Consider the following 56772-nt stretch of genomic DNA (forward strand, 5'->3'; position numbering starts at 1 on the left):
TCTTTCGAACCACCGCCTCCAGACCCGAAAACAACACCCAACCTAAGGCAAGTTATTGTTTTTGCTTGGCTTATTTAGCCAGCAGCGCGTCAGCGTGGGGCGCATTATAGGGCCTGTGAGCTCACTGTCAAAGGGTTTTCCTTGGATTCTTGCCGAACGCTCAGAATTCCATCCAATACGGGAATTCATGTTGCTTTTTTGGTCCGCGTGGAGGTTACAACGCTCTTGACGACAGGCAGGCGCAGTATCAGAAGCGCTCCCAGAATCAAGGCATAAGGCCAGACTGCCCATATTCCCAGTTTTTTGAGCCAGATGAAGTGGAGCATGCCCAGAACTGCGGTCACATATACAGCTTTGTGCAAATGCAGCCATTTTTTCCCCAAGCGCTTTTGCCAGCGTTTGGTGGACGTTACCCCCAATGGAATCATCAGTAGCCAAGCTGAAAACCCTACGACAATATACGGCCTCTTGACCAACTCTTTGGAAAGTTGCGCCAAGTCACCGCCAAGCAGCAATATTGCGTATGCCGACAGGTGGAGACAGGCGTAGAACAAGGCATACAGCCCTAGCATTCTGCGGTAGGATATCCAGATGCTATGCCCGGTGATTATCCGAAGCGGGGTCATAGCCAAGCACAGTAACAGTATGCGAAACGCCCATAAGCCAGTGTTATCGACCACCGCCTTGGCTGGGTCGGGTCCCAAACGGTTCAACATGGCGTTTGCCATCATCAAGATTAGCGGCAGCAGCAGAATCAGAAAGACCGTGACTCTTTTGATTGCCGCTCTCCTTTGCGGTGACATTAGAAGTACTTCCTCAAATCCATGCCTGCATATAGGCTGCTGACTTCACGGGCGTAGCCATTGAAGGGCAGCGTCGGTTTCCAATTGGGATTGAACAAAGAGGCTGGCAGCCGGCGTTCACGGGATTGCGACCAGCGGGGATGATCGACGGCCGGATTGACATTGGCGTAGAACCCGTATTCACCGGGCGCCATCGCCGCCCAGGTTGTTCGGGGCTGGGAGGCCACGAAGCGAATTCTGACTATTGACTTGATGCTCTTGAAACCGTATTTCCAGGGAACAATCAAGCGCAATGGCGCACCGTTTTGCGGAGGCAGGCTTCGGCCATAGACGCCAACCGCCATCAATGCCAAGGGGTGCATGGCTTCATCCAGGCGCAGCCCTTCGACGTAAGGCCAGTCCAGTGAACGACTTCGCTGGTTTGGAAACTGCTTCACGTCTTCCAGTGTCGTGAATTCGACATATTTGGCTTCTTTTTTGGGATCAAAGCGGCGTAACAGATCCGCCAAAGAGAAACCCAGCCATGGCACTACCATGGACCACGCCTCGACGCATCGGAACCTGTAGATGCGATCTTCCAGGGTATGGGGCTTCAGAATGTCTTCCAGCGTGTAATTGCCAGGTTTGTTGCACAGCCCTTCAATGCTGACCCGCCAAGGGTCCGGACGAAAATCCGTTGAACGTTCGGCAGGATCTTCCTTGTCGAGGCCGAATTCGTAGAAGTTGTTGTAGGTGGTGACGCTGTCATAGGGGGTCAGGACTTCACCCGTGCCATTCAATGCGGGCTTGCGGCTTGCAATCTTCTGTCTTAGCCAGACCGGGGCATTGAACCGTTCCGACTCCTGCACATAAGGGGCACTGCCAGCCTGAACCACGGATGGCATCAGTGAACCCATGCCAAGGTAACCCAGGCTCTTCAGCAGGGAGCGGCGCTCCATGAATACGGACTCAGGGGTAACTTCATCGGGGACAACGCGAGGGTTGCGCGGAAAATGGTTGGACATGGCGTTCTCCTTTCGCCCTGCCCAACCGGCACGGTCAGGAAGCGGGGCGCAGTTTGTTCCACAGCGCGGTAACCGGCGCTGATGCGGCATACACGATTGAGACTGCCAGCAAGCCGATCGGCAGGTCGTTGGCAACAATGCCGATGACCAGCACCATCGGCAGCATGACGGCGAACGGCACCCGGCTCCGGTCCAGCTGCTTGAAACTGTAGTAGCGGAAGTTACTGACCATCAGGAACCCGGCCAGGACCGTCATGATGGCAGGCAGAATGGCGTAATCCCCATCCAGACCGGGAATATGATTGTCTACGGACGCCCACACCATGCTGGCAATTAACGCTGCCGACAACGGGCTGGCCAGCCCGATGAAGTAACGCTTGTCCACACTGCCGATCTGCACATTGAAACGAGCAAGACGGAATGCCGCCGATGTCAGGTAAACAAAAGAACAAATCCAGCCAAACTTTCCGAGATGGCTCAGGCTCCAGCTATACGCCAACAATGCCGGCGCAACACCAAACGAAACCAGATCGGACAATGAATCATATTGCTCCCCAAACGCACTTTGCGTATTGGTCATCCGTGCTACACGACCATCCATGCCGTCAAAAACAGCTGCCATGAAGATAGCGATGGCTGCCGGTTCATAAAGGCCTTTCATGGCTGCGACGATTGCGTAGAATCCGGAAAAGAGAGCAGCCGTCGTAAACAGGTTCGGCAACAGGTAAATACCCTTGTTACGAACCTTTTGTCCGGCCCCGTCATCCTCTTCCTCTTCCACCTCGAAGGTGATGCCTTCGTAATCATCCTGGTCATCAGTCGGTTTGTGCATGTGCTTAGGCACCTGTTCCCTTAAAACCCCGATGATAATCACGCAACCGGCCAGACGCCATGTCTTTGTTGATTTGATGCGCGACTTCGGGATTTGTTTCAGTGAAAAAAATGAAAAAGGGCGCAACCCGTGCGCCCTCTTCCCGAACAAGACTGACGGATCAGTTCTTGGTCTGGTCAACCAGCTTGTTTTTGTGGATCCACGGCATCATTGCACGCAGTTGACCACCGACCACTTCGATTTGATGTGCGGCGTTCAGGCGGCGACGGGCAGTCATGGCCGGGTAGTTGGTCTTGCCTTCCAGGATGAACATCTTGGCGTATTCACCGGTCTGGATGCGCTTCAGGGCATTACGCATGGCTTCACGGGATTGCTCATTGATGACTTCCGGTCCAGTCACGTATTCGCCGTATTCGGCATTGTTCGAGATGGAGTAGTTCATGTTGGCGATGCCGCCTTCGTACATCAGGTCAACAATCAGCTTCAGTTCGTGCAGGCACTCGAAGTAAGCCATTTCAGGAGCGTAACCGGCTTCCGTCAGCGTTTCGAAGCCCATCTTCACCAGCTCAACGGCGCCGCCGCACAGAACAGCCTGTTCGCCGAACAGGTCGGTTTCGGTTTCTTCGCGGAAGTTGGTTTCAATGACGCCGCCCTTGGTGCCGCCGTTGGCTGCTGCGTAGGACAGGGCGATTTGCTTGGCGTTACCGGACGTATCCTGGTAAATGGCGATCAGGGACGGCACGCCGCCACCCTTCAGGTATTCGGAACGCACGGTGTGACCGGGGCCCTTGGGGGCAACCATGATCACATCGAGGTCGGCACGGGGAATGACCTGATTGTAGTGCACATTGAAACCGTGGGCGAAAGCCAGGGTTGCCCCTTGCTTGATGTTGGGGGCAACGTTGTTGGCATAGACTTCCGGAATATTTTCATCCGGCAGCAGGATCATGACCACGTCGGCGTTCTTGACGGCGTCATTGACTTCGGAAACCTTGATGCCGGCTGCTTCAACCTTGGACCAGGATGCACCGCCCTTGCGCAGGCCGACGGTAACGTCAACGCCGGAGTCGCGCAGGTTCTGGGCATGGGCATGGCCCTGCGAACCGTAACCGATGATGGCGACTTTCTTGCCACGGATAATGGAAAGGTCGGCGTCTTTATCGTAATAAACTTGCATGAGAGTTCCTCTTGGTTGGGGGACCGGGGTTCGCCCCGAGCCGGGCCCTCCCCTGTTCCGGGAAGGGCGGGGTTAACGTTAAATGCTCAAAACCTTTTCGCCACGGGCAATGCCCGAGACGCCACTGCGCACCACTTCCAGCACCGTGGTTTCAGACAATGCCTGGATGAAGGCATCCAGCTTGTCGGAGGTGCCAGCCAGTTGCAGGGTATAGGTGGTTGGGGTGACATCGACGATCTGGCCGCGGAAGATATCTGCAGTGCGCTTGATCTCGGCCCGAACAGCGCCGGTGGCCTTGACCTTGATCAGCATCAGCTCGCGCTCAATGTGCGCACCCTCGCTGAGGTCCACAACCTTGACCACTTCCACCAGCTTGTTGAGTTGTTTGGTGACCTGTTCGATCTTGTGCTCATCACCGTTGGTGGTGAGAGTCAGACGCGACAAGGTAGGGTCGTCTGTCGGGGCGACGGTCAGGGTTTCGATGTTGTAACCGCGTTGGGCGAACAGGCCGACCAGACGTGACAGCGCGCCTGGTTCGTTTTCCATCAGCACAGAAATAATACGACGCATGATCAAGTACGCTCCGTTTTCGACAGCCACATATCACGCATGGAGTTCCCCTGGATCTGCATCGGGTACACATGCTCGAATTGGTCCACATAGACATCCATGAACACCAGACGATCCTTCATCGCCATGGCTTCACGCATCTTGCTTTCCAGTTCGGCGGGGTCGGTAATTTTCATGCCGACATGGCCGTAGGCTTCCACCAGCTTGACGAAGTCCGGCAGCGATTCCATGTAGGACTGGGAATGACGACCTTCATATTGCATGTCCTGCCACTGTTTCACCATGCCGAGGGCGCGGTTGTTCAGGTTCAGGATCTTGACCGGCAGCCCGTATTGCAGGCAGGTCGACAACTCCTGGATGTTCATCTGGATGGAGGCTTCACCGGTGACACAAACCACGGTCTGTTCAGGGAAGGCCATCAGGCAGCCCATGGCGGCCGGCAGGCCGAAACCCATGGTGCCCAGGCCGCCGGAATTGATCCACTGACGCGGGCGATCGTACTTGTAGTACAGGGCCGCAAACATCTGGTGCTGGCCAACATCGGAGGTGATGATGGCCTGGCCCTCAGTCACCTTGTACAGCATCTCGATGACTTGTTGCGGCTTCATTTCATCGCCTGGCTTGGCGGCTTCATAACGAAGGCCGTGATGCCCACGCCATTGATTGATTTGCTGCCACCATTGGGCCAACACGTCAGGGTTGGGCTTATTGACGCCCAACTGCTTCAGTTGTGACAGCATCTCGGTGAGAATCGGTTCAACCGCGCCCACGATGGGGATATGCGCCGTGATCGTCTTGGAGATGGCGGCCGGATCAATGTCGATATGGATGACCTTGGCGCCGGTGCAGAACTTCTTGGTGTTGTTGGTGACACGGTCGTCGAAACGGGCGCCGATAGCCAGGATCAGGTCGGAATGGTGCATGGCCATATTGGCTTCGTAAGTGCCATGCATGCCCAACATACCCACAAACTGCGGATCGGAACCAGGGAAGCCGCCCAAACCCATCAGGGTATTGGTCACCGGATAATTGAGCAGGTGCGCCAGTTCGGTCAGCAACGCCGAAGCATTCCCCTGAACCACACCGCCGCCAGCATAAATGACGGGGCGCTTGGCTTGCACCAATTCATCAATTGCCTTGCGGATTTGACCGGCATGGCCGCGTCCCGGCGGATTGTACGAGCGCATCTTGACCTTATCGGGGTACTCGTACGGGAATTTTTCGTTGGGGTTGGTGCAGTCCTTCGGAATGTCGATGACCACCGGGCCCGGACGGCCAGAAGCGGCAATATAGAACGCCTTCTTGACCATGCCGGGAATATCGCTGGCCTTGCGGACCTGGAAGCTGTGCTTCACGATGGGACGGGAAATGCCCATCATGTCCGTTTCCTGGAATGCGTCTTCACCGATGAGATGCGATGGCACCTGACCGGAGATGACAACCATGGGAATGGAGTCCATGTAGGCTGTCGCGATGGCCGTGACGGTATTGGTTGCCCCGGGGCCGGACGTCACCAGCACCACGCCGGTCTTGCCGGTGGAGCGGGAATAGGCATCGGCCATGTGCCCGGCCGCCTGTTCGTGACGGACCAGAATGTGCTTGACCTTGTCTTGCTGGAAGACAGCGTCATAAATATGGAGCACCGTGCCGCCGGGGTAGCCGAAGACGAATTCCACACCCTCGTCGGCGAGGGCGCGGATGAGCATTTCACCACCAGATAAAAGTTCCACGAGTATCACCCTTGCAGATGGCAGCCTGGCTGCCTGTCGAATGGATCAGAGGGGGTCCGCCTGACTCGTTGCCGGCACCGGTTGGGTGCGCTGCGACCTCGGGCCGGGTAGGCCTCCTGGTTTCTGACAAGTCGTTTCTTCCGGACTGCGTTCAGCAGGGCCGGACCGGCTTCACCGTGATTGCGCGGCGCAAGAGGGTGACTTGCGGCACAGCAACCCTTCCACTAAAAAGGGTAACATTTTTTAGACTTCAGCCCCGTCTGTCAAGTCATCGCCGCTATTTTTTGGAGCCGGGACGCGGAATACATTTTCTTACACAGCCGATGCCTTATCAATTCGCCCCAAAACAGCTATATTCAGCAACAAATAGCAGTCTTTAATATGGCGGGAGCCATTCATGATGATCAAGCAACTGATAACAATAAGCTTTTTTGCCTGCGTCGCGTTGGGGGTCCAGGCCGAGCAGGACTTCTACAAATGGGTGGATGAAAAAGGTGTCACCCATTACTCGCAGAGCCCTCCAGAAGGCATGAACAAGGACAGCCGCGTTGAAACCGTCAATGTGCGAACCCGGATTCCGGTGGACACGGAGAAAGCCTTGGCTGATCTCGAAAAAAAACGGGGTGAGTCTAATAAAGGCCGGGAAGAAGCTGCAGCCAAGGAGAATGGTAAAAAGAACGCCGATCAGCTTGACGCTAAAACCCGCGAACTGAACAAGGAAAACTGCGTGCAGTGGCAAAAGGATCTGGAGACCCTGCAAAGAGCCAACATCCGTGAGGATGACGGCAAGGGCAACATCAAGGTCATGACAGAAGAAGACAAGAAGAAACGCCTTGAACAAACCCGCAAGAACATCAAGGATTTCTGCTGATTGTCTGTGGGCGCTCCTCAGGGCGCGCCCTCTTCACCATCGTCGATAATCGAGCGATCCGGAAACAAACCCTTCTCCAGCACCGGCAACACCTTCTCCATCTGCACGCCCAGACTGACCTGGGGGTCTGAAGGCTGAAAGCCCTCTTCCTTTTCCCTCACGGCTATACTACGGCCTGCGGACTTGACCGCATCCAGCAAGGAGTTTTCCTGACGCAGGGACTCATCAAAAAATGCCCGGCCGAAATAGGTAAAATCCGCATCATCGGAACAGCCGAAAGAGGCTTTGTCAGCCGCCGCCGCAGTAATGACCAGCGAGTCCGGCGACTTCAGGGCGGGAATGAACATGCCGGAATAGCAGGAGGAAAGCACGATGACCCGCCAATGAATGCCAGCCTTGTCGAGCGCGGACCTGAGCCACTCCGGTGTCACGCTTTCAAGTTGCAGCGGTTGGTGGCTAAGCTCGAACAATCCCTCTGGCGTACCGTGTGAAGTCATGAACAGGAACAGCACATCTTCATCACGATTCATGCGCTGCCCCAGGGTTTCCAGGGCTCGGGTGATGCTGGTGCGCGTGGCAATCGGCTGCGTCAACGCCGTGTCATCGTCATTGATCAGCACCAGTGAGTGCCCTTCAGTGTCAAAACGGGTGTCAAACAGGCTTTGCACCGACTCGGTTTCACGGCGAAAGACACTTTGGTATGCCGCCCCGCCTACCCCCAGGAAATACCAGTCCACTTGGCCCGGCGTTCCCGGCTCCACGCGAGCCAGCGCCCGACTAAGCAATAACGGCTGTAGATATACCGCTGCTTCTTCGGTGATGCGAGGTGGTGCGACCTCGCCAATTTCGGTCTGGGCGAACCACAGCCGTTGGTCGGCGAATAGATAGGTCCAACCGTAGAGGAAAACCAGAACGCCACTCATGACCGCGCCTCGTAACCACCATCCCCACGCCAGTTGCCGGCCGAAGACCAGGATGACCGCTACCGTCGGCCAAGCGAAAAGCACCAGATAAATATTGGGGATGGCGTCGCCGAGCCATAGCGGCAGCAATGAGTTCTGCCCCGCCCACTGTATGGCCGACTGAAAAAGCCCGACCAGGATATCCGCGACCAACCAGAGAATGACCGGCCCCAGCACCAGACGCCAGACGCCGTAGCGCTGGGCGAGGAAAAGCCCGAAAATCACCCAGAAAAAGGGCGGCAGCAGGAAAACCGCAAAACCGACCGGGTCCGGTGATCCGGGAAAACCTTCGCTGATCAAATCAAAAACCAGGCTGGTGAGCAGGCTGCCGGTGAGAAAAAACAGGAACTGGGCCGGTGAGGGATGCAGATGGACAAACGCACGGCGCAAACCCGCCAGCATCAGCAACGCAGCTAAGAGATTATCCGCCAGGGAGCGCAGGAAAAGGCCGATTGGCCGCTGTGACATGACAGGTATATCCTTTTGATTCCGGGCGGATCATAGCAAGAGAAACCGCTCCGGCAACAGTCCCTTTCTTTAGCCAATGAGAGGAGAAATATCCAGGTGCGCCGCCATGATCTCCGGATCGGTTTCAAGCTGGTAAGGAATGAAGCCCAGGCAGGGTCCGGGCAACATGGCGCGCAGGGTGGCCAGATTGTCCTCCACCGCCTGCATCTCCGGATCGGTCTGGTTGGCCACCCAGCCGGCCAGTCGCAAACCGTCCTTGATAATGGCCTCGGCCGTCAGCACGGCATGATTCAGGCAGCCGAGCCTCATACCGACCACCAGCACCACCGGCATTTTCAGATCCTTAGGCAAGCCTGATAACAATTCGCGGTCACTGAGCGGAACCCGCCAGCCCCCTGCCCCCTCCACTAATGTCAAATCGGCACGATGCATGAGGCCGGATCGGACATGTCCGGTAAGCTGGAAGATGGTAAGCCGGCGGCCGGCGGCGCGGGCGGCCAGATGCGGCGACAAGGGTTCAGCCAGCGCCACCGGATTGACCTCCGGGTAGCTGAGCTTGATGGTGCTCACTGCTTGAAGCTGAAGGGCATCACTGTTCCGCAGCCCTTCCGGTGTTGGTTCGCAACCGGCGGCAACTGGTTTCAGGCCCAAGGTGCTTCGCCCCTGTTGCCGGGCCTTGGCAAGCAAGGCGCATGCTACCGTAGTCTTTCCGATGCCGGTGTCGGTGCCGGTGAGAAAATAGGCCTTCATGGTTTATACCCTTGGATTTGCAATACATCATAACGCAACGGCAGTCCTTCAACGGTGCGGAACGGCTCCATCGCCGCCTCCAGCGCCTGCAATTTACCCTTCCCCCACAGGCCGGAGCGACGGGGTTCGTGGGTTTCGCTGGCGCCAATGCTTTTCAGGGCGCGCAACATGTCACGGACAGTCGGGTAATACTGGTACATCGGCATGACTTCCCATTTAAGGAGCACCAGTCCTTGCCGCTGACATGCAATGCCCCAGGACTCGGCGGACAGGAAGCGGTTGATCGGGGGGGTGTCCTCAACATCAAGCCATGCCTGCCGCAACTCGCGCAGGGAGCCGTCCACCGGCATGGCCAGCCGGAACGTCCCGGCGGGGTGCAGTACACGGCTCAACTCACCCGCGAACGGCTCCGGTGAATGCAGCCATTGCAGGGCGAAATTACTCACGATGTGATGGACACTGCCTGTCGCAACCGGCAAGGAATATGCATCGGCCTGGATACGCCGGATGTTGGACTGCTGTAAAGGCGCAGACATCAGCATGGCGTGGGAGATATCCAACGCCACGACCTCCGCTGTTAACGAAGCAATCCGCTCCGTCATCCAGCCGGTGCCGCAGCCGATATCCAGCGTCCGTCCATCGAACACGGCTCCCGCCAGCAACCGCTCCGCCGAGCGGCGCTGCGCCAGGGCTTCACGATCGTAGTCGGCAGCAGCGGCTCCGAAACGCCGGGCAATGCGCATCCGGTCGGGAATATCGGCGTGTGCGTTCATGAGGTCTGGCCTGCGGCCCGGCTGCAAATCCATTGTTTGAATCGCTCCGGCTCAGAAAGAAAAGGGAGATGGGCTGAAGCCTCGAACACGGTGTTATCCGGACAGATTGCAGGGCCTGCGGCTATAGGGATCAACAAGTCCTCAGCCCCGCCCAGCCAGGCCACGGGACATGCCAACGACTCCAACATGGTGCGAACGTCCTCATGTTCAAGCCAGCCCAACTGGATATCCAGCCAGTCGGCTGCGGCGGGTAATTTCTCTCCGCACATCGCCAGCAATTGTCGGCGGTCGGCCTTGGCCGTTGCAGCGCCCAGACATTGCAGAGACAGGAACCGCTGCCAGGCCTGAGACGGGGCATGCGCAAAATCTTGCCGGAAGGACTGAAAATCCGCTTCCGGCATGGCGGTTCTGTAATCCGGCTGGCGGACAAAACAGGCATTCGCCGCCACCAGCAACAAACGGCTGACCCGGTCAGGGTATGCCTCCGCCAACCGTGCCGCCACCATACCGCCCAGCGACCACCCCAGCCAGACCGCCTTTTCAGGAATTCGGGATTCCAGCCCGCGTATGTACTCTTCCAGGGAACTGCAGCCCGGGGGCTGGCTCAACAAATCAAGGTTAATAACCCTGAACCGGGTTTGCAGGGCTGCCGCGACCGGCGTCCAGACCGTAGCGGGAACACCCCAGCCCGCCAGCAACACCAGCACAGGAAGACTCAAGTTTGTCGCTCCCGTAAATCCGCCAGCGCATCAAGCAGGGCATCAACATCGGCTTCGCTATGCCCGGCTGTCAGCGTAATGCGCAACCGCGATTGCCCAACCGGAACGGTCGGCGGACGGATGGCCGTGACCCAGAAGCCCCGTTCCTCCAATGCCCGGCTCAAAGCCAGCGCCTTCATTTCCTCCCCCAACAGCAAAGGCTGGATAGCGGTTTCGCTGGGCATCAATACCCAGCCTTGATCATTGGCGGCGGTGCGGAAGCGGCGGATCAGCGCTTGCAGGTGTTCACGTCGCCAGGATTCGGCCTGAACCAGGCGCAGACTTTGACGTGTCGCGGCGGCGAGCGCAGGCGGCATTGCAGTCGTGTAGATATAAGGCCTGGCGAAATTGGTCAGGAAATCCACCAACTCCCGGCTACCCGCGACAAAGGCCCCGAAGGTTCCGACTGCCTTGCCAAGCGTGGCCATGTAGACCGGAATATCATCAGTCGGACAGCCGAAATGAGCGGGTGTACCCTCTCCCCTCGGACCCAGCACGCCGAAGCCATGAGCGTCATCCACCATCAGCGCAGCATCGTGATCCCGGCACAGGCCGGACAGGCCCGCCAAGGGCGCCAGATCGCCGTCCATGCTGAACACCGAATCGGTGACCACCAGCTTTGCCGAAGCCGCCGATGCCGCCAGCAAAGAGCGCAGATGCCTTTCGTCGTTGTGCCGGTAACGCTGAAAACGGGCCTCACTAGCCAAACCGCCATCCAGCAGCGAAGCATGATTGAGCCGATCTTCAAAAACGGCATCGCCCCGCCCGGCAAGCGCCTGTATCGTGCCAAGATTGGCCATGTAACCCGTAGAAAACAGGATGGCAGCTTCGCGGCCGGTAAACGCCGCCAGCTCCTCTTCCAGCGCCTGATGCTCTCGGGTGTGACCGCAAACCAGATGCGCTGCGCCGCTGCCGACGCCATAATGGGAAGCGGCCGCCACCAAAGCGGCGGTCACCTGGGGATGGGCGGCCAGTCCGAGGTAGTCATTGCTGGAAAAATTACGGTAACGGCGACCGTCACGTTCCAGCCAGGTTCCCTGGGCGGAGTCGTGGGTTTTGCACTGGCGCAGCCGCTGTTGCAGCTGCCTTTCCGCCAGCTTTTCGCCCAGACGGAAGGCTTGCAATGACATGGCAGGCTCCTGCACTGCCCGCTGATGTAGCGGGCACTGCGACGACCGTCAGGCGGACATGGCGTCCCGCCACAAGGCAGAGGACTTGGGTGCGGTCACCGGCAGGCTGTCCGGCTCAGCCGTTTTTACCTGAAGCGCGTGGATGCCCAGCTTGTCGAACAACTGGCGGTCGGCGTGGGTTTCGGGATTGCTGGTGGTCAGCAACTTGTCACCGTAGAAAATGGAGTTGGCGCCGGCAAAGAAACACCAGGCCTGCAATTGCTCGTTCATCTTCTCGCGACCCGCAGACAGGCGGACAAAGGACTTCGGCATGATGATGCGGGCGACGGCCACGGTACGCACAAACTCAAACGGCTCCAGATCATCCACATCACCCAGCGGTGTACCGGCAATCTTCACCAGCATGTTGATGGGCACCGAGTCCGGGTGCTCCGGCAAGTTGGCCAGTTCCATCAGCAGGCCGATGCGGTCTTCGCGCTTTTCACCCATGCCGATGATGCCGCCGGAACAGACCTTGATGCCAGCCTCGCGCACATGCGCCAGGGTATTCAGCCGGTCCGCGTAGCTGCGGGTGGTGATGATCTTGCCGTAGTATTCCGGCGAGGTGTCGAGGTTGTGGTTGTAATAGTCCAGACCGGCCTCACCCAGCGCCTTGGCCTGTTCGGGGGCCAGCATGCCCAGCGTCATGCAGGTTTCCATGCCCAGCGCCTTGACCTGCTTGACCATTTCCAGCACGTAGGGCATGTCCTTGTCGCGCGGACTGCGCCAGGCTGCGCCCATGCAGAAGCGGCTGGCGCCGGTTTCGCGGGCGGCCTTGGCCTCAGTCACCACTTTCTCGATTTCCAGCAGTTTTTCCTTGTCGAGACCGGTGTCATAATGGCCTGACTGCGAACAGTACTTACAGTCTTCCGGGCAGGCGCCGGTCTTGATCGACAACAGGGTGCTGACCTGCACTGCGTTGGGGTCGAAATGCTCCCTGTGTACAGTCTGCGCCCGGAACAGCAGGTCGTTGAACGGCAGGTCGAACAAGGCGCGCAGTTCGGCGCGGTTCCAGTCGTGGCGCGAGTGAGTCATGATTACCCCGGCGGATTAATAAACCAAGCAGTTGCTTGGTATAGTGACGGCAGGGCTGTCGGCCGTCAAGTTTCAAGGATGAAAAAATTTACATGTGGTCATTCATAAGTCAACTGTTTCAGCCGGAATCCCCCTGTTTCCTGTGTCAAAACCTGACCGGCGACGTCATCGGGCTGTGCAGGGCCTGTCAGCAGGACCTGCCGCTGACCGGCCGGGCCTGCCTCAGTTGCGGCATGCCGGTCTGCGGAACTGCCTGCGCCTGCAACCCGGCTGAATGGCCATTCAGCGCCGTGCTCAGCGCCAGTTATTACCAATTCCCGGCCGACCACCTGATTCACCAGTTCAAGGAAACACCAAGGCCGGAACTAGCCCGACCACTGGCCAGGCTGATGCTGCAACGGATCCGGCGGCATGCCGGACCCCGCCCTTCCTTGCTGGTCCCGGTTCCCGCCGCCGCGAATCGCCTGCGGGAGCGGGGGTTTGACCAGTCGCTGGAACTGGCCCGCCATTTAGGAACCCTGCTGCGCATTCCGGTGCGTCATGATGTTTTCCAGCGCACCGAAGGGCTGCCCGCCCAGAAAGGCCTGAACGCCGGGCAGCGCGAAGCCAATATCCGGCAGGCGTTCAAAGCCCTGAACCTGTGGGCATTGCCCAAACATGTCGCCTTGGTCGATGATGTGCTTACAACCGGCGCCACCGCCCGTCACCTTGCTGGTCTTTTGCATGGGGCCGGGGTCACCCGGGTGGAAATCTGGACCGTCGCCAGAACGCTGTGACGCGGCCCGAAATTACCTTATAAAACACAAGCCTCTGTCCTTAGGCTTGTCTTTTGCGGTTAGAATAGATTGTCCGTTTTATTGCCACTCGGCCCTGCCGCGAGAGTATGTCCTTATGCTGATGGCCTTTTCCCTGAACAAAGGTGCGCTGGAGCAGATTGCGATCAATGCCGCCGCCGATCTGGGACCTGAGGTCATGTGGGTTGATTTGATCAACCCCACCGATGAAGAACGCGACTGGATACGCATCGCCTATGCCCAAGAGCTGCCGACCATCGACGACCTCTATGAAATCGAGGCCAGCTCGCGGTTCTACGAAAATGACTACGGCCTGCACATCAGCTCCTATTTCCTCAATTACGCTGACAACAACCCGGAAAACATTTCCGCCGCCTTTGTTTTCAACGGTGACCGCCTGTTCACCCTGCGTGAAGAGGAACTGGCCGCTTTCCGCCTGTTCCGCATGCGCGGGCGCAAGGGGCTGGTCAACATCAACAACTCCAAATCCATTTTGCTGGGGCTGTTTGAAACCAAGGTGGAAAACCTGGCCGATATTCTGGAGCGGGTGCACGCCGATCTGGAGGAAACCAGCCGCCAGGTGCTGGGCAACGCTGAAAACGACGACATGGAATCGCTGCTGACCAACATTGCCTCGCAGGAAGACATCAACGGCAAGGTGCGCATCTCCATGATTGACCTGCAACGCATGCTGTACCTGTTGCTGCGCGCCGGGGTGCTGAACGCCGAACAGAGCGAACGCCTGCGCGACATCATCCGTGACTCCGAGTCGCTGATTGCGCACAGCACTTTCCTCTTCGACAAGATCAAGTTCCTGCTCGACACCACGCTGGGCTTCATTAACGTCAACCAGAACAAGATCATCAAGATCTTCTCGGTGGCCTCGGTGATGTTCCTGCCACCGACGATGATCGCCAGCGTCTATGGCATGAACTTCGAGATGATGCCGGAACTGAAGTGGCATTTCGGCTACCCCTTCGGCCTGTCGCTGATGGTGCTGTCCGCCGCGCTGCCCTTCCTCTATTTCCGGCGTCGCGGCTGGCTGTAAGCGCTGAATGGCGGTTAGTTGGCACATTTTTACAATCAAAGTAGCCCTGCCGCCTCAAAAGCGGCATAATCGGGGCGAATTTTGCCTGCACGGAATGGGTTGTCATGCTGTCCAAACTACAAAAACTGTTGATCATTGCCTTGGGCGGATTTGCCTTGGAGTCTGCTGCGGCCGAGCGCCCCATCCAGTTTCCCGCCTACGAATCCGCCATTACCGTGTCCGGAACGCTCAGCCAGAGCCTCCACAGCACGCACAGCCCCGGCTATGCCATCGGCGGGGAAAGTATTTACTCCCGCGACACTTTCAACACCGGCGGCAGCCTGAAATATTTCCCGGAAGGCACTGACAGTCCGATCTTCAGCATTTTCGTCGGCACCGGCTACAAGCGCTTTCTGCAAGCCCAAGTTGGCTATGGCACCGAAGACGGCATCTACCGCCTGCGCAGCGAAATGGACCTGCCCTGGCTGTGGGTCATGGCCAAAAATGCAAGCCGTCTCGACTTCAAGCTGCCCGGCAAGCTGGACGCCTACCCGAACAACCGCTTCGTGGTGTCGTTCACCATTGAGAAGTACGATTCCGCCCGATATCTGGATAATGTTTCCTTCGGTCTCGGCCTGCGTTACTGATCTGTCATAACGAACCTCTACACTGACTGCCAACCGCCCGGTTGGCCAGTCGAGGTTCTGTTGCCATGCGTCACCCTTTCCCCCCGCCCCACGCCGTTACCGAACTCAACGCCCTGGAACACCTGCTGGAACAAGGTCGCGGACTGCTGCGCGCCGACTGCCCCTTGCACATTCCACTGAATGGCCACTCGCTGCCGGTGTGGTGCATTGAACTGGGCAGCACCGCGCCGGATGCTCCGGTAGCCGGTTTTTTTGGCGGCATTCACGGCATGGAGCGCATTGGCAGCCAGATTCTGCTGGCGTGGCTGGAAAGCCTGGTGGCGCGGGCCAGCTGGGATGTCTCGCTACAGGATTTATTGCAGAAAGTGCGTATTGTCTGCCTGCCGATGGTGAATATCGGCGGACTGATGCTGAACACCCGCGCCAACCCCAATGGCGTGGACCTGATGCGCAATGCGCCTGTGGACGCGCACGGATTTACCGCCTGGCCGCTGGGCGGGCAACGTCTTTCCCCCCGGTTGCCGTGGTATCGCGGCCATACTGAAACGCTGGAGCCTGAATCAGCGCTGCTGGTGGATATCGTACGTCGCCGCCTGCTGAACCAGCCGTTCTCGTTGGCCATGGACTGTCATTCCGGATTCGGCCTGCGTGACCGCATCTGGTTTCCTTGGGCCTGCAGCCGTGAAGCACCGCCGCATCTGGCCGAGGCCGTAGCGTTGCGGGAAATCTTCAACAACACCTATCCCAACCATGACTTCTACCTGATGGAGCCGCAGTCGCTGAACTACACCACTCATGGCGACCTGTGGGATTACCTGTATCTGGAGCATTTGCAACAAAGCCAGGGCCGCTATTTCCTGCCGTTCACGCTGGAAATGGGATCGTGGTTATGGGTGAAGAAAAACCCCCGGCAATTGTTTGACTGGTTTGGCCACTTCAACCCGATCTTGCCGCATCGCCTGAAACGGGTCTTGCGACGGCACCTGACGCTGTTTGATTTCATGCTGCGCGCCGCCGCTTCATGGGAACAATGGCTGCCGCGACAGGAGGAAGTACGCCGGGTATACCGGCAAGCCGGGATGGAGCGCTGGTTTGCGGGGAAAGCCTGAAGGGCTCGGCTTTATAGCGGATTCAGGCATAATAGCCTGATAACGACAATAGCCCGGTTGCCGCATGCCCCGCCTTTACCTGCAAGTCGCCCTGCCCGTCCCGTTAAGGAAGACCTTTGACTACCGCATGCCTGCCGGTTTTCCGCATCGGCCGCCGGTGGGGGCACGCGTCAAGGTGCCTTTCGGCTCCCGCGAATTGCTGGGCATTGTCACTCATCTCAGTGACCACACCGACTCCCCCGAAGACAAGCTGAAAACCGCCCGCGTGCTGCTGGACCCGGTGCCGGTCTTCCCCCCGGAACTGATGGAGCTTCTTCAGCGGGCGGCGCACTACTACCACTATCCGGTGGGTGAAGTCTTCGACGCCGCCTTGCCTGCCCTGCTGCGCCAGGGTGATGACCTGTTTGAAAACATGGTGCACTGGCGGCTGACCAAAGCCGGGTTGTCGCTGGACCGCGTCGCGCTGCGCAACGCCCCCAAACAGCTGACGGCATGGGAAGGCCTGCAACTGCACGGCGAACACGGCATGAGCGAGGACTTCCTGACCCACATGGGCATCAGCCGGGACAGCCTGAATGCCCTAGCCCGCAAGGGATATGCGGAAACCTTCGGCGAAAACCAACAGCATTTCAGCCACCCCCGCTTCCAGTTGGCGGAAGCACCGCTGGTGCCGAACGCCGAACAGAAGCACGCCATTGACGCCATCCGCCAGCAACTGGGCCGGTTTCAACCTTTCCTGCTGGAGGGCGTAACCGGCAGCGGCAAGACCGAGGTCTACCTGCAGGCCGTGGAAGCCTGCCTGCATCGCCACCGGCAAGTCTTGATCCTGGTGCCGGAAATCGGGCTGACACCGCAAATAGTCTCCCGCTTCCGCGCCCGCTTCGCCACGGATATTGCGCTGCTGCATTCCGGCCTAACCGAACGCGAACGCCTGAAAGCCTGGCGACGCGCCTTCCTGGGCCATGCCGGCATCGTCATCGGCACCCGTTCTACGCTGTTTACGCCCATGCCGCATCTGGGGCTGATCATTGTCGATGAAGAACACGACCTGTCCTTCAAGCAACAGGAAGGCTTCCGCTATCACGCCCGTGATCTTGCGGTGATGCGCGGCCAGTTGCAGGACTGCCCGGTGGTGCTGGGCTCCGCCACGCCCAGCCTGGAATCGCTGGGCAATGCCCGGCAAGGGCGTTATACCCATCTACCACTGAAGGAACGCGCCGCCAGCGCCCAGCCGCCGGAGATCAAGCTGATTGACCTGCGTGGCCAGAAACTGCGCAACGGCATTACCGACGCCATGCATCGCGCCATCAACCTGCGCTTGCAGCATGACGAACAGGTGCTGGTGTTCATCAACCGTCGCGGCTTTGCGCCGGTGCTGTTGTGCCACGCCTGCGGCTGGCAGGCCAAGTGCCCGCGTTGCGACGCCCGCACCACGCTGCATCGTGATCCGGTGAGGCTGCATTGCCATCATTGCGGGTTCAGTGAGAGACCGCCGATGCAGTGTCCTTCCTGCCAGAGCCTGGAGTTGAAAGCGGTGGGCGCCGGTACGGTGCGAGTGGAAGAAGGCTTGAAAGAGCTGTTTCCCAAGGCGGAAGTGCACCGCATTGACCGCGACAGCACCCGCCGCAAGGACAGTTGGCAAAACCTCTACGACCATGTGGAAAAAGGCACGGCGGCCATTCTGGTGGGCACGCAGATGCTGGCCAAGGGCCACCACTTTCCGAACGTGACGCTGGTGGCCTTGCTGGAAGCCGACAGCGGCCTGATGGGCGCCGACTTCCGAGCCGGGGAACGGGTGGCGCAACTGATTACGCAGGTGGCCGGACGCGCCGGACGTGCGCACAAGGCCGGACTGGTTTTGCTGCAAACCCACCAGCCGGAGCATCCGTTACTGATGCAGTTGCTGCAAGGCGGCTACAGCGCCTTTGCCGACACCGCCTTGCAGGAACGCAAGCTGCTTGGCCTGCCGCCCTTTGGTTATCTGGCCTTGCTGCGCGCCGAAGCCAGTGCGCCGGAACTGGCGCTGCAGTTTTTGCAGGAAGCCGTGACCGGCGGGCAGGGTTTGGGCAACGAACCGGAATTCTGGGGGCCTATTCCCGCACCCATGGAAAAGAAGGCCGGGGTGTATCGCGCACATTTGCTGCTGAAGAGCGACCATCGCCCGCGCCTGCATCACTTCCTGGACCCCTGGCTGCCGCTGGTGGCGAAGCTGCCTTCTGCAAAACGGGTTAAATGGACGCTGGATGTGGACCCGCAGGAAACTGCCTGAACCTTGGCGCTTCCGGAATTGACGGACGTACTGCTACAATAACCCCGTCATTGGGGAGTAGTCGCTGTCCGCGCCCTGCGGACAGGTACGTGTCAACATACTTGTTCCACCGAACATGGTACGTACAGCTTCGGCCTGACCAGACCTTTGACCTGCCCGCTTCGCCTCTGGGTCGGCCGAAGCCTGTCAGGTCATGGGATTTTGTTGCCGACCCGGAGACCGCCGCATGAATGCCTTTTTGATCGCCACCGCTCTGGTTGCCCTTGCCGAAATGGGTGACAAAACCCAACTGCTCGCCTTCCTGCTCGCTGCCCGCTTCCGGAAGCCGGTTCCCATTGTCGCCGGCATCTTCGTCGCCACCCTCATCAATCACGCCGGAGCCGGGGCTGTGGGCATGTGGGTGACTCAGATGGTGGGCGCTGACGTGATGCGCTGGATTCTGGGAATATCCTTCATCGCCATGGCGGCGTGGATTCTGGTGCCGGACAAGATAGATGAGGAAGAAACGCCGAAGGAGCATCGTTTCGGGGTGTTCGGCGCCACGGCCGTGGCTTTTTTCCTGGCGGAGATGGGCGACAAGACCCAGATTGCGACGGTAGCCCTGAGTGCGCGTTATGCGGCTGATTTCGTGTGGGTGATTGCCGGGACAACGCTGGGGATGATGTTGGCGAATGTGCCGGCGGTGTATCTGGGCAATCACTTTGCGGCGAAATTACCGTTGAAACTGATCCACGGCATTTGCGCGGCGATTTTTGCAGCGATCGGGGTGTTTGTGCTAATGGGGAAAACGGGGGTTATTTAAGCCCACAGGAAACTGACGCCTGGCCCGGCGTCAAACGTGCTTTCATAGCCGCTTGACGCCAAACCCCGTTTCTTAGTCCTAGAACCGCCCCTCCCGATAATCCGCAAACGCCTGGTGAATCTCCGCCTGCGTATTCATCACAAACGGACCATACCTCGCCACCGGTTCATGCAACGGTCTGGCCGCCACCAGAATAAAGGCGGACGCCTCCTCCCCGGCCACCGCATCCACCCGATCTCCCTCTTCCAGCACCGCCAGCTCACCCCGCTGCAGTATCCGTCCGCCAATTTCCACCGCCCCCTGATAGACATAGGCAAAAGCATGGTGACCGGCGGAAACCGCCGTGCTGAATTCCGCACCGCCCTGCAAGCGGACATCCAGATACAAGGGCTCGGTGACAATGCCCTGCACCGGTCCCGTAACCCCGCCCAGCGAACCGGCCAGCACCCGCACCGTACCCCCGGTGATGGCGACTTCCGGCACCGCCGACGGCGGAATGTCCTGATAACGAGGAGCCATCATCTTGTTTCGTGCGGGCAGGTTCACCCATAACTGGAACCCCCACATCAGCCCGTTTTCCTGTTCCGGCATTTCCGAATGGACAATGCCCCGCCCCGCCGTCATCCATTGCACACTGCCCGCTTCCAGCAAGCCGCTGTTGCCCTGGTTGTCGTGGTGGCGCATCTTGCCCGCCAGCATGTAGGTCACCGTTTCAAAGCCGCGATGCGGGTGATCGGGGAAACCGGCAATGTAATCCCCGGCCTGATCCGAGCGGAATTCATCCAGCATCAGGAAGGGGTCCAGCGCCGGCAGTTGCGAAGTGCCGATGACGCGCAGCAATTTCACCCCGGCCCCGTCACTGGTGGCCTGACCGCGAATGACACGGGTAACACGACGAGACTGGTTCATGATGATCTCCATCCGGTTCGTTGATGCCGCCACTGTAACGATGGAGCAAACGCAGCGGAAGTCAGGCGCAGGCGCTCATGGTGTTTCCTCCGGGTGAACACCGCAGGGCAATCCCCGCTCCCAGGGCGGAGTCTCACTCAGGGCAGTGACCAGATAGTCAATGACACCGCGCACCGCCCGGCTGACATAACGTGTTTGCGGATAAACAGCAAAGATATGGTCAGGCACCGGATTGGCAAACCCGGCAATACACACCAGTTCGCCCTTGCACAGCGCATCCGCGACGATGAACAGCGGCAGCATGGCCACGCCCAGCCCCGCGCGGGCGGCCGAGGCGGCAGACTCGCCATTATTGACCATGATGCGGCCGCGCATGGACAACGCCCGCACCTCGCCGCCGGGAATTTCCGGTTCGAACTGCCACAACTGGCTGGCGCTGACGTTGGCATAACCGATGGCCGGGTGCTGCAGCAAGGCCTCAAAACTTTGAGGGTCGCCGTGCTGCTGACGGTAAGCCGGGCTGCAACACACCACGCGGCGGCTCAGCGCCAGCCGCCGCGCCTTCAGCTCCAGCGCCGGACTGCGCGTCACCCGGATGCCCAGGTCATAACCGTCTCGCACCAGATCGACGGTGCGGTCTTCCAGATCCAGCGAGAACTGCAGGCGTGGATGATGGGCCAGAAAAGGAAACAACAACTCACCCAGATAGCGGGAACCGAAGCTGAGCGGCGCGGCCACCCGCAACTGGCCCACCAGCTCATGGCCCTGCTCGGCCACTTCATCGGCCGCCAGATTCAGGTCTTCAATAATTCGCAAGGCGCGCTGGCTGAAGGCCTGCCCGCGATCAGTCAAGGTCACCCCGCGCGTGGAACGGTGCAGCAAGGCGATGCCGAGCATGCCTTCCAGCCGCACAATGCGCTTGCTGATCACGGACTTACTGACACACAAACGGTCCGCCGCCTGGGTGATGCTGCCCGTATCGGCCACTTGCAAAAACGTTTCAATGTCTTCCAGACGATACTGCATGCCATGCTCCGCCGGACAGGCCGGCCTCTGTTCAATGTCAAATCCGCAATTCATGACAGCCTAAGTATTGTCAATGGCCGCATCCGCCGCCACCGGACAAACGGCTTGTTTTCCCGACGGGCATACCCTACCATCGCAGATCATTGTGGTTTAGATTATTTACTCTAATAACGGTAAGCCACCATAACAATAACCCGGACGGCCGGCATGGCCGCTGCGGCAGTTCAGGGAGTCATTGCATGGGATCATTTTTCAAACGCCTCAGCACCCGCCTGCTCGCGTGTTGCCTGCTGGCGCTGTCTACGCCGGTGTTTGCCGCCTCTGATATCCTGGCGGCTGCAGAGGACCTCAAGCCTAACGAAAATGGCCTTCCCCCTCCACTGGAAAAGCCTTTGTATATTTCAGTCTGCTTTTTTGACTTTCAGGGCAAAAACGGCGACATCTACAGCCAGGCCAAGGATCTGGTGCTGATTGCCCGCCGCTGGAACGTCATTGTCGAACTCAAAGTGTTTACCGACGAGCGTATCACCGCCGAAAATTTCAAGGCGGGACAATGTGACGCCGCCGGAATTTCCACGTTACGCGCCCGCCAGTTCAACTCCTTCATGGGCAGTGTCGACTCCGTGGGCGGCGTACCGGATTACGCCGGTATGCGCCTGCTGATCCATACGCTGCTGGATCCGAAAATTGCACCCATGACCATTACCGGCAAGTACCAGATCCTCGGCATCATGCCGATTGGCGGTGCTTATGTTCACGTCAATAACCGGCACATCGACTCGATTGAAAAGGCAGCAGGCAAGAAAATTGCCGTTCTGGACTGGGACAAGACCCAGACTGAAATCGTCAAGCGCATCGGTGCTCAACCCATCTCCGCTGACTTATCCAATATTGGCGGCAAATTCAACAACGGCCAGGTGGATATTGTTGTGATGCCTGCGCTGGCCTACCGCCCCCTCGAACTGTACAGGGGCCTGGGCGAGTATGGAGGCATTTACAAATTCCCGCTGGCGCAAATGTCCGCCAGCCTGGTGATTGACCGCGAACGCATCAAGAAGAAACTGCCGGATCTGGACGAAAAACTGAATATTTTCCGGGGCATTGCCAGCCAGTTCATGGACCAGATGCTGGACCAGATATTCCGCATTCTCGATCGCACCGAAAAAGACATTCCGGACAAATACTGGCTGCCGCTGGAGAAAGGAAACGAGGACGGCTTCAAACGCATGATGCGTGAGGCCCGCATCCAGATGACCAAGGAAGGCTACTATGATCCGCGCATGATGAAATTATTGAAGAAAGTCCGCTGCAAGCAGAACCCGACCGACGCCGAGTGTTCACAACCGGAAGAATAAAGGCAGTTTCCTACCTTTGCGGGACGCCGCCCGGCGTCCCGCAGTCACCCTAACGACGCCAAAACCTGTCAGAATGGCCAATTCCGATCGCCACGGCCCGGTCTATCTTGAACCGTACGCCGAAAATAATAATTTGCCTGTCCGCCGAGGATTCCCCATGTTCAAGCGCCTTGCCGCCCGTCTGCCTGCCCTGTTTCGACCCTTGCTGCTGCTGCCGGTGCTGGCCATGCCGTTGGCCCCGGCCGCCCAAGCCACAGAAATCATGGCCATTGCCAAGGACTTGAAGCCAGGCGAGAACGGTCTGCCGGCGCCGCTGGACAAGCCGCTGCACCTTTCCGTGTGCCTGTTTGACATCCTGGGCAAGAACGGCGAGTTGTATAACCGCGCCAAGGATCTGGTGCTGATTGCAAGGCGCTGGAACGTCTACACCGAAATCAAGGTCTTTACCGACGAACGCATTGCCGCCGAAAACTTCAAGGCGGGCCAGTGTGATGCGGCGGGAATTTCCACACTGCGCGCCCGCCAATTCAACAGCTTCATCGGCAGCATTGACGCCGTGGGCGCGGTGCCTTCCTACGAGCATATGCGCATCCTGCTGAAAACCCTGCTCGATCCGAAACTGATCCCCTTATCCATTACCGAGCCGTACCAGATTGTGGGCGTGCTGCCGGTGGGGGCGCTGTATGTGATGGTGCGTGACCGCGAGATCAACTCCATTGAGAAGGCGGCGGGCAAGAAGATCGCCGTGCTGGACTGGGACAAGTCTCAGGCGGAAATGGTGCAGAAACTTGGCGCGCAACCGGTGGCGTCGGACATCACCAACTTTGCGGGCAAGTTCAATAATGGCCAGGTGGACATCATTGCCGCCCCAGCCATCGCCTTCCGCCCCATGGAGCTTTACAAGGGGCTGGGAACCACAGGGGCCATCTACAAATTTCCGCTGGCGCAGATTACCGGCAGCCTGGTCATCAACCGCGAACGCCTGCGCGCCAAGCTGCCGGACCTGGACCAGAAAATGCTGAGCCTGCGCGCCGTGGCGTTGCAATTCATGGATGATTTCCTCGACGAACTCTTTACCTATGTCGACAAGCTGGAAAAGGATATTCCCGCCAAATACTGGATGGAACTGACGCCTGACGATGAAAAGCGCTACAAGGAAATGATGCGGGAAGCCCGTATCCAGATGACCAAGGCCGGTTACTACGACCCGCGGATGATGAAGGTCTTGAAGAAGGTGCGCTGCAAACTGGAGCCGTCCAAGGCCGAATGCAGCATGAACGATGAATGATTACCGACTGTCCTGACACCTTAAAACCGGCAAGCTGGCCAATGTCAAAACCGGCAGCCGGTATTAAACTTGTCACCACGTTGTCCCGAAACATAACCGGCGGATTATCCCTAAAATGCGAATGACCTCCCTTAAAAAAATAGCCTTGCTGTCCTCCCTGCTGCTGCCGCTGCAGAGCCTGGCCGCCGAACCGGTCGGACTGCCTGCCATGAAGCCGCTGGCGAAGCCGATCACCATCAAGTTCTGTATTTTCGACATCATGGGCACCAGCGGCGACGCCTTCAGCTATGCCAAGGACCTGGCGCTAGAAGCCAAGAAATGGAATATCAATGCTGAAATGCGGGCCTACACCGATGAACGCGTGGCCGCCGAAGACTTCAAGGCCGGCCAGTGTGACGGCGTGGCCATCTCCACCATGCGCGCCAAGCAATTCAATTTCTTCATCGGTAGCATCGACTCACCCGGCTCCCTGCCCACCTGGCGCCATGTCCGCGAACTGATTTCCCTTCTGGCCAACCCAAAAATGGCGCCGCTGACCATCAGCGGCCCCTATCAGGTGGCAGCCGTGATCCCGCTGGGCGGAGCCTATGTGATGGTCAACGACCGCCAGATCGACTCCATCGAAAAGGCTGCCGGCAAGAAGGTGGCCGTGCTGGACTTCGACAAGGCGCAGGCCAAGATTGTGCAAGGTCTGGGTGCGCAACCTGTGGCCTCTGACATTACCAATTTTGCGGGCAAGTTCAACAACGGCCAAGTGGACATTATTGCCGCGCCCGCCGTTGCCTTCAAACCGCTGGAGCTTTACAAAGGCCTGGGCACCAAGGGCGCAATTTTCCGTTTCCCGCTGGTGCAGATTACGGCGACCGTACTGATCCGCCGCGACAAATTCATCAAGGATGTGCCCGATTTTGATGACCGCGTGCAGAAGATGCGCGAATTCGCCTTCACCAAGCTGGATGTGGTGGAGCGCATGGTCAATGCCAGCGAGGCCGACATTCCCAAGAAGTACTGGATGGACCTGACCAAGGCTGATCAGGACAAGTACACCCGCCTGATGCGCGAAGTGCGTATCAACATGACCAAGGAAGGCATGTACGACAAGAAAATGATGAGCCTGATGAAGAAGGTCCGCTGCAAGATAGAGCCCACGAATGAGGAGTGCTCACAGAACCTGGAATAAGCACCGTACACCCCCGCCAGGGATGGCAACCCAAAACCATAACGAAGCATCTCCGATTGAAGCAGCCGCAAGGCTGCTTTTTTTATGGCGCGGCCAGCGACAGGCACGACTTGCAGCTGATGGAAATGCTAAGTTACGCCCTCCTCCGGCCAGACCGCACAGATTGCTCCATGCTTGATCAGCTTCCCACCCTTGGCGTTGGCGTCAGCCTCAGCCTGGCGTCACGGCCCGACCCGGCCACCCTGGTTCGCAGCCCCGGCGGACCGCGCTTTGTCGAATATGCCGGACTGGTGGATGCCGACCGCATTCAGCCCGAAGTAGAACGCATACGCGAGGCGGGGGCCACGATCCTGTTTCATCCATCCTATATCAACTTTTGTGGCAGTTTCCCCAACAACCGCGCCTGGCTTGAAACCACCGCTGAACATATCCGGGCAGTGGGCTCTCCGTGGTTTGCACAAGACTGCGCCTACTGCTTCCGAGAAGAAGGACCCGGTTACTCCACGTCACTGGGGTATTTCATTCCGCCCATCCTTAACGAAGCTTCGCTGCAACAGGCCATCCGACGCGTGCAGGAAGTCAGGGAAGTGATTCCGGTGCCGGTCGCCATTGAGCCGCCGCCAATGACCTTCTTGGTGGGGTCCATGCCCCTGTTCACCTTCTTCGGACACTTGGCCGCAGCGGCGGACTGCGCCATTTTGCTGGACATGGGGCATCTGGTGTCGTGGGAAATGGCCGGTGGCGGGAAGGTGCTGGACCATTTGCACGATCTGGACTGCCGTCGCGTGGTTGAAGTTCATATTGCCGGGGGACGCCTGAAGGCCGGGGAGCAAGGCCCGATTTACGTGGACGCCCACGAATGCCCGATCCTCGACGAAAGCTGGCGGATGCTGGAGGCCCTGCTGCCGCAACTGCCCAACGTCAAGGCCGTATGTTATGAGTGCGAAGGCATGGATGAGGAAACCGTACTGAGCACGCTGAAGCGGTTGCGCGGCATGGTGCGTGAATTGAGCGCCAATGTCGCCCTGGTGGCCGTACTGGGAGACGCGCAATGAGTTTTGCCGCCCAGGAACAGGCGTTGTTCGATTTGTTGTTTGACCGGACACTGCGCGAAAACTTCATCCGTAACCCGGAAACCGCACTGGCTCCCTACCGCTTGAGCCCGGCGGAAGTGGACGACTTCCGGCTGATCCGTCCGGATGCGCTGGCGTTTGACGCCCGGTTGCGCACCGGCCTCATCCTGTCGCAACTGTGCCGGAATTTCCCGCTCAGCTTCAGCCTGATGTCTTCGGTTCCAGAGTGGCTCGACAAGCTGCAAGCACTGGTTGACCGGGAAACCATGCGTGCCCCTCCCTTGGAGCGGGCCACCGTTTTTGGCATGCGCCTGCGGGATCTGGTGACCGAAACAGCCTTTTCATCACCGGAGGAACAGCAGGCGGCCGCTGCCATACTGGACGCCGAATTGGGCATGGTGTGGACATCGGCCATGCTGAAGGGGTTTGTGCTGGAAGGAGGGTCTCTTGCACAACCGCCGGCCGGTGTCCCTGAGGGTTGGCTGGCACTGCCGGCGCGGCCCGCCGCCTTTGTCAGCGCCATCCTGATTCCGCAACCTTATGAAGCGCTGAAGCAGGCCTTGTGCCCCTGCACGGGAACGGAGCTGTGGCGTCAGCTTGGCAAAACCCCGCTGGCCACTGCCGATCGCCAGCGCATCCTTCAAGTACATAATCCCCGTTTGCTGGTTCTGCGCGCCACCCTGACCCGGATCTCACGCTGCGATCCGGATGTGGATCACCGGACCGTTGAGTTACCGGAGGGCTTTGCCAGCCTCTTTGAACATCTGGACGGCTCCGGCAGCATTGGCGACCTGCTGGCCGGGTTGGTCCAGGCAGGAGCACCTGCCGGGCTGCTGCAAAGCGTACAGTCAGGATTTCTGCAATTGCTGCAATGCGGCATGCTGGAAACTGTTTCATACCGGAATTGACTATGGCAATTCAGCCTCTTGAGAACAAACCGGTATGTGCTAGAGTCCCGTTGATGAGGATCGTAGCGGCGCAACGTCATGGAAAACAATAACAACACAGACACAGCCACGGCAGACACTCTGGTCGGCAAGCTGGCCAGACACCGGCTGGCTGGCAACTTGCTGCTGGCCGTCACTTATTTTCTGACCGCCCAGATCGGCCTGCTGCTGGCCGCGCCCCCCGGTTACGCCACTATTGTCTGGCCGCCGTCCGGCATTGCCCTGGGCTGGATTCTGTTATTCGGCTGGCGCTTGCTGCCGGGTGTCGTGCTGGGTTCTTTCGCTGCCAATGTCATCACCACCTGCAAGGCAACCGGCCTTGGCGTGCTGGAAATCAATTGGCTGCTGCCGATGGTGGTGGGCCTGGGTGCGGCGGCCCAAGCCTATCTCGGCAGCCGCCTGGTGCTCCGCTTTGTAAAGCAGGAGCCGGCTTTTGAAGAGCCGTCCGGCATTATCACAACCCTGGTGTTGGGCGGCTTGGCCGCCACGCTGTTCAATGCCAGCTGGAGTGTCAGCCTGCTGCATCTGGGCGGAGTCATCAGCAGCGACGTCATGTTGCGGAACTGGCTCATCTGGTGGGTCGGCGACAGTATCGGCGTGTTGGTGTTTACCCCGCTGCTGCTGGTCTGGGGGTTGCAGCACCCCTATTTCAATCGCAACCGCGCCCTGATTGTCACTTTCGTTTCCGGATGCGCCTTCGCCCTGGCCACCTCGGCCTTTTTTCTGGCCATGAAGCTGGAGCATCAGGATCATGCCTCTCGCTTCCAGGTCAGCAGTGAACGCGCCATCAACCAGATGCAGCAACGCTTTTCGGAGTACGAACAGTTTTCACTGTTGGCGCGCGGTTTCTTTGACGGCAGCAGGATTGTTTCCCGGCATGAATTCCGCCTGTTTGTGCGGGAGTGGCTGCAAGGGCATCCCGAGGTGCAGGCGGCCTCGTGGGCGCCCCGGATCACTTGGGCGGAAAGGCCCGAATGGGAGCAAACGGCATTCATGGAAACCGGCATTCCGGTCACCATTACGGAAGCTCCGGACCGCCATCATCATGTCCCGGCCGGCAAGCGTGCGGAATACCTGCCTCTGACCTACATGGAGCCGTTCGACAACAACCGGATCATCCTCGGTTTTGACACCTTCACCAACCCCGTCAGCCCCGGCATCCTCCAAAATGCCGCCCTCAGCGGCAGCCCTTTGCTGACCCCTCCCCTGCAACTGCTGCAAGGGCCGGATGCCAATCCAGGCGCCTTGCTCTATACCCCGGTTTACCACCCCACCGAATCCGGGGCCAAAGACTGGAGCACGTTGCGCGGCTTCATCGTCATGGCGCTGAAAAGCGACGTCCTGCTGGAGCGCGTCTCGGGCGGTATCATTCCGCCCGGCATGGCCATCCAGGTCAAGGACAAACTGACCGGCATCACCCTGTTCGGCACTCCCCCCAAGGAGTCCACTACACGCTCGGCTCTGACCATGGGCCTGCATTACCGGTCCGCCCTTACCGCCGGCAAACAGGTGTGGACGGTGGAAACCTGGCCTACGCCGGAAAGCCTGGCCGCCTACAAAACCTGGCTGACCTGGCTGGTGCTGGTGACGGGCCTCATCGGCACCAGCCTGGCCGTCAGCTATGCCCTGGTCAGCACCGGCCGCCGGCAATCGCTGGAGCGCGCCATAGAAGTCCATACCCGCATCCTGCGCGAACGTAATCTGGAGCTGGAGGCCGCCAAGGCAGAAGCCGAACGCGCCAACGCCGCCAAGAGCCTGTTTCTGGCCAACATGAGCCATGAAATCCGCACCCCCATGAACGGCGTGCTGGGCATGACCGAACTGATGCAAGGCACCGAACTGGCGCCGCAACAACAGCAATATCTGCAAGTAATCCAGATTTCCGGCAGCGCCCTGCTCAATATCATCAACGACATTCTCGACTATTCAAAAATCGAAGCCGGCATGATGGAAATTGAAGAACTGGATATGGATCTGGAAAGCCTGCTGCTGGAGTGCGCCTCGATCTTTTCACTGACAGCCGAGCAAAAGCATCTGGAGTTTCTGGCTTATATTGAACCCGAAACCCCGGTCTGTATCCGGGCCGACCAGATCCGGCTGCGGCAGATCCTGCTGAACCTGCTGAGCAACGCCTTCAAATTCACCCATCATGGCCATATCGGCCTGCGGGTGTACACTCATCAGTCCGTCAGCGGGCAAAACCAGTTATGCCTGGAGGTCAGCGACAGCGGCATTGGCATGACCGACACCCAGAAGGGACGGTTGTTTCAGGCTTTCAGCCAAGCTGACGCCTCCACCACCCGCCAGTTCGGCGGCACCGGCCTGGGGCTTAGCATCTGCCGGCATCTGGTCAGACTGATGCACGGGGATATTTCAGTCCACAGCCAGCCCGGCCAAGGCTCCGTTTTCACCGTCACCATTCCCTGCGAGCCCGCCAGCCCCGGCTATCTCCACAACCACTTCGTGCCAGTAACCGCCCTGCAGGGCAAACGTATCCTCTTTGCCGACGCCTCAAGCGACTTTACACACATGATGTGCTCCCAGGCGCTGGCCTGGGGCATGGTCGCCCTGCCCGCGCATAGCGGGCAGGAAGCCCTGACCCGCATTTGCGATGCCTGCGCCGAAGGCCGTCCCTATGACATGGCGGTGCTGGACCTGAACCTGCCGGACGTGGACGGGCTGGAGATTGCCCGGCAGTTGGCCCGGACACCGGAGGTGGCTTCCACCCTGCGTATCCTGCTGACCCCGTTGCAAGTCTCGCTGATTGACCAGGACCTGGAGCCAGCGAAGTTGGCGCTGGCGATGCAAAAGCCGGCCTCGGCCGCCGTGCTGCGCAATGCCTTGCTGACGCTGGTGGATGACAGCCCGCGCCTGCGCACGGATGACAGCCGTTCGGACGCCGGGGCATTCCGGCAATGGCTGGCCGGGCGCAAACTGCTGGTGGCGGAAGACAACGCCGTCAACCAGATGGTGATCCTGGGCATGCTGAAGAAGCTGGATATCTCGGCCACCATCGCCGACAACGGGGCCGAAGCCCTGCAACGCTACTGCAACAATCCCATGGCTTTCGACCTGGTATTGATGGACTGCGAAATGCCGGAGATGGACGGTTACGAAACCACACGGCTGCTTCGCCAGTTCGAACAGCAGCATCAATTGCGCCCCATCGGTATCGTGGCCCTGACTGCCCATGCCATGCGTGAACAGCAGCAGCGTTGCCTGAGCTCCGGCATGAATGACTACCTGGCCAAACCGCTCACCTTTGACCGCTTGCGGCAAGTGCTGGTGCGGGCGCTGCGGACGCCGGAATCTGCCGCGCCCCTGACGGCTTCACCCCACGAGACCCTGACATGAAAATACTGGACGACACCCTGCTGGAGACCCTGATCGCCACGGCCGGGGGCCTGCCCCGCCTGCGCACACACCACAACCTGCATCAGGAACTGTCAGACCCGGTGCAACGGCTGGTGGTGTCGGTCGCACCGGGCACCTACATCCAACCCCACCGGCACCCGGCTCCCAAATGGGAAATGATCCTGGCGTTGCGGGGAACACTGACGCTGGTCTTCTTTGATACCGCCGGGACGATCCAGCAACGCCTGACACTGGCCGCTGGCGGCCCGGTAACCGCCGTGGAGATTCCGCCCGGCAGCCTGCATACCCTGTTCCCCGGCGCTGACTCTGCCGCCTTCCTGGAGATGAAACCCGGCCCTTACGCCCCTTCCGGCCCGGAGGATTTTGCTGAATGGGCGCCGTCGGAAGGTGACGCAGCTGTGGCCGCCTTTCAGGATTGGTTAAAGACTGCCGCACCCGGCGATCATTTCAAACACTGACTCAGGAGATAAACGGATGGACATTACCCGAATCGGTACCACACAACGCTGGTCGGATATCGTAATCCACAACCGCACGGTGTATGCGGTTGAGGTTGCCGCCAGCGTGGATGCGGATCTGGATACGCAGGCGCGCGAAGTGCTGGAGCAACTAGCGGAGAGCCTGGAAAAGGCGGACAGCGACAAGACGCGGTTATTGATGGTGACGGTGTGGCTGAAGGATATCGGCGAGATTGACACTTTCAACCGGCACTGGGATGCCTGGGTGCCCGCCGGTTGCGCCCCGGTTCGCGCCTGTGTGCAGGCGGCCTTGGCCAAACCGGGGTACCGGGTGGAAATCCAGGCGATGGCGGCCCAGCGCTAATTTACCTGTGTCGCAATCACCGTGCGGTTACGCCCCTGGGACTTTGCCGCATACAATGCATGATCCGCCGCCAACAGCAACTCATCCAGGTTGGCGGCATGGCAGGGAAAGCCCGCAATGCCTGCCGAGAAGGTCACCGGCAGCGGTCGGCCATGAAAAACTATCCCACTGTTGAAGGTAGCCCGCCACCGCTCCACTTTGGCCGCCACCTCCAACGGCGTCGCGTTCAGCATTACGACGACCAGTTCATCACCACCATACCGGCAGGGAATATCACTCTCACGGCACCCCTCTCGCAGAATGGCGCTGATCGACATCAGCACCTCGTCACCCGCCGCATGCCCCAGGCTGTCGTTAACCTGCTTGAACTCATCCAGATCAATAATGGCCAGACTGACCGGCTGACCCTCACGGGCAGCCCGCACCAACTCGCGCTGCAAGGTTTCACTCAGGTAACGCCGATTGAACAACCCGGTTAAGGCATCTCGGATGGCCTCTTCACGCAACTGCTGCTGGAGGACGTTATTTTCAAAAAGCTGCTGCGCCAATTCGCGGTTCAACCGATGAAAGCGGCCGGCCAGCCAGCTGACCACGGCCAAGGCTCCCAAAACCGCCATCACCACCCAGACCAGCCAGCGATAATCCAGTTGTCTTGCAGGCCGGAATACAAAGGACTTCAGCGCCACTTGACGGCCGGGCGGCAACACCCCCAATTGCCGGTAGGTATCCAGGATATGACGCCAGCGTCCTTCGTGGTTGTAACCGGGGGCCACCATGTCGGAACGGATCAGCGACACCATGCGCCCGGCTTCGAACAACAGCTTCTCCACCGGCAGGTCCGGGGCATAGCGCTGATGAATCAGCTTCGCCATTTCCTCCTGATGATCCAGTGCATATTCCCAACCGCGGAGGCTGGCGTCCAGAAACGCCTGAACCCGGTGCGGGTCGGCCGCCACCTGGGCGCTGGCAGTAAACAGGGTGTCCCCATAGAAATCGATGCCGCTGGCCCGGGGGGTGAAGCTGATGTACTCGTCCAGATGCTCCCGCAGATACCAAGCCTCATCGGTATCGTATCCGGCCAGCACATCCACTTTCCCTTGCAGCAGGCTTTCCGGGTTGAAGTGATGTGGTTCACGGACCAATTGGTTGAGCGGAATCCGCTCGCGCTGCAGATAGGCAAGCAGTTCGGATTCAGAGTCGGCCAGGGCAATACGTTTGCCCCGGATATCCTGGATGTGTTCAATGCCAGAGCCGCGACGGGCAAACAGCACCAGCGGCGAATGCTGGAAAATGACGCCCATCGCCACCACAGGCGCACCTTCGGCATAGCGCAGCACCAGTTCCGACGACGCCACGCCGAACTCGGCCTGACCCGTGACCACCTGCTGCACCGCATCCAGGCCGGGACGCGCGGGGAGGATGGACACCTCAAAACCGGCGTCACGGTAATAGCCCTTCTCCAGCGCAGCATAATAGCCTGCGAACTGGAACTGGTGCCGCCACTTCAATTGCAGGCGCACATGCTCCAGCGGATCGGCCGATGTTGTTGACGGCGCAACGGCACAACACAGTACCAAGCCTGCAATCAGGAACGCATACACCCTGCAACGACCGGTAATATAGGTACGGATGGGCCACCCTGAAACTCTTGGCATGTCACTTCTTCTTTGTTTCTAAAAACCATAGGCGGGCTTGCTCCCGCCGTCAATCTTCAGCTCAAGGCATATTCACCGGCGCGGGATTACGCGCCGGGATCACTCCCATGCGCGCCGACAACGACTGCGGCCCCATGCCGAAACCGATGGCGTAATGCACGGCGTTGGTCATGACTTTCTTCACATAATCGCGGGTTTCCAGGAACGGGATGCTTTCGACATAAATATCCGCCTCCAGCGGGCGCGACTGGTGCTGCCACTGCCGCGCCCGACCGGGTCCGGCGTTATAGCCCGCCGTGGCCAGCACCGGCTGGCTGCCCAGATTTTTCAGCGCGTTGGACAGATAATACGTACCCAGGCGGATGTTCATACCCACGTCGTTGACCATGCCGGCGTGATAGGGAATCTTCAGGCGGTTGGCCACCCACTGCGCGGTGGACGGCATCACCTGCATCAAGCCGCCCGCCCCGACCGTGGAGCGGGCATTGGTGACAAACCGGCTCTCCTGCCGCATCAGGCCAAAGACCCAGGCCGGATCAATCCCGAATTCCCGGGAGTAACCCTCCGCCACCTCGCGGTAAGGCGTCAGGTAGCGCAGGCTGTAACTGTGCAGCTGCTTGGTGCGTTCGGCGGCATAGATGGCGCGGTCATACCAGCGGGCGTTGGCGGCCTGCTCGGCGGCGGACAGCAGCAAGCGGTCGTCGGCGTTGCGCAGCGCCCAGTTCCACTCCCTGACGGCTTCGGTGCGCAGATCCAGCAAGTACAGGCGCAAGGCGCGTTGCAGGCCGGGATTCAGCTGCGCCCGTTCCACGTCGGCCGGTTCGGGCCTGAAGGTCTGCGGGGCGGCGACAAAGGGCTTGCCCAGATGGTCACGCGCCAACAGGCCGTAATAGTCGTCATCCACCGCCAGCCCGCTGAAGATGGCCTGCACGATGGGCGGCTTGTCGCCGGACTTCTGCATGGCATGCGCCCGCCAGTAGCGCCAGGCGCGGTCCTGCTGCCGCTCCGGACTCAGGCTGTTGATGGCCTTCAGCACTTCCGGCCAGCGCTCGGCGCGGATGGCCATCCGCACATGCCATTCGCGATCGCCGTCCGCCCACAGCGCTGCCTCACTGAGGCCGAACCAGTCCACCGCCCGCTCATCCTGCTTGCGCGCTCCGGCCAGCGCCAGCAGGCGCCAGCCATAGGCGCGGCTTTCCCCGTCAAACTGTTTTTCTACCGACCGCCAGCGCTCCAGGGCGTCATCCAGTGACTGACGGCTATGGCGGGCCAGCGCCGCCAGATACAATTCGTGCCCGATGCGGGTTTCCACATCCGGGCGCGCCAGAACAGCGCGGGGGTTAGTGGACAACTTCCCCAGCATATCGGCCTTCAGGTCCAGACCCATCTTGCCCGACAGACTGCGCGCCAGCGCCGTGTTGCCCTCCTGCAAGGCCAGGCGCAATCGATCCCAGCGATCGTCCTCACGGATCAAGCCCGCATCGTCCGCCATCTTCAGCAACTCCTGGCACGGAGCCGGCGGGTTCTTGCCGGAAAACCAGAGCGACTTGCGCGCCTCGGTCAAGACCGGGACCGCCTGTTCCTGTAACTCTGCCCGGGACAACAGGCCGAAGCAGCGGTGTTCCGGGTCCGGGTTCTGCAAGCCGTCGGCAAAGTCGCGATAAGCCGCCCAATTGCCCTGCTTGCCCAAGACCTTCAGGTAGTCCCCGCGCAGTTTTTCGGCCAGCCAGGTATCGGGGTATTTGATGAGGAAGGCGCGCACCATATCCGGGCTGACCTGATCCAGCTGCTTGCCCAGCATGTAATAATCGGCATAGATGACCAGCGGGTCGCCCTGCAGGCGCGCTCCGGCTTCGGCCAAGGTTACCAGATCACCCTGCTGAAAGGCTTCGCGCGCCAGCAGGAAGTCCTTGTCATCGGCCAGTACAGGCAGGGACAGCAACAGGGAAAACGGCAGCCAGGCCGGGGGGCGAATGCGGAACATGATCAATCCTTGCTGAAAAAAACAGGACGGGGGCGCAATGCCAACCCGCAAGCCGGAAGGAATTCCGGTGAAGTACGGCATAGCCTATCCGCAAGCGGCCTCCGGCAGAATGCCAACTCTGTAACAAAAGCGGTCAAGACTCCCCGCAACGGGCGCAGGCCGTTATAATGTGCCCCCTTCGCGGTCAACCGGAACACCCGTCATGTCCACCCCCCCATCCCTGCCCAAAAAAGTCTACATTGAAACCCAGGGCTGCCAGATGAACGAGTACGACAGCTCGCGCATGGCGGACATGCTGGGAAGCTCGCATGGCATGGTGCGCACCAACAACCCTGATGAAGCCGACGTGCTGCTGCTGAACACCTGCTCCATCCGCGAAAAAGCCCAGGAAAAAGTGTTTTCCGAGCTGGGCCGCTGGCGGCAGATGAAGGAAAAGCGGCCGGAACTGGTAATCGGCGTTGGCGGCTGCGTGGCCTCGCAGGAAGGTGAAAACATCCAGAAGCGTGCGCCGTTTGTGGATGTGGTGTTCGGCCCGCAGACCCTGCACCGGTTGCCGAAAATGCTGGACGACCGCCAGACACGCAAGATCACGATGGTGGACGTCAGCTTCCCGGAAATCGAGAAATTCGACTTCCTGCCCGAACCGAAGGTGGAGGGCCACAAGGCCTTTGTTTCCATCATGGAGGGCTGCTCCAAGTATTGCACCTTCTGCGTGGTGCCCTATACCCGCGGTGAAGAAGTGTCCCGGCCGTTTGATGATGTCATTGCCGAGGTGTCCCACCTGGCCGCCCAGGGCGTGCGTGAAGTGACCCTGCTGGGCCAGAACGTCAACGGCTATCGCGGTCTTTTCCATGACGGCGGCATTTGCAGCTTTGCCGAGTTATTGCATCATGTTGCGGAAATTCCCGGTATCGGCCGTATCCGCTATACCACCTCGCACCCGCTGGAATTCAGTGACGAGCTGATTGCCGCATATGCCGATATTCCGCAACTGGTTTCCCATGTGCATTTACCCGTGCAGTCCGGATCCGATAATGTGCTGGCGGGCATGAAACGGAATCATACCGCCCGGGATTACCGGCAACGCATTGCTAAATTACTGGACGTCCGTCCTGATATGCATATTTCCTCCGATTTCATTATCGGTTTTCCCGGTGAAACCAATCAGGACTTTGCCGAAACCATGGACCTGATTGCCGATATCAGCTTTGACCACTCGTACAGCTTTATTTACTCGAAGCGCCCCGGCACCCCGGCCGCCGAAATGCCGGACCCCACACCGGAGGCGGAGAAGAAGCAGCGACTGCACCTGCTCAAAGAACGCATCCGCCAGCAGACCCAGCAAAAGACTGACGCCATGCTGGGCTCCCGCCAGCGCCTGCTGGTGGAACGGGTATCGAACCGGACACCGGGTTATCTGATTGGTATTGCCGAGAATACCCGCTGGGTGCATTTTCCCGGCAATGCTGAATTGATTGGGCATTTTGTCGATGTGGATATTACTGAAGTCATCAGCATCAACGCCCTCCGGGCCGGCGCACCGGTCTGGACCGAGGCTTGAATCCGGTTGGCTTATCCCGGCGACTGCTCCGATAAGCCGACCATTCAAAACCCGCAAGCCGCCCCGGAAAAATGACAACCGGCACTTGTTTCACAATGTTTCTGTGAACCACTTATCGGAATTCCGCTACCGCCAGTAGAACCAACGCTATTATTTTTTCAGATGCTTCATATATTGAGCTCAAAGGGTAAACACAATAATCAGACAACCTTGACACGTTGGCAGGAGAAATCCCATGGTTACCACCGAGAATACCTGCACCGCCTGCGGTTTCCATTTGGTCATGGTCGGGCATGACGCCTCCCGCCCGTTTTGCCCCAACCAGTATTGCGCCACCAAATTCGAAGACAGTTGCCCGCGCTGCCAGTCCGACCACAAGTCGGTGCGGCTGGTCAGCACCGGATTTGCCGCCTTCACCTGTCTGGATTGCGGCCAGGCTTGGGACCGCATGAACGGACGCGCCACGGCTCCGGCCTCCTCCAACCTCATCGTGCTCAACTTTCGCAAACGCAACGGCTGAACCCGGCATACCGCTGTCCTAGCGCAGCGCACCAATGTAATGGTGCGCCACCTCCTCTTCCGTGACGACATGCACCGGCTCCTCTGACAGCACTGGCGCCGGAGGCACTGGCGTCTCCACCATTCTCAGCACCGGGATTGACGGCTGCGAAGGCTCCCTAACCGGCTTTGGCTGGGTGGCGTCCTTGACCGGCTCTACCGGCAAGACCGGTGCCGCCGAGTCCAGCAGCTTTTCAAACCGGCTGGCCAGCAGCAGTAATTCCGTATCCGGCTGCTTAACGGCCAACTCCAGTATCTCACGAGCATAAGCCTCATTCTTGGCCATGTAGAGCGCATCCACAATCCGTCCATTGCAACGGCGCATACGCACATAAATCTGGCCGGCTATCATCATCAATTCGGAATTGTGCATAGAGTCACTCATGATCGTATTGCTCCCGTAGGCATTTGACGGCGGCTGGTTTTGACCTGAAACGTGTCAGCCGCCATTGACCCGGAAAGGAACGACCGGCCGGACAGCCGGTGCGCGCCTAGAAATAATGACGTATCAGGGAATCTGTTCCCCGTGCTGGGAAAGATCGAGCCCGACCTGTTCATGCTCGACATCAACCCGCAGACCAAACAGCTTGTCGACGACAAACAGGATGACCAGGGTGACCAAGCCGCTGTAGGCCAGTGTCGCCACCACTCCTATAGCCTGAACCGTCAGGCTGGCAGGAGCTCCCGCCAGTTCCTTCACCGAGAAGACACCGGTCAGCAAGGCCCCGACGATGCCGCCGATGCCATGGATACCGAACACATCCAGCGAGTCATCCGCACCCAGCATCCGCTTCAGACCCGTGGCACCCCAGTAGCAGCAGATCCCGGCCGCCATGCCGATGACATAGGCTCCCGATACCTGGACGAAACCGGATGCCGGGGTAATGGCCACCAGCCCCGCCACCGCTCCCGAGCAAGCGCCCAGCAACGAGACACGTCCTCGATTGATCCACTCAACCAGCATCCACGTCATGGCGCCCATGGCGGCCGCCACTTGCGTCACCAGCATCGCCAGTCCGGCGCGGCCGTCCGCCGCAACCGCCGACCCGGCATTGAAGCCGAACCAGCCCACCCATAACAACGAGGCGCCGATCAGGGTCAAGCCCAGGTTATTGGGAAAGAACGGTTCCCGCCCGTAGTTATGGCGCTTGCCCAACATGAAAGCGCATACCAGACCGGCCACACCGGCATTGATATGCACTACGGTGCCGCCGGCAAAATCCTGAGCGCCCATGGCCGCCAGCCATCCAGCTGGCTCCCACACCCAATGCGCCACCGGGGCGTAGACCAACAGCGACCACAAGGCCATGAACACCATCATGGCGCTGAATTTCATGCGCTCGGCAAACGCGCCGGTTATGAGTGCAGGCGTAATGATGGCGAAGGTCAACTGGAACATCACGAACACCGATTCCGGAATCGTCGGCGCAATATGGCTGACGCTGACGGTGCCCTGAATGCGGTCAAAAACCATGTTGTTCAGGAACAGGTCGTCAAAGCCGCCAACCCAGGGCGATCCCGGCGTGAAAGCCAGCGAATAGCCTACCGCCACCCACAAGGCGGTCACCAGACAGCACACCGCAAAACTTTGCAGCAAGGTCGAAAGGACATTTTTCTTGCGGACCATGCCGGCGTAGAACAATGCCAGGCCGGGAATAGTCATCAAGAGCACCAGTACAGTTGAAGTGAGCATCCATGCGGTATCGCCTGCACTGATTTTGTCCGGGGTAGTGACATAAGGAGCAGATTCCGCCAACGCCCCGCAGGGCATCAGCAGCATGAGCGTTGCCGGAAGAAGCAACGACGTTGCGCTGGACCGTTTCATGAAGCCTCCTGATTGGTTTCATTAACGTCTCTGCAACAACTGCGCCAAATTTCTGAAAGCCGTTAACGTAACCAAGCGGCAATTGCGCCCCATCCCGGGGCCGTGCGCACTGCTTCAGTTCACTCCCGATCACAAACGCCTGTCCTGCAGCGGGTTCCACCCCGAAGAACAAGACGCTTACAGATGAGAGCCTTGTGAAAAGATCTGGAAAACCTCGTCAGGTCTGATCCTGGAGCGAAGAGCGGCCGATACGAAATGTGAGCCAGGTCATGTTCACCAATGAAGAATAAGTGGACTGCTTTGGCTGGGTATAATCAAACCGGGCGGGAGATGGTGCATCAGTAAAGGTCCAGCCGACGCCCGAACCCGTAAAAACGCCCCAAGCCGGGGCGTTGAAATCTCAGGAGCCCCGGGCGCCCTTGCGCCAGCTGTTGGGCGTGGCGCCGGTCCAGCGCTTGAAGGCGCGGCTGAAATTGGCGACGTCGGAATACCCCAGTTTCTCGGCGATATCCTCCAGGCTTGCGGGCGATCCTTCCAGCAGGTCTGTCGCCATTTGCTTGCGCGCCTCTTCCACCAGGTCACTGTAGGCCACCTGGTTGCCCGCCAGTTGCCGCTTCAGCGTGCGTTCGGACATGTGCAGCCGTTCGGCTACCTGCTCCAGCGTCGCAAAGCCGCGCCGCTCGTCATACATCAGGGCTTTCACCTGCGCCACGAAGGGCTTGTCCAGACCGAACCGCCGCAAGTCCTGCTCGCACTGGGTCATGGCCATCTGGCTGGCCACCGGATTGGCCATGATCAGCGGCAGATCCAGATAGGAGGTCGGGAAAACCAAGCGGTTGACCGGCTGGCCGAAGTCCACCGGGCCTGGCAGATAGGGCTTGATCGGCTCCAGATAGGGAGGTTCGTCAAACTCCACCTGCGCACGCCCGCTAAGCGTCTTGCCAGTGACGGTCTGCCCCATGTGCACAAAGCCGAAGATCAGGCAGATGATCGCCGCTTCGCGCAGCGGCTGCAGGGTGGTATGAGGAATGATGGTCAGGCTGGCCTCCTGCGGCCCCTCCTCCAAACGCAGCTCGAAAGCGGTACTGATCATGCCGATGAAGCGCTCGGCCACCGTCAGCGCCTCACGCACCGTGGCTGCGGTCATGGCGGCGAAACCGACAAAACCATGCAGGGACACCTGCATCGTCACCCCGAAATGCATGGCCAGCGCCGTCTCGCCAGTCAAATCGCGGGCGCGGATGATCATCGTGTTGAAGTCTTCCAGCGCCAGGCGGCGCTGCGGCTCCAGCATCATCTCGCGCGTCAGGCCGGTGCCTTCCAGCATCTGTTCATCACTTACGCCCCAACGGGAGACGATATCCACGATGAACAAGGCATAAACCATCGGCAGGCTGGGTGAATCATGCATCTCGCGTTGTCCCCAAATGATAAAAAACTGGCACCAAGTCACCTGTTTACAATACGTGCGTACCGCTAAATTGCAAGCATGACATTCGTCAATGTAACAATAGAGGTTGACATGAACACCCACACAGCATCCGTTACGACCGCCAAATCCGCAGCTGTTGCTCCAAAGCAGGCCACCGGCGCCAGCGTCAATATTCCGCCGCGTCGTCTGGACTTCGAGTTTCCGGAGACCATGTCACGTTATTACTTTGACAACAGCCCGTTCCTGAGCAGTTTCCTGACTACGCTGTCAGCGCTGTTCCCGGAAGGCGAATCCTTCTTCGTGGAGTCGGTGCGCGCCTATCGCGACCAGATTACCGACCCGGTGCTGCGCGCCCAGGTTTCCGGCTTCATTGGCCAGGAAGCCATGCACAGCAAGGAACACGCTTCTTTCAACGAAGCCGCCACCCGTATGGGCTACCCGGTACTGCAGCAGGACAAGGAACTAGGCTATGTGCTGCGCTTCGGGCAACGATTCCTGCCGAAGGCCGTTCAGATTTCGATTACCACCGCGCTGGAACACTATACCGCCATCATCGCGGAAATGCTGCTGCGTGACCCGGACGTTCAGCAAAAGTTCAGCCCGGAAATGCGCCAGTTATGGTTGTGGCATGCCCTGGAAGAAAACGAGCACAAGACCGTAGCTTATGATGTGTACGAACAGGTCAGCGGCAGCTACTTGCTGCGCGCCGGCACCATGATTCCGGTCACCGCCATCTTCTTTGCCGTGGTGGCTGTCAACCATACCCGCATGCTGGTGGCCGACGGCAAGCTGACCAACTTCAAGGACAACTGGAACGGCCTGAAGTACTGCTGGGGCGGCCGCAAGGGCGTGTTTTCCCGCCTGCTGCCGGTGTACCTGGATTACTTCCGTCCCGACTTCCACCCCAATGACCACGACACCTCCGCCCTGCTTGACGAGTGGCGCGAGAAGCTGTTCGGCAATAAGGGTCTGCTGACGGAACAACTGAAAACCGCTGGCAAGAAGAAGTCCCGCAAACTTGCCGCCGCCGCGTAACCGCGTCATCGTTATAGAACTCGCCGGCGGGCTGACCCATCCCGCTGGTGTCACCTATGTCGCACACCCGTGACATGACCCGGCAAGGATGCCACCATTACCGCACCCGCCCCCTGAAAGCCGGCAGCATTCCGTCACCAAGGCCGGAACAGCAATAACTTTGGCCGGAACGGCGCTTTATTGAACGGCCCCCCCTCGTTAGTCTTTCGCCATCAAATCACAACAATAAAAACGCCAACATGACGACCTTAACCACCGGTACCACCTCCCGGCCCGGAAGAGACTTTGCCCCGTTTCAGCCCGTTCCGTTCTGGCAGCGTCAAGGCTACCTGCAAACCCACCTGGACTTCCTGCTGCGTGAAATCAGCCCGACGCTGTCACGCAGGGAGATGATGGCCCGGGTAGTGGAGGTGATTTCCGAAACCGCCGACACCAAGACCTTTGTGCTGCGTCCTCCCCGGCGCTGGCAGGGCTTCCAGGCTGGCATGCACTTGCCGGTGGCGTTGGAACTGAACGGCGTCCGGACACGCCGCACCTATTCGCTGTCGTCCACACCGGACCAGTTCCGCCGCCATGGCACTGTCGCCATTACCGTGAAGCGCCAGCCCGGCGGCAAGCTGTCCAACGCCTTGTTCTATAAACTGCAGCCTGGCCAATGGTTGCGTATCGGTCAGGCTGCCGGTGAGTTCACGCTGGCGAAGTCGTCACGGGACAAATTGCTGTTTCTGGCCGCCGGCAGTGGCATCACGCCCTTGTTTTCCATGCTCACTGCCCAAAGCGGCAAAGATATTGTCCTGATGTATTACTGCCGCTCGCCGGAAGAGGTCATTTTCGCTCTTCAATTGGAGCAGTTGGCCCGCACGCAGCCTGGTTTCACGCTGGTCATCCAGTTGTCCGGCCAGCACGGCCGCATTGCCCTGCCCCACCTCAAGCGTTACTGCCCGGATGCCACCGAGCGCGATGTCTTCCTGTGCGGTCCGGGCGGCTTCATGACGTCTGCCAATAGCGTGCTGGATACGCTGGGCGTGGCGGCGGATCGCCGTTTCTGTGAAAGTTTCGGCCTGCACATCAACCCCACTATTACGGATGCCGGGGTTGCTGCCGATGTCGTCTTCACCCGCACCGGCCTGCAGGTTAAAGGCGATGGCCGCCATACCTTGCTGGAACTGGCCGAACAAGCCGGACTGACACCCAAATACGGGTGCCGCAGCGGACTGTGCCATGAGTGCACCTGCCGCAAGCTGAGCGGTGTGGTGGTGGATGCCCGCAGCGGCAAGACCCTGGGGCCGGATGCCACGGAAATCCAGGCGTGCATCGCCATTCCCCAGGGCCGGGTCGAGATTGCCCTGTAGTGCGCCACCAGCGGTCAAAGCCCCCGAAAACAACCATAATCAAAATATGAGTGACGCGTGATGACTAAACCCGGCGTAGAAAAACTGGATGCCTTCGGCCAGGAACTGGATGCGCTGCGCGATGCCGCCATGGCCGACCTGGGCCAGCGCGATGCCAACCATATTCGCGGTGTCATCCGCATACAGCGTTATGCCGAAATCGGCGGCCGCGCCTTGCTGCTCTTCGGTTTCAGCCTGCTGGCGTGGCCGTTGGGCGTGGCGCTGCTGGCCCTGTCGAAAATCCTCAACAACATGGAAGTCGGCCATAACGTCATGCATGGCCAGTACGACTGGATGAACGACCCGGAGCTTCACTCCCAAAGCCATGACTGGGACAATATTTGTGACCCGGACTCCTGGCGCAAAACCCATAATTTCGAGCATCACTCCTTTACCAACATTATCGGCAAGGACCGGGATTTTGGTTATGGCGCCTACCGCCTGCAGCACGATATGCCCTGGGAGCCGCGACACCGTTACCAGATTCCGTTTTATATCCTGATGGCGCTGTTGTTCCAGTGGGGTTTGGGGTTGCATGACCTGGAGGCCGAGCGCATCCGCGCCGGGGAAATCACCCGCGAGTCCAAGCAAGCGGTGTGGCGCACTTTTCTGCAACGGGCCAAGTCGCATATGCTGAAGGATTACCTGCTGTGGCCGTTGCTGGCCATGCCGCTGCTGGGTGTGAAGGGTTTTCTGGCGGTGATGCTGGGAAATTTCCTGGCCAATACCATTCGCAACGTCTGGGCGTCGGCGGTAATTTTCTGCGGACATTTCACTGATAACGTGCAGACCTTCCAGCCTGAGGAGTGCGAGAACGAAAGCCGGGGCCAGTGGTATTACCGGCAGATCCTGGGCTCCAGCAATTTTCGGGGCGGACGCTGGATGCATATCATGACCGGTCACCTCAGTTACCAGATTGAGCATCATCTGTTTCCGGATATTCCGGCGCATCGTTATGCGGAACTGGGGCCGAAGGTGGAGGCGATTTGTGCGCGTTACGGGGTTGCCTATAACACCGGGCGGCTGGGGGCGCAGTATGTGTCGGTGCTGAAGCGGCTGGCGCGGTATTCGGTGGAGCCGGGAAGGGAGGAGCAGTTGGTGTGAGGGAATCAGGCGGGGTTCAATCCCGCCCAAGGGGCCTTTATGAAAAGCCCTTTGGAATAAAGGGCTACAGCTTCATCGACATATGATGACCCGCAAAAAGCATCCCCTTGCGCAGATACAACCGATGAGCATCCTGGCGCTGGTAACCGGTATCCAGATGCATTTCATCGCACTCACGACGCTGGCCCTCGGCAATCAGCCAGTCCAGCATCGCCCCGCCCAGCCCGCCCCGGCGCTTGTCAGGATCAGAAACCAGGTCATCGACATAGAACACCCGGCCCCAGGCCATGAAAGACATGACCCGACAACCCGCCGCCGCCGCAATTTCCCCGTCCTGTTCCATATAAACCACCGAATAACCCTCGGCGGCCTGCACTTCCAGGCGACGTTGAAACTCCTCCGGCGTCAAATGCGGACGCAGGATAACGAACAAACGGAAACATCCGGCGACATCCGCCTCGTTGCGGATATCCAGCGTCTTGACCTCAAAACTCATGTTCTTGTTCTCGCGGGTACATCGCTCCCGTGACAAGGGAGTGACAAGTGTCGAATCCTGCGACTTTTCCGCTCATTCGTCAATCAGTCATCTGTGACGGGCTGCCCGCCTGTCGCAAACCGTCCAGATCCAGGATTTCCATTTCGCGGTAACTCAGCTTCACCAGCCCCTGCCCCTCCAGCTGGCGCAGCACCTGATTGATGGTTTGCCGCGACAAGGACAACATGCTGGCCAACTGGTCCTGCGGTAACGGCAACACCCGCCGCGTCCGGTCCTGCCACTCGCCATAGCCCTCCGCCATGAACACCAGCCGCCGCGCCACCCGGATCGGCGCGGGTAGTAAAGCCGCCTCTTCCAGCGCAATGAAGGCGAAACGCATCTTCTGGCTTTGCAGCAGCCCGAACCAGAACCACCAACCGGGGTTGGCTGCCAGCATCGCTTCCAGCGCCGCCTTTGGCACGCGCAGCACCAGCGACGACTGGTCGGCAATGACATCGTGAGTACGCGCCAATCCGTCAAACAGCGCGATTTCACCAAACCAGCTGCACGGCTCCAGAATAGCCAGGATCGCTTCCTTGCCATTTTCACTGACACCCACCGTGCGCAACGCCCCGCGCACCACACAGTAGATGCCGTCAAAGGCGTCGCCGCGGGCAAACAGGCGCTGACCGGTATCCAGGGCATGCAGAACCGCACCGTCCAGCAGGGCGTCCTGCAAGGCCGCGGGCAGGCCGCCAAACCAGCGTCCGGCGACAATCGCCTCGCGGTGAGCGGTGATATCGGAACGGGAGGGAGACGACATAAGGCTAAAGTTCCGGATAAATTCCACCCAAGTGTCGGATAGATGACAAAAGGCCGTCAAGGAATTGACTATGATGATCAAACAGCAATGAGGAGCATTCCCATGAAGACCCTGACTGACCACCTGACCATGTACGCCGAGTATCACCGCGACAAGCGCAACATCGCCACCCATTTCGTGGGCATTCCGCTGATTGTGCTCTCCATCACCACCCTGCTGTCCGTTCCGGCGCTGTCTTTCAATGCCGGCGGCCTGCACCTGAGCGCCGCCATCATTCTGGCCCTCTTTTCCAGCCTGTTCTACCTGCGCCTGGACCTCGCCTTCGGCCTGACCATGACTGCACTGATGGTCAGCATGGTGCTGGGCGGCGAAGCCATTGTGCAGGCGCTGCCGGAACAGGCGGTGACGGTCGGCGTCGCGCTGTTCGTAGTGGGCTGGATCTTTCAATTTGTTGGGCATTATTGGGAAAAGCGCAAACCCGCCTTTGTGGATGACCTGGTCGGCCTGCTGGTCGGCCCGCTGTTCCTGGTGGCGGAAGTGGCCTTTGCCGTCGGTCTGGCCAAAAAGGAAAAAGACGAAGTGCTGCGCCGCGCCGGTCCCACCCTGACCCGTTCCTGAACCCGAGACGACCATGAGCCTCGCCCTGCACGAACAACTGCTGTACACCCCGCACCACCGCATCCGTGAACTGCTGGACAGCGGCGTGCCGGTGCATGTGCTGGTCAACCCGGTGGAATACCATGGACCGCACTTGTCGCTGGGCAACGACCGCATTCTCAGCGAACGGCTGGCGCGCAAGCTGCACGACCGGCTGAATGCGGAACGGGGCGAAAACCATCCCTTCCTGGTCGGCGGCGTGATCGATTTCGGCAGCGACCCGACGCCGGGTGACGGCTCGGTAGGCATCAACTACACACAACTGAGCCGTCTGGTGACGGGCGTGGCGGACGGCCTGATCGCGCTGGGTACGCGACGGGTCATTTTCCATACTTTTCACGGTTCACCGTTCCACTGTCATGCCATCCATCAGGGCATTGAGCGTTTGCGGCAGGCAGGCATTCCTTCGCTGTCGGTATTCGACCTGCTGCTGAACGCGGTAATCAACTACGACGAAGCGCAATTCGCGCCACTGGCGGACTGTTTCGACAATCCCGCCGATTACCTGACCGTGCGCGACCGCCTGCCCTTCGACCTGCACGCCGGATTCTTTGAAACCTCGGTGGCGCTGTATCTGGCCCCGGACACGGTATCCGACATTTACAAGACGCTGCCGCCCTGCCCCGACCTGGATGTGCCGCGCGCACTGAAGCCGGTGACGCAGTGGCTCGAGCGGTTCCCGGCGATGTCGCGGGAGATTGAACACACTTCGGTGGCGATGGCGTGGATGCAACTGAAGCCCTTCCCCGGTTACACCAGCTATCCGTCACTGGCCTCCGCCAAGGCGGGGGAACTATTCATAGAACGGGTGATGCTGCCGCTGTATGTGAAAGCGAGTCTGGACGTGTTGTGGGGCGGGGCGAAGACGCCGCCGGCGCAGTTTGCGTGGCTGAAGCCATTGGCGGCGTTGCTGGGGGGACGGGTCTGAAGTTCCCTCTCCCCTTGTGGGAGAGGGTTAGGGAGAGGGGTGCGGAAAGCGGCCCGGACACACCGGCAGCCCAAGCGCCACCGCCGTACCCCTCTCCCCGGCCCTCTCCCACAAGGGGAGAGGGAGATTTACCCCTTCGCCGCCCTCTCCCTTATCACCGTCACGCTCTCCCCGCCAATCCCCCAGTTATCGGTGTTCACTTCATCAATCACCACCACCGTGGTGGCGGGATTCTTGTTCAGCACCCGTTGCAGCAGTTCCGTCACCCCGGCAATCAGCTCGGCCTTTTTCTCCGGTGTTGCGCCATCGGGCGTAATCTTGATGTTGACGTAAGGCATGATGTAACTCCTGTTTACTTAACCCGCATGAGATTCTTCATTCACTCCGCCAGCGGCTGACCACCAGCGCCAATCCCCCCGCCAGCAAGCCCCAGAACGCCGAACCGATACCCGCCAGACTCACCCCGCTTGCCGTGACCAGAAAGGTGATCAGCGCCGGTTCACGCTCGCTTTCCCGCTCCAGCGCCGTCGCCAACCCGTTGCCGATGGTGCCCAGCAGGGCCAGTCCGGCCAGGGCCAGCACCAGTTCCTTGGGGAAGGCAGCGAATAACGCACTAACCGTGGCCCCAAAAATGCCGATCAGCAGGTAGAAAAACCCGGCCGATACCGCCGCCACATAACGCCGGGGCAATTCATGATGCGCCTCGCGCCCTAGCACGATCGCCGCCGTCACCGCCGCCAGATTGATGGCGAAGGCCCCGAACGGCGCCAGCAGCAGCGTTGCCGCGCCGGTCCAGCCCACCACCGGCGACACCGGCGGATTGAAACCGGTGGCGCGGATGGCCGCCACACCGGGCAGGTTCTGCGAGGCCATGGTTACCGCAAACAGCGGCACCGCCACGCCCACCAACGCATGCCAGGAAAACTCCGGCATCATGAACACCGGCCGCGCCAGCTCCAGATGGACGCTGCCCAAATGCAGCAAGCCTTGCGCCCCGGCCAGTGCGGTTCCCGCCGCCAGCGCGCCGATCACCGCATAGCGCGGTTTCCAGCGCCGCATCAGCAGGTACGCCGCAAACATCGGGAATACCAGCTCAAACCGGTGCGACATGGCGGCAAAGGCATTGATGCCGAACTGCAGCAAAATGCCCGCCAGCATGGCCGAGGCCATCGACAACGGAATGCGGTTCATCAACCGCTCAAAAATGCCGGTAAAACCCACCAGCAGAATCAGCAGCCCCGATACCATGAACGCGCCGATCGCCTCCGGCAACGTGACGCCCTGACTGCTGATCAGCAGCGCCGCCCCCGCCGACGACCACGCCGTGCCGATGGGCGTGCGGTAGCGCAGCGACAGCCCGATGGACGTCACCGCCATGCCGACTCCCAGCGCCCACAACCACGACGCCGTTTGCGCCGCCGTGGCACCCAAGGCCTGTGCCGCCTGGAAAATCAGGATGCCGGAGGCGGTAAACCCCACCAGCACCGTCACGAACCCGGCCATCACGGCGGACAACGAGGCATCGCGGTACAAACGGACAGGCATCAAACGCTCCGGCAGGTTTCAGGGGAAACGCAGTATCAACCTTTCAGGCCTTCGGCAGCCAGCGCTTCCTGCACCGCCGGGCGTGCGGCCACGCGCTGCTGGAAGCCGGCCAAAACCGGCCAAGCCGACAGGTCGATACCCACCATCCGCGTCCAGTTCAACACGGTGAACAGGTAGCCGTCAGCGACCGTGAACTGCTCGCCGAACAGATAGCTTTGCCCGTCCAGACGCGCACTAAGCAGGTCAAAACGCGCCGCCAGCATGGTCTTTACCTGTTCCTTCCACTCCGCCGGGGCGCTGGGATTGAACAACGGCGAAAAGCTCTTGTGCAGTTCGGTGCTGATGTAGTTCAGCGTTTCCTGCATACGGTAGCGTTCCAGCGTCCCGGCAGCCGGAGCCAGCCCGGAAGCCGGAGCCTGGTCGGCAATGTACTGGACGATGGCCGGGCCTTCAGTCAGCAGGCTGCCGTCCGGCAACTGGATGGCGGGCACATAGCCTTTCGGGTTCACGACGCGAAAATCGCTGCCGTCGCTGAGCGTCTTGGCGCGCAGATCGACCTTCACCAGCTCCACCGGCAAACCGGCTTCGCGCAGGGCAATGTGGGGGGACAGCGAGCAGGCGCCGGGAGAGAAGTACAGTTTCATGATGTTTTTTCCTCATGGGTAGTCAGTGCGACATTCAGTGAGGCTAGCATAGTGATTTCAGTTATCGGGATAAATCCTTTATGATTTGATGATCCATTTCACAAACCGGGACAATCATGGACCGCCTTGAAGCGATGCGCGTGTTTTGCACCGTCGTCGATACCGGCAGCTTCGCCGCCGCCGCCGAACGCCTGAACGTCTCCACCAGCGCCGTCTCGCGCTGGGTGGCGCAGCTGGAAAGCCATTTGCAGGCGCGACTACTGAACCGCACCACCCGCCGCATCGGGCTGACGGAAAGCGGACAGGCCTATTACGAACGTTGCGCACAGTGGTTGCAGGAACTGGAAGCGATTGAATCGGCCGTGGGCGAGCAGTCGCTCAACCCGCAGGGCACCTTGCGCATCACCACCTCGGTGGGCTTTGCGCTGAACTACCTGTCCCCGGCGCTGGCGGAAGCGCGGCAACGTTTTCCGCAGTTGCAGTTTCATGTGTCGCTGTCCGGGCGGGTGGTGGATCTGGTGGAAGAAGGTTTCGACCTGGCGCTGCGCATTGGGCCGGTGGGCTCGCAGCATCTGGTGGCGCGCGAGATCGGGCAGACCACGCTGCTGCATGTGGCGTCGCCGGACTACCTGGCCGCCGCCCCGCCCTTGCAGGCTCCGGCGGATTTAGCTGCGCATGACTGCCTGCTGTACGAGCATGACACCGATCGCGGGCTGTGGCGCTTTACCGGGCCGGACGGGCAGTTGCATGAAGCGCGGGTGTCAGGGACGGTGCAGAGTGACAACTCGGAATTCCTGATGGAAATGGCGGCGCGGGGCCAAGGGGTGTTCAGCACGCCTTGCTATATTGCGCGGCCGCATTTGGAGGCTGGCCGGGTGGTGCGGGTGCTGGCGGATTATGAAAGCGAGCGGCTGCCGATTTATGCGGTTTATCCGAACCGGAAGCATTTGTCGGCCAAGGTGCGGGCGTTTGTGGCTTTTTTTTCGGAGTGGATGCGGGAACGGGCTGCGAGGCAATGGCGAGAGGAAAACCGTGAAGAAATGACGGCGTATGGGCGGGCCGTGGATCGGGATGGAGTATTTAGTGACAGTGTGCGGAGCTTTTAATATGGCGCCATTTTTTGGCGCCTGTGAGCCGCACTCCGACATTGTTGTTCATAGCGGTTTCTTTTCCTGTTCATTCTGGATGAACCGGGTCAGCTCCTTCCCGCTGGGCGTCTGAGGAATTCAAGGCAGGTGAATGACCGCCTCCTGAGGGCATTGGCTGCGGCCGGCGAACGTGGCAAACTCCGGGAGGGAGCTCATCCCTATTCCAAGGAAAACACATGTCCATAAAACGGTTGTTACGCTTGGCCCTCCTCCCCCTGCTGATACACGCCTTCCCGGCAATGGCCGGTGAACCGTCCGCACCGGCCTCCCCCAGCCGAGACGAGATCCGCACGATGGTGCTGGCCCAGATGCCGCCCGCTCCCGAGGGCTTTACCTGGAACATGTTCCACAACGCGGTGTTCCTGGAACCGAAGGGCTGGTTCATTCATGACCTGCAACGCCCGGCTCAAGGCCCCGTGATCGCCACCCATGCCATGAGCCCCAAGGACTTCAGCCTGCAACAGCAGTTCGAAACCGGGTTCACGGTGCAAGTTTTCTCGAACCTAATGAAATACGGCAAACCGTCCCCGAGCAAATCGGCAGCGATGATGCAGTGGGACATCACCAAGAGCCACGCAAAAGAGGACATTCGCTATTTCAGTCAGGCGGACAAAGGCGATTTCAAGGTCAGCTGGCTGGAATACCGTGACGCACCACCGGGACTCAAGCCGATAATCGTGCGGCACTTTTATTTGGCGAATGACACGACCGACAACCTGAATGTTTTCATCTTTGAAAGCCCCGAATCCAGTTGGAACCAAGACTGGAAGACCTACGGAGAGGTCATTTTCAAGCGGCTCTCCGCGATTCCTGCTTATCCGAATGACTGATGGTACACCGGTAAAGGAGCGGGCGGCGGATGCCGGGACTTCCCGCCTCCGCTATAATCGGACAAGAATCCTATCACCGGTGCCATCATCAGCTTCAACAGCACCCTCACCACCATCCGCCAGCTTCACCTCAGCCCGCCGGACCCGCAGCGCCTCACCGCCCTCTGCGGCCCGTTGCACTAACACCTGAAACTGATGAGGCTTTATTTCGCTCAGGTTTTATTTCGCTCCCGGTTTTCTGCTGCGGTCCAAAATCGCGCGAGCATTTTCATCGCCATTTTGTAATTGTCCAGACACTGTCTGGACAATCTCTGGATAGCCCAGATAATACCGTCGAAAGAGATGAAAGTTAGATCGTGATGCGCCAGCGACACCGGATGCTTGCAGTTGCGCAGCTAAACGTTTGTAAAGACCTTCTCCATAAACGGCCCGATCCTGGCCGTTTTGCTCATACTCGAACAGGTAGGCCCCTATCAGCCAATTGCGTAGCGTCAGGGCAACATTGACCTGCTTTTGGGCTTGTTGCTGGAAGTAGCGATTGGTTTCGGCGATGCTGGTGACCAGAGCCTTGAAGTCGTTGTGTGTCATGGATTTTATCTATCCGTTGGGGGTGAGTCAGGATTGCTTTGTGTGGCGCGCTAGGACAATGGAAACCCTGAGGGGTGATGCCCTACACCAAAATCAGCGTAAGCATGTTAAGGAGACTCAGATGGCATTATTGTCACGCAGATACCGATAGTAATCGTACGGGACAACTTTTAGACAGACTCAAACAGGCCATTTTCCGTTTCTTGCACAAGGATCATGAAATCGATATATAGGGAGACCACTTCGTCTTCCGCATTAACTCCCCAGAATGCGGGATATGCACCGTCACCAAAACCACTTGTGGATATGACGCAGTCGTCTTCACCTGTCATTGATAATAATTCTGGCTTACCGGAAAGGCACCATTTATTAAAGATCCGTCCTTTTTTGATACGGCTTAAACCCATGAGATTACCGACATCGAAAATGGCTAAATTGCCGGCATCTACGCCATAAACACCATTGCCACTTGGTGTATTAGCCGCATACCATTTAACTGGTTGCTCGCTATCATTAAACCTTACTCGAATACCAGCCACTCGGTTATGAATTGTTACGGTTTCAACAGGATATTCCCCTGGGTTCACCTTTCTTTGCAGAGGCTCAAAGTCATAAATGTCATAGCCGAAATCTAAAATCCCAAGCACCCCTGAGCTGATTCGAAGCTTTCCGATCCGCTCTAGTTTTGCCACTCCTTCATCTAAATTCGGAATCTTGATGTTACGTTCTGCTTGAAAAAGCGTGTTTTCATTGAATTCTATATGATCCTCCTTGTCCATGAAAGGAGCATCAGAGATACTTAAAGATAGGATGTCTGCATGTTTGTCAGTGTCAACAACAGGGCTCTTTGGAGGATGAAAAAGAGAAGATATTGCTGCTATTTTCCAACCTTTCTCTGTCTCATTTTCAAGATCATAGACGTGATATTTTGATGACTTAAGCGTCTCTTCGTAAATCTCTGTGAATACGCTGGCAACGTTGCCTTGAATTTCGCATTCTGTGATTTTTTCTATATTGGGGTTGAAATCAGCTTGCGAGCCAAATGAATTTCTAGATCCCGAACTACTCCCAGCAATAAAATTAGCCCTATCAACATCTGCTATAAGATCTCCCCAATAGTCAAAATCCACATCATTGCCCATTTTTCTTTGGGCTTTTGACCATTGATCATACCAATGAGAAATAAACGCCTTGACCCTACCTTCAGGAGAATCAATCACATCACCGTATTTATCGTTTTTCTTGAAGAAATCAATGATTTTTTTCATGCTTAATTTCGATCTCCGGTTTCACCTAACTACCCGTAAGGCGCAAGCACCCACCAACAAAATAAACAAAAACTCAGTAATCACTGAATTCAAAAATAACACAATAATTGGCTGGGTGCTTGTCGCACTTGACGCGCAAGTTAGGCTATTTATTAAATCCTGACAATGCAACCTTTGCTTGCTCATATCCTAACTCTGCTGCCTGCTTAAACCATTTAACAGCTTGAACTATATTTATGCTTCCACTTTTTCCTTCTTTATATATATTTCCTAAACTATACATTGCTTCTGGAGTCCCTTGCTCTGCTGACATCAAATAATAACTAATGGCTTTTTTAATATCTTGCGAAACACCTAAACCATATTCATATTTATCAGCCAAGTTACACTGTGCGAATGCAAATCCTTGATCAGCCGCTTTTTGATACCACGCTACAGCTTTAATATAGTCTTGCCGTACCCCTTTTCCATCCTGATATGCTAAACCAAGGCTATACTGCGCCGAATCTAACCCTTGCTTTGCCGCTAATTCATAGTACTCAAAAGCATTAGCAGCATTTTTTTCAACTCCCAAGCCTTGCGAATAGAAATAACCAAGTCTATTTTGCGCTATATCCAAACTATTGGCCGCAGCAGAATACCATTTAAATGCCGTTACATAGTCTTGCTGAACACCATATCCTTTTTCATATAGAACACCTAAACAATATTGAGCCATTATTACGTCTTTATCTGCTGCAAGTTCGTAATAATGTGCTGCTTGTTCATAGCTTTGATTAACTCCTAAACCATCTTCAAAACAACAACCCAACATATAATGAGCGTCTGAATTATCGCCTTTCGATGCATAATGAAATAACTCTACTGCTTTTAAATAATCTTGAGGTACTTCATCACCAAAAAAATACAAAACCCCTAAATGAAAAGCAGCTAAAAAACTACCTCTCTGGAAAGCCAACACCCACAACTCAATTGATTTTGTAAGATTTTTTTCAACCGAATGTCCTGTGTAACAGATAGTACCTAGCACAAATGGTGAGTTCTTATCACCTTCGGCTCGCTTGGCTTCTAAAAATTCAATACAATCATTTATATAGTCCTTACTATTTCTTTTGACAAAAGTAAGAAAGTTATTTTTATAACCATTATACTTAACTGGCCGTAATCCAGAGCCTCCTTCGTCCAAAAGTACGCAAAACACATCATCTCCAGTTAAGAAGCCACTCACAATTGATGGAAACACTCCATAATTTGATAAAACTGCATCACCTTCCAAAACAGGAGATCCATCTTCATATAAAAAGTTATTTTCAGGTTTAAACATTATCATCCACCAAAAGCCTACACTTCGACGACACCTGTCGCCATAAATCAAATTCGCCTAGAAAAGATTGCCTTCCAGCGAGCTCCCTTTAGAATCAGAAACTTAACCGCCAACTCCCCGGTAATTCCCCGGTAATTCCCGGTTTTCAGCGACCGAAATCCAATGGCCGAAACACCATGAAAACTAGCAACACAGACACGCCTCGTCAACCCTGCCTGCTGCACTAACGGCGTCAGACTCTTAAAGCGCAATACCCGGCCACTTATCATTCCCCATACGCCCATCAACACCCAAAAACCCCGCTCCTCACCCCTCCCCACCTCAGCTATACTTCCCCCAAACAGCCCCCGCCCTCGGAGCCACCCCCAGCTTGAACACCACCCTCACCACCATCCGCCAGCTTCACCTCAGCCCGCCGGACCCTCAGCGCCTCACCGCCCTCTGCGGCCCCCTGCACGAACACCTGAAGCTGATTGAAAACCGCCTCGGCATCCGCATCCATCAGCGTGGCCATTTATTCCACTTGCAAGGCCCCCTCACCGCCGTAATGCGCGCCGAACGCCTGCTCACCCAACTGTATAGCGACAGTGCCCTGATCCACGAACTGACACCGGACACCATCCACCTCATGCTGCAAACCAGCCAGGACGACTCCGAATTGACCACCGAACCGCTTGTCGTTGAAGAGTCTCCGGCTGAACCCGCCGCCGACTTCGCCCTGCGCACCCGCAAGGGCAGTGTCCACCCGCGCGGCGCCAACCAGCGCCAATACGTGGAAAACATCCTCAACCACGACATCAGCTTCGGCGTCGGACCCGCCGGCACCGGCAAGACTTACCTGGCCGTCGCTGCTGCGGTGGATCAACTGGAGCGCGATGAAATCCGCCGCATCCTGCTGGTGCGCCCCGCCGTCGAAGCCGGGGAAAAACTGGGCTTCCTGCCCGGCGACCTCACTGAAAAGATCAACCCCTACCTGCGGCCGCTGTACGACGCCCTCTATGAAATGCTGGGCTTTGAGCGCGTGGCCAAGCTAATTGAGAAACAGGTGATTGAAGTGGCTCCCCTCGCCTACATGCGCGGCCGCACGCTTAACCACGCCTTCATCATCCTTGATGAAGGCCAGAACACCACACCGGAACAGATGAAGATGTTCCTGACCCGCCTCGGCTTCGGCTCACGGGCGGTGATTACCGGCGACATTACCCAGGTGGACCTGCCGCGCGGCATCCAGTCCGGTCTGGCGCATGCCATCCGCGTGCTGGACAAGGTTCCGGGCATCCACATCACCCGTTTCACCAGCCGCGACGTGGTGCGGCACCCGCTTGTGCAGCATATTGTGGAAGCCTACGAGGCCTGGGACAAAAAGTCCGACGCCAAACCGGCCGGCCGCCCGCAACGCGTGAAAGCGGTGGTGGCGTCTGAATCCGAAGAAACCGGGGAGACACCAGCATGAGTCGCGCCCTGTGCACGGTCAGCCTGCAAAAAGCCGCCAAGCATCGTGACCTGCCGAAACTGGCGGACTTCCGTCTTTGGGTGCAGGCAGCGCTGCAAGGCGCGGGACGTCAAAAGGCCTGCGAAGTGTCGATCCGTCTGGTGGAAGCTGACGAGAGCCAGGCGCTGAACCTGCAATACCGGGGCAAGGACAAACCCACCAACGTGCTGTCCTTCCCCTCCGACCTGCCGGAAGCCGTGCTCGACAGCCTGCCGCGTGAACCGCTGGGCGATATCATCATTTGCGTGCCGGTGGTGTATGCCGAGGCGGAAGAAGCGGGCAAGACCTCACAGGCGCACTGGACGCACCTGACGGTGCACGGCATATTGCACCTGCTGGGCTTCGACCATATTGAAGATGATGAAGCGGAGGAGATGGAAGGTCTGGAAATACGGATTCTGGACGGGATGGGAATTGCCAATCCTTATGAGTAGAAGGCTTAGGGATTGGCCTGCTTTCCGCCCGAAATACTGGCATTTCCCCCCCGCTCCCTGCACAATCGCCATCCCGACCATAATTCAACCTGAACCATGAGTGACGACCGAGGAAACGATCAAGGCAAATCCTGGCTGGACCGCCTGACCGGATTGTTGAGCACAGAGCCGCAAGACCGCCAGGAACTGGCCGAAATCATCCGCAGCGCCGGAATGCGCGGTGTGCTGGACGCTGAAGCCCAGCGCATCATCGAAGCCACGCTGCTGGTCGCCGACATGCAGGTTCGTGAAATCATGGTGCCACGCGCACAAATGATCTGCATCCGCGATGACGACGAACCCAAGGACTTCCTGCCGGTCCTGATTGAGTCCGCCCACTCCCGGTTTCCGGTGCTGGCCGAAGACAACTCCGATGAAGTAGTCGGCATCCTGCTGGCGAAAGATCTGTTGCGGCTCATTATCCAGAAGTCCGAACGCTTCAGCATGAAGGACTACCTGCGCCCCGCCTTCTGCATTCCCGAATCGGCCCATATCGACAAGCTGCTC

54 protein-coding genes and 1 riboswitch (1 of these 55 only partly in view) are annotated in these 56772 nt (G+C 58.6%); of the genes, 27 read left to right on the forward strand and 27 right to left on the reverse strand.

The genetic code is table 11. From position 1 onward, the window contains the following. Positions 1–185 precede the first annotated feature (185 nt). From Q7T36_RS11880 to Q7T36_RS11905, 6 genes are all read right to left on the reverse strand, one after another. Positions 186–803: a sulfite oxidase heme-binding subunit YedZ gene (locus Q7T36_RS11880; RefSeq protein ID WP_304848553.1), complete on the reverse strand. Its 618-nt coding sequence runs from the start codon at positions 801–803 to the stop codon at positions 186–188. Further along, a complete protein-coding gene (gene msrP / locus Q7T36_RS11885) occupies positions 803–1807 on the reverse strand; it encodes a protein-methionine-sulfoxide reductase catalytic subunit MsrP (protein WP_304848556.1) in 1005 nt (334 codons plus the stop codon). The genes Q7T36_RS11880 and msrP overlap by 1 nt, the downstream gene beginning before the upstream one ends. Positions 1808–1841: 34 nt before the next feature. Further along, positions 1842–2639 (reverse strand): CDP-diacylglycerol--serine O-phosphatidyltransferase, encoded by a 798-nt coding sequence (pssA, locus tag Q7T36_RS11890; RefSeq protein ID WP_304848559.1) that lies wholly within the window; start codon positions 2637–2639, stop codon positions 1842–1844. A gap of 160 nt (positions 2640–2799) precedes the next feature. Continuing rightward, positions 2800–3816, reverse strand: a complete 1017-nt coding sequence (ilvC, locus tag Q7T36_RS11895) for a ketol-acid reductoisomerase (RefSeq protein WP_304848562.1) — start codon at positions 3814–3816, stop codon at positions 2800–2802. Between the two features lie 78 nt (positions 3817–3894). After that, entirely contained in the window at positions 3895–4386 is a 492-nt protein-coding gene (gene ilvN, locus Q7T36_RS11900; protein WP_304848565.1) for an acetolactate synthase small subunit, read from the reverse strand. Positions 4387–4388: 2 nt separating this feature from the next. Further along, on the reverse strand, positions 4389–6116 hold the full coding sequence (locus Q7T36_RS11905; RefSeq protein WP_304848569.1) for an acetolactate synthase 3 large subunit: 1728 nt from the start codon (positions 6114–6116) through the stop codon (positions 4389–4391). Between the two features lie 400 nt (positions 6117–6516). On the opposite strand from Q7T36_RS11905, the gene Q7T36_RS11910 reads away from it, so the two are divergent. Next, positions 6517–6987, forward strand: coding sequence for a DUF4124 domain-containing protein (locus Q7T36_RS11910; protein WP_304848573.1), 471 nt, complete (start codon positions 6517–6519; stop codon positions 6985–6987). A gap of 17 nt (positions 6988–7004) precedes the next feature. Here the strand turns inward: Q7T36_RS11910 and Q7T36_RS11915 are convergent, their stop codons facing one another. From Q7T36_RS11915 to bioB, 6 genes are all read right to left on the reverse strand, one after another. Then, the gene (locus tag Q7T36_RS11915) at positions 7005–8417 is read right to left on the reverse strand and encodes a C13 family peptidase (protein ID WP_304848577.1); all 1413 of its coding nucleotides are present in this window, start codon (positions 8415–8417) and stop codon (positions 7005–7007) included. Positions 8418–8486: 69 nt separating this feature from the next. Further along, positions 8487–9167, reverse strand: a complete 681-nt coding sequence (gene bioD / locus Q7T36_RS11920) for a dethiobiotin synthase (RefSeq protein WP_304848580.1) — start codon at positions 9165–9167, stop codon at positions 8487–8489. After that, positions 9164–9940 carry a methyltransferase domain-containing protein gene (locus Q7T36_RS11925; RefSeq protein ID WP_304848583.1) on the reverse strand — a complete coding sequence of 259 codons (777 nt, stop codon included), beginning with the start codon at positions 9938–9940 and terminating at the stop codon, positions 9164–9166. The genes bioD and Q7T36_RS11925 overlap by 4 nt, the downstream gene beginning before the upstream one ends. After that, complete coding sequence (locus Q7T36_RS11930) at positions 9937–10659, reverse strand: alpha/beta fold hydrolase (RefSeq protein ID WP_304848585.1); 723 nt, start codon at positions 10657–10659, stop codon at positions 9937–9939. The genes Q7T36_RS11925 and Q7T36_RS11930 overlap by 4 nt, the downstream gene beginning before the upstream one ends. After that, on the reverse strand, positions 10656–11828 hold the full coding sequence (gene bioF / locus Q7T36_RS11935) for an 8-amino-7-oxononanoate synthase (protein ID WP_304848588.1): 1173 nt from the start codon (positions 11826–11828) through the stop codon (positions 10656–10658). The genes Q7T36_RS11930 and bioF overlap by 4 nt, the downstream gene beginning before the upstream one ends. A gap of 48 nt (positions 11829–11876) precedes the next feature. Continuing rightward, the gene (bioB, locus tag Q7T36_RS11940) at positions 11877–12902 is read right to left on the reverse strand and encodes a biotin synthase BioB (protein WP_304848591.1); all 1026 of its coding nucleotides are present in this window, start codon (positions 12900–12902) and stop codon (positions 11877–11879) included. A 92-nt stretch (positions 12903–12994) separates the two neighbouring features. Here bioB and Q7T36_RS11945 point away from each other — a divergent pair, with 92 nt between their 5' ends. From Q7T36_RS11945 to Q7T36_RS11970, 6 genes are all read left to right on the forward strand, one after another. After that, positions 12995–13678, forward strand: coding sequence for a ComF family protein (locus Q7T36_RS11945; protein ID WP_304848594.1), 684 nt, complete (start codon positions 12995–12997; stop codon positions 13676–13678). 115 nt (positions 13679–13793) lie between these two features. Continuing rightward, complete coding sequence (corA, locus tag Q7T36_RS11950) at positions 13794–14744, forward strand: magnesium/cobalt transporter CorA (protein ID WP_304848597.1); 951 nt, start codon at positions 13794–13796, stop codon at positions 14742–14744. Between the two features lie 104 nt (positions 14745–14848). Further along, positions 14849–15370: a hypothetical protein gene (locus Q7T36_RS11955; RefSeq protein ID WP_304848600.1), complete on the forward strand. Its 522-nt coding sequence runs from the start codon at positions 14849–14851 to the stop codon at positions 15368–15370. Between the two features lie 65 nt (positions 15371–15435). Then, positions 15436–16479, forward strand: coding sequence for a M14 family zinc carboxypeptidase (locus Q7T36_RS11960; RefSeq protein WP_304848603.1), 1044 nt, complete (start codon positions 15436–15438; stop codon positions 16477–16479). 64 nt (positions 16480–16543) lie between these two features. Beyond that, complete coding sequence (locus Q7T36_RS11965; RefSeq protein ID WP_304848606.1) at positions 16544–18748, forward strand: primosomal protein N'; 2205 nt, start codon at positions 16544–16546, stop codon at positions 18746–18748. Positions 18749–18788: 40 nt separating this feature from the next. Then, a riboswitch (yybP-ykoY riboswitch) is annotated at positions 18789–18932 on the forward strand. 42 nt (positions 18933–18974) lie between these two features. Continuing rightward, positions 18975–19550, forward strand: coding sequence for a TMEM165/GDT1 family protein (locus Q7T36_RS11970; RefSeq protein ID WP_304848609.1), 576 nt, complete (start codon positions 18975–18977; stop codon positions 19548–19550). A 78-nt stretch (positions 19551–19628) separates the two neighbouring features. Here Q7T36_RS11970 and Q7T36_RS11975 read toward each other — a convergent pair whose 3' ends face one another. Continuing rightward, on the reverse strand, positions 19629–20459 hold the full coding sequence (locus tag Q7T36_RS11975; protein ID WP_304848611.1) for a pirin family protein: 831 nt from the start codon (positions 20457–20459) through the stop codon (positions 19629–19631). 75 nt (positions 20460–20534) lie between these two features. Beyond that, a complete protein-coding gene (locus tag Q7T36_RS11980; RefSeq protein WP_304848614.1) occupies positions 20535–21485 on the reverse strand; it encodes a LysR family transcriptional regulator in 951 nt (316 codons plus the stop codon). A gap of 239 nt (positions 21486–21724) precedes the next feature. Between Q7T36_RS11980 and Q7T36_RS11985 the strand changes: the two genes are divergently transcribed. The 8 genes from Q7T36_RS11985 (at position 21725) to Q7T36_RS12020 (ending at position 31525) form a co-directional block, all read left to right on the forward strand. Further along, positions 21725–22840: a putative solute-binding protein gene (locus tag Q7T36_RS11985; protein WP_304848617.1), complete on the forward strand. Its 1116-nt coding sequence runs from the start codon at positions 21725–21727 to the stop codon at positions 22838–22840. Positions 22841–22997: 157 nt separating this feature from the next. Next, positions 22998–24128 (forward strand): putative solute-binding protein, encoded by a 1131-nt coding sequence (locus tag Q7T36_RS11990; RefSeq protein WP_304848620.1) that lies wholly within the window; start codon positions 22998–23000, stop codon positions 24126–24128. A 115-nt stretch (positions 24129–24243) separates the two neighbouring features. Further along, positions 24244–25308: a putative solute-binding protein gene (locus tag Q7T36_RS11995; RefSeq protein ID WP_304848623.1), complete on the forward strand. Its 1065-nt coding sequence runs from the start codon at positions 24244–24246 to the stop codon at positions 25306–25308. A 170-nt stretch (positions 25309–25478) separates the two neighbouring features. Beyond that, the gene (locus Q7T36_RS12000) at positions 25479–26363 is read left to right on the forward strand and encodes a DUF692 family multinuclear iron-containing protein (RefSeq protein WP_304848626.1); all 885 of its coding nucleotides are present in this window, start codon (positions 25479–25481) and stop codon (positions 26361–26363) included. Next, positions 26360–27289, forward strand: coding sequence for a hypothetical protein (locus Q7T36_RS12005; RefSeq protein WP_304848629.1), 930 nt, complete (start codon positions 26360–26362; stop codon positions 27287–27289). The genes Q7T36_RS12000 and Q7T36_RS12005 overlap by 4 nt, the downstream gene beginning before the upstream one ends. 78 nt (positions 27290–27367) lie before the next feature. Further along, the gene (locus tag Q7T36_RS12010; protein WP_304848632.1) at positions 27368–30682 is read left to right on the forward strand and encodes a CHASE domain-containing protein; all 3315 of its coding nucleotides are present in this window, start codon (positions 27368–27370) and stop codon (positions 30680–30682) included. Continuing rightward, the gene (locus Q7T36_RS12015; RefSeq protein WP_304848635.1) at positions 30679–31161 is read left to right on the forward strand and encodes a WbuC family cupin fold metalloprotein; all 483 of its coding nucleotides are present in this window, start codon (positions 30679–30681) and stop codon (positions 31159–31161) included. Before Q7T36_RS12010 ends, Q7T36_RS12015 begins: the two co-directional genes overlap by 4 nt. A gap of 16 nt (positions 31162–31177) precedes the next feature. Next, entirely contained in the window at positions 31178–31525 is a 348-nt protein-coding gene (locus Q7T36_RS12020; RefSeq protein WP_304848637.1) for a RidA family protein, read from the forward strand. On the opposite strand, the gene Q7T36_RS12025 is transcribed toward Q7T36_RS12020, so the two are convergent. Together Q7T36_RS12025 and Q7T36_RS12030 are read right to left on the reverse strand one after the other, a co-directional pair. Then, on the reverse strand, positions 31522–33180 hold the full coding sequence (locus tag Q7T36_RS12025) for a diguanylate cyclase (protein WP_304848641.1): 1659 nt from the start codon (positions 33178–33180) through the stop codon (positions 31522–31524). The two genes, Q7T36_RS12020 and Q7T36_RS12025, sit on opposite strands and share 4 nt — an antisense overlap. A 61-nt stretch (positions 33181–33241) precedes the next feature. Next, on the reverse strand, positions 33242–35164 hold the full coding sequence (locus Q7T36_RS12030; RefSeq protein WP_304848643.1) for a lytic transglycosylase domain-containing protein: 1923 nt from the start codon (positions 35162–35164) through the stop codon (positions 33242–33244). Between the two features lie 169 nt (positions 35165–35333). On the opposite strand from Q7T36_RS12030, the gene miaB reads away from it, so the two are divergent. Next, on the forward strand, positions 35334–36725 hold the full coding sequence (gene miaB / locus Q7T36_RS12035; protein ID WP_370690112.1) for a tRNA (N6-isopentenyl adenosine(37)-C2)-methylthiotransferase MiaB: 1392 nt from the start codon (positions 35334–35336) through the stop codon (positions 36723–36725). 235 nt (positions 36726–36960) lie between these two features. Further along, positions 36961–37245, forward strand: a complete 285-nt coding sequence (locus Q7T36_RS12040; protein ID WP_304848646.1) for a hypothetical protein — start codon at positions 36961–36963, stop codon at positions 37243–37245. A gap of 18 nt (positions 37246–37263) precedes the next feature. Here Q7T36_RS12040 and Q7T36_RS12045 read toward each other — a convergent pair whose 3' ends face one another. The 3 genes from Q7T36_RS12045 to Q7T36_RS12055 form a co-directional block, all read right to left on the reverse strand. Next, positions 37264–37656, reverse strand: a complete 393-nt coding sequence (locus tag Q7T36_RS12045) for a hypothetical protein (protein ID WP_304848649.1) — start codon at positions 37654–37656, stop codon at positions 37264–37266. A gap of 135 nt (positions 37657–37791) precedes the next feature. Continuing rightward, the gene (locus Q7T36_RS12050) at positions 37792–39054 is read right to left on the reverse strand and encodes an ammonium transporter (protein ID WP_370690131.1); all 1263 of its coding nucleotides are present in this window, start codon (positions 39052–39054) and stop codon (positions 37792–37794) included. Positions 39055–39508: 454 nt separating this feature from the next. Further along, a complete protein-coding gene (locus Q7T36_RS12055; protein WP_304848652.1) occupies positions 39509–40519 on the reverse strand; it encodes an AraC family transcriptional regulator in 1011 nt (336 codons plus the stop codon). Positions 40520–40630: 111 nt separating this feature from the next. On the opposite strand from Q7T36_RS12055, the gene Q7T36_RS12060 reads away from it, so the two are divergent. The 3 genes from Q7T36_RS12060 (at position 40631) to Q7T36_RS12070 (ending at position 44070) form a co-directional block, all read left to right on the forward strand. Further along, the gene (locus tag Q7T36_RS12060; protein WP_304848655.1) at positions 40631–41575 is read left to right on the forward strand and encodes a metal-dependent hydrolase; all 945 of its coding nucleotides are present in this window, start codon (positions 40631–40633) and stop codon (positions 41573–41575) included. Positions 41576–41814: 239 nt separating this feature from the next. Then, positions 41815–42927, forward strand: coding sequence for a ferredoxin reductase (locus Q7T36_RS12065; protein ID WP_304848658.1), 1113 nt, complete (start codon positions 41815–41817; stop codon positions 42925–42927). A gap of 60 nt (positions 42928–42987) precedes the next feature. Then, positions 42988–44070, forward strand: coding sequence for an acyl-CoA desaturase (locus Q7T36_RS12070; protein WP_304849730.1), 1083 nt, complete (start codon positions 42988–42990; stop codon positions 44068–44070). 64 nt (positions 44071–44134) lie between these two features. Here Q7T36_RS12070 and Q7T36_RS12075 read toward each other — a convergent pair whose 3' ends face one another. Continuing rightward, on the reverse strand, positions 44135–44566 hold the full coding sequence (locus tag Q7T36_RS12075) for a GNAT family N-acetyltransferase (protein ID WP_304848661.1): 432 nt from the start codon (positions 44564–44566) through the stop codon (positions 44135–44137). Positions 44567–44645: 79 nt separating this feature from the next. Beyond that, positions 44646–45368 carry a Crp/Fnr family transcriptional regulator gene (locus Q7T36_RS12080; protein ID WP_304848664.1) on the reverse strand — a complete coding sequence of 241 codons (723 nt, stop codon included), beginning with the start codon at positions 45366–45368 and terminating at the stop codon, positions 44646–44648. A gap of 102 nt (positions 45369–45470) precedes the next feature. Between Q7T36_RS12080 and Q7T36_RS12085 the strand changes: the two genes are divergently transcribed. Together Q7T36_RS12085 and Q7T36_RS12090 are read left to right on the forward strand one after the other, a co-directional pair. Beyond that, positions 45471–45986, forward strand: a complete 516-nt coding sequence (locus tag Q7T36_RS12085) for a DUF962 domain-containing protein (protein WP_304848667.1) — start codon at positions 45471–45473, stop codon at positions 45984–45986. Positions 45987–45999: 13 nt separating this feature from the next. After that, complete coding sequence (locus tag Q7T36_RS12090) at positions 46000–46953, forward strand: creatininase family protein (RefSeq protein WP_304848670.1); 954 nt, start codon at positions 46000–46002, stop codon at positions 46951–46953. Between the two features lie 128 nt (positions 46954–47081). Here the strand turns inward: Q7T36_RS12090 and Q7T36_RS12095 are convergent, their stop codons facing one another. Genes Q7T36_RS12095 through gstA form a run of 3 tightly spaced genes read right to left on the reverse strand, consistent with a single transcriptional unit; the run spans position 47082 to position 49142 of the window. Then, entirely contained in the window at positions 47082–47291 is a 210-nt protein-coding gene (locus Q7T36_RS12095) for a 4-oxalocrotonate tautomerase family protein (RefSeq protein ID WP_304848673.1), read from the reverse strand. A gap of 37 nt (positions 47292–47328) precedes the next feature. Continuing rightward, positions 47329–48498, reverse strand: coding sequence for a benzoate/H(+) symporter BenE family transporter (locus Q7T36_RS12100; protein ID WP_304848676.1), 1170 nt, complete (start codon positions 48496–48498; stop codon positions 47329–47331). Positions 48499–48533: 35 nt separating this feature from the next. Beyond that, positions 48534–49142 carry a glutathione transferase GstA gene (gene gstA, locus Q7T36_RS12105; RefSeq protein ID WP_304848679.1) on the reverse strand — a complete coding sequence of 203 codons (609 nt, stop codon included), beginning with the start codon at positions 49140–49142 and terminating at the stop codon, positions 48534–48536. 116 nt (positions 49143–49258) lie between these two features. Between gstA and Q7T36_RS12110 the strand changes: the two genes are divergently transcribed. Next, a complete protein-coding gene (locus Q7T36_RS12110) occupies positions 49259–50248 on the forward strand; it encodes a LysR substrate-binding domain-containing protein (protein WP_304848682.1) in 990 nt (329 codons plus the stop codon). Between the two features lie 218 nt (positions 50249–50466). Continuing rightward, entirely contained in the window at positions 50467–51120 is a 654-nt protein-coding gene (locus Q7T36_RS12115; RefSeq protein ID WP_304848685.1) for a hypothetical protein, read from the forward strand. A 219-nt stretch (positions 51121–51339) separates the two neighbouring features. On the opposite strand, the gene Q7T36_RS12120 is transcribed toward Q7T36_RS12115, so the two are convergent. The 3 genes from Q7T36_RS12120 to Q7T36_RS12130 all read right to left on the reverse strand — a co-directional run bounded on the left by Q7T36_RS12120 (position 51340) and on the right by Q7T36_RS12130 (position 54300). Further along, a complete protein-coding gene (locus Q7T36_RS12120) occupies positions 51340–51708 on the reverse strand; it encodes a DUF1016 N-terminal domain-containing protein (protein ID WP_304848688.1) in 369 nt (122 codons plus the stop codon). 170 nt (positions 51709–51878) lie between these two features. Next, entirely contained in the window at positions 51879–52976 is a 1098-nt protein-coding gene (locus Q7T36_RS12125; RefSeq protein WP_304848691.1) for a DUF4241 domain-containing protein, read from the reverse strand. A 145-nt stretch (positions 52977–53121) separates the two neighbouring features. Then, positions 53122–54300, reverse strand: a complete 1179-nt coding sequence (locus Q7T36_RS12130) for a tetratricopeptide repeat protein (protein WP_304848694.1) — start codon at positions 54298–54300, stop codon at positions 53122–53124. Positions 54301–54691: 391 nt separating this feature from the next. On the opposite strand from Q7T36_RS12130, the gene Q7T36_RS12135 reads away from it, so the two are divergent. The 3 genes from Q7T36_RS12135 to Q7T36_RS12145 all read left to right on the forward strand — a co-directional run. Beyond that, complete coding sequence (locus Q7T36_RS12135; RefSeq protein ID WP_304849732.1) at positions 54692–55753, forward strand: PhoH family protein; 1062 nt, start codon at positions 54692–54694, stop codon at positions 55751–55753. Then, positions 55750–56226: an rRNA maturation RNase YbeY gene (ybeY, locus tag Q7T36_RS12140; RefSeq protein WP_304848697.1), complete on the forward strand. Its 477-nt coding sequence runs from the start codon at positions 55750–55752 to the stop codon at positions 56224–56226. Before Q7T36_RS12135 ends, ybeY begins: the two co-directional genes overlap by 4 nt. Before the next feature lie 96 nt (positions 56227–56322). Next, on the forward strand, positions 56323–56772 hold the 5' portion of the coding sequence (locus Q7T36_RS12145; protein WP_304848700.1) for an HlyC/CorC family transporter. It continues 399 nt past the right edge of the window; 450 of the gene's 849 nt are visible here — the first part of the coding sequence; it begins with the start codon at positions 56323–56325; its stop codon lies beyond the right edge, outside the window.

The organism is Fluviicoccus sp., from assembly GCF_030646115.1.
Taxonomy (GTDB): domain Bacteria; phylum Pseudomonadota; class Gammaproteobacteria; order Pseudomonadales; family Moraxellaceae; genus Fluviicoccus.

Excerpts from the sequence above, each read along its gene's own strand:
- Q7T36_RS11880 (WP_304848553.1), bottom strand. The coding sequence starts at position 803 with ATGTCACCGCAAAGGAGAGCGGCAATCAAAAGAGTCACGGTCTTTCTG.
- msrP (WP_304848556.1), bottom strand. The coding sequence starts at position 1,807 with ATGTCCAACCATTTTCCGCGCAACCCTCGCGTTGTCCCCGATGAAGTT.
- pssA (WP_304848559.1), bottom strand. The coding sequence starts at position 2,639 with ATGCACAAACCGACTGATGACCAGGATGATTACGAAGGCATCACCTTC.
- ilvC (WP_304848562.1), bottom strand. The coding sequence starts at position 3,816 with ATGCAAGTTTATTACGATAAAGACGCCGACCTTTCCATTATCCGTGGC.
- ilvN (WP_304848565.1), bottom strand. The coding sequence starts at position 4,386 with ATGCGTCGTATTATTTCTGTGCTGATGGAAAACGAACCAGGCGCGCTG.
- Q7T36_RS11910 (WP_304848573.1), top strand. The coding sequence starts at position 6,517 with ATGATCAAGCAACTGATAACAATAAGCTTTTTTGCCTGCGTCGCGTTG.
- Q7T36_RS11915 (WP_304848577.1), bottom strand. The coding sequence starts at position 8,417 with ATGTCACAGCGGCCAATCGGCCTTTTCCTGCGCTCCCTGGCGGATAAT.
- bioD (WP_304848580.1), bottom strand. The coding sequence starts at position 9,167 with ATGAAGGCCTATTTTCTCACCGGCACCGACACCGGCATCGGAAAGACT.
- Q7T36_RS11925 (WP_304848583.1), bottom strand. The coding sequence starts at position 9,940 with ATGAACGCACACGCCGATATTCCCGACCGGATGCGCATTGCCCGGCGT.
- bioF (WP_304848588.1), bottom strand. The coding sequence starts at position 11,828 with ATGTCATTGCAAGCCTTCCGTCTGGGCGAAAAGCTGGCGGAAAGGCAG.
- bioB (WP_304848591.1), bottom strand. The coding sequence starts at position 12,902 with ATGACTCACTCGCGCCACGACTGGAACCGCGCCGAACTGCGCGCCTTG.
- Q7T36_RS11945 (WP_304848594.1), top strand. The coding sequence starts at position 12,995 with ATGTGGTCATTCATAAGTCAACTGTTTCAGCCGGAATCCCCCTGTTTC.
- corA (WP_304848597.1), top strand. The coding sequence starts at position 13,794 with ATGCTGATGGCCTTTTCCCTGAACAAAGGTGCGCTGGAGCAGATTGCG.
- Q7T36_RS11955 (WP_304848600.1), top strand. The coding sequence starts at position 14,849 with ATGCTGTCCAAACTACAAAAACTGTTGATCATTGCCTTGGGCGGATTT.
- Q7T36_RS11960 (WP_304848603.1), top strand. The coding sequence starts at position 15,436 with ATGCGTCACCCTTTCCCCCCGCCCCACGCCGTTACCGAACTCAACGCC.
- Q7T36_RS11965 (WP_304848606.1), top strand. The coding sequence starts at position 16,544 with ATGCCCCGCCTTTACCTGCAAGTCGCCCTGCCCGTCCCGTTAAGGAAG.
- Q7T36_RS11970 (WP_304848609.1), top strand. The coding sequence starts at position 18,975 with ATGAATGCCTTTTTGATCGCCACCGCTCTGGTTGCCCTTGCCGAAATG.
- Q7T36_RS11975 (WP_304848611.1), bottom strand. The coding sequence starts at position 20,459 with ATGAACCAGTCTCGTCGTGTTACCCGTGTCATTCGCGGTCAGGCCACC.
- Q7T36_RS11980 (WP_304848614.1), bottom strand. The coding sequence starts at position 21,485 with ATGCAGTATCGTCTGGAAGACATTGAAACGTTTTTGCAAGTGGCCGAT.
- Q7T36_RS11985 (WP_304848617.1), top strand. The coding sequence starts at position 21,725 with ATGGGATCATTTTTCAAACGCCTCAGCACCCGCCTGCTCGCGTGTTGC.
- Q7T36_RS11990 (WP_304848620.1), top strand. The coding sequence starts at position 22,998 with ATGTTCAAGCGCCTTGCCGCCCGTCTGCCTGCCCTGTTTCGACCCTTG.
- Q7T36_RS11995 (WP_304848623.1), top strand. The coding sequence starts at position 24,244 with ATGCGAATGACCTCCCTTAAAAAAATAGCCTTGCTGTCCTCCCTGCTG.
- Q7T36_RS12000 (WP_304848626.1), top strand. The coding sequence starts at position 25,479 with ATGCTTGATCAGCTTCCCACCCTTGGCGTTGGCGTCAGCCTCAGCCTG.
- Q7T36_RS12005 (WP_304848629.1), top strand. The coding sequence starts at position 26,360 with ATGAGTTTTGCCGCCCAGGAACAGGCGTTGTTCGATTTGTTGTTTGAC.
- Q7T36_RS12010 (WP_304848632.1), top strand. The coding sequence starts at position 27,368 with ATGGAAAACAATAACAACACAGACACAGCCACGGCAGACACTCTGGTC.
- Q7T36_RS12015 (WP_304848635.1), top strand. The coding sequence starts at position 30,679 with ATGAAAATACTGGACGACACCCTGCTGGAGACCCTGATCGCCACGGCC.
- Q7T36_RS12020 (WP_304848637.1), top strand. The coding sequence starts at position 31,178 with ATGGACATTACCCGAATCGGTACCACACAACGCTGGTCGGATATCGTA.
- Q7T36_RS12025 (WP_304848641.1), bottom strand. The coding sequence starts at position 33,180 with ATGCCAAGAGTTTCAGGGTGGCCCATCCGTACCTATATTACCGGTCGT.
- Q7T36_RS12030 (WP_304848643.1), bottom strand. The coding sequence starts at position 35,164 with ATGTTCCGCATTCGCCCCCCGGCCTGGCTGCCGTTTTCCCTGTTGCTG.
- Q7T36_RS12040 (WP_304848646.1), top strand. The coding sequence starts at position 36,961 with ATGGTTACCACCGAGAATACCTGCACCGCCTGCGGTTTCCATTTGGTC.
- Q7T36_RS12045 (WP_304848649.1), bottom strand. The coding sequence starts at position 37,656 with ATGCACAATTCCGAATTGATGATGATAGCCGGCCAGATTTATGTGCGT.
- Q7T36_RS12050 (WP_370690131.1), bottom strand. The coding sequence starts at position 39,054 with ATGCCCTGCGGGGCGTTGGCGGAATCTGCTCCTTATGTCACTACCCCG.
- Q7T36_RS12055 (WP_304848652.1), bottom strand. The coding sequence starts at position 40,519 with ATGCATGATTCACCCAGCCTGCCGATGGTTTATGCCTTGTTCATCGTG.
- Q7T36_RS12060 (WP_304848655.1), top strand. The coding sequence starts at position 40,631 with ATGAACACCCACACAGCATCCGTTACGACCGCCAAATCCGCAGCTGTT.
- Q7T36_RS12065 (WP_304848658.1), top strand. The coding sequence starts at position 41,815 with ATGACGACCTTAACCACCGGTACCACCTCCCGGCCCGGAAGAGACTTT.
- Q7T36_RS12070 (WP_304849730.1), top strand. The coding sequence starts at position 42,988 with ATGACTAAACCCGGCGTAGAAAAACTGGATGCCTTCGGCCAGGAACTG.
- Q7T36_RS12075 (WP_304848661.1), bottom strand. The coding sequence starts at position 44,566 with ATGAGTTTTGAGGTCAAGACGCTGGATATCCGCAACGAGGCGGATGTC.
- Q7T36_RS12080 (WP_304848664.1), bottom strand. The coding sequence starts at position 45,368 with ATGTCGTCTCCCTCCCGTTCCGATATCACCGCTCACCGCGAGGCGATT.
- Q7T36_RS12085 (WP_304848667.1), top strand. The coding sequence starts at position 45,471 with ATGAAGACCCTGACTGACCACCTGACCATGTACGCCGAGTATCACCGC.
- Q7T36_RS12090 (WP_304848670.1), top strand. The coding sequence starts at position 46,000 with ATGAGCCTCGCCCTGCACGAACAACTGCTGTACACCCCGCACCACCGC.
- Q7T36_RS12095 (WP_304848673.1), bottom strand. The coding sequence starts at position 47,291 with ATGCCTTACGTCAACATCAAGATTACGCCCGATGGCGCAACACCGGAG.
- Q7T36_RS12100 (WP_304848676.1), bottom strand. The coding sequence starts at position 48,498 with ATGCCTGTCCGTTTGTACCGCGATGCCTCGTTGTCCGCCGTGATGGCC.
- gstA (WP_304848679.1), bottom strand. The coding sequence starts at position 49,142 with ATGAAACTGTACTTCTCTCCCGGCGCCTGCTCGCTGTCCCCCCACATT.
- Q7T36_RS12110 (WP_304848682.1), top strand. The coding sequence starts at position 49,259 with ATGGACCGCCTTGAAGCGATGCGCGTGTTTTGCACCGTCGTCGATACC.
- Q7T36_RS12115 (WP_304848685.1), top strand. The coding sequence starts at position 50,467 with ATGTCCATAAAACGGTTGTTACGCTTGGCCCTCCTCCCCCTGCTGATA.
- Q7T36_RS12120 (WP_304848688.1), bottom strand. The coding sequence starts at position 51,708 with ATGACACACAACGACTTCAAGGCTCTGGTCACCAGCATCGCCGAAACC.
- Q7T36_RS12125 (WP_304848691.1), bottom strand. The coding sequence starts at position 52,976 with ATGAAAAAAATCATTGATTTCTTCAAGAAAAACGATAAATACGGTGAT.
- Q7T36_RS12130 (WP_304848694.1), bottom strand. The coding sequence starts at position 54,300 with ATGTTTAAACCTGAAAATAACTTTTTATATGAAGATGGATCTCCTGTT.
- ybeY (WP_304848697.1), top strand. The coding sequence starts at position 55,750 with ATGAGTCGCGCCCTGTGCACGGTCAGCCTGCAAAAAGCCGCCAAGCAT.